45 protein-coding genes, 3 tRNA genes and 1 pseudogene are annotated in these 57,259 nt (G+C 71.9%); 24 read left to right on the top strand and 25 right to left on the bottom strand.

All coding sequences use genetic code 11. From position 1 onward, the window contains the following. The first annotated feature begins 397 nt into the window (after positions 1–397). From dusB to ACZ5ON_RS30525, 3 genes are all read left to right on the top strand, one after another. Positions 398–1,504 (top strand): tRNA dihydrouridine synthase DusB, encoded by a 1,107-nt coding sequence (gene dusB / locus ACZ5ON_RS30535; protein WP_465599470.1) that lies wholly within the window; start codon positions 398–400, stop codon positions 1,502–1,504. 566 nt (positions 1,505–2,070) lie between these two features. After that, positions 2,071–4,779: a pyruvate, phosphate dikinase gene (gene ppdK / locus ACZ5ON_RS30530; protein WP_465599468.1), complete on the top strand. Its 2,709-nt coding sequence runs from the start codon at positions 2,071–2,073 to the stop codon at positions 4,777–4,779. Positions 4,780–5,015: 236 nt separating this feature from the next. Then, the gene (locus ACZ5ON_RS30525; RefSeq protein ID WP_465599466.1) at positions 5,016–5,516 is read left to right on the top strand and encodes a ribonuclease; all 501 of its coding nucleotides are present in this window, start codon (positions 5,016–5,018) and stop codon (positions 5,514–5,516) included. A gap of 673 nt (positions 5,517–6,189) precedes the next feature. Here the strand turns inward: ACZ5ON_RS30525 and ACZ5ON_RS30520 are convergent. Then, positions 6,190–6,909, bottom strand: a complete 720-nt coding sequence (locus tag ACZ5ON_RS30520; protein WP_465599464.1) for a GNAT family N-acetyltransferase — start codon at positions 6,907–6,909, stop codon at positions 6,190–6,192. A gap of 702 nt (positions 6,910–7,611) precedes the next feature. Between ACZ5ON_RS30520 and ACZ5ON_RS30515 the strand changes: the two genes are divergently transcribed. Both ACZ5ON_RS30515 and ACZ5ON_RS30510 read left to right on the top strand, forming a co-directional pair. Beyond that, positions 7,612–8,556 carry a PAC2 family protein gene (locus ACZ5ON_RS30515; RefSeq protein ID WP_465599462.1) on the top strand — a complete coding sequence of 315 codons (945 nt, stop codon included), beginning with the start codon at positions 7,612–7,614 and terminating at the stop codon, positions 8,554–8,556. 223 nt (positions 8,557–8,779) lie between these two features. Then, positions 8,780–9,742, top strand: coding sequence for an SGNH/GDSL hydrolase family protein (locus ACZ5ON_RS30510; protein WP_465599489.1), 963 nt, complete (start codon positions 8,780–8,782; stop codon positions 9,740–9,742). 165 nt (positions 9,743–9,907) lie between these two features. On the opposite strand, the pseudogene ACZ5ON_RS30505 reads toward ACZ5ON_RS30510, so the two are convergent. Both ACZ5ON_RS30505 and ACZ5ON_RS30500 read right to left on the bottom strand, forming a co-directional pair. Further along, positions 9,908–11,182, bottom strand: a pseudogene (locus ACZ5ON_RS30505) (MFS transporter); the annotation flags it as partial. Continuing rightward, positions 11,179–11,766 carry a helix-turn-helix domain-containing protein gene (locus ACZ5ON_RS30500; protein ID WP_465599460.1) on the bottom strand — a complete coding sequence of 196 codons (588 nt, stop codon included), beginning with the start codon at positions 11,764–11,766 and terminating at the stop codon, positions 11,179–11,181. The pseudogene ACZ5ON_RS30505 and the gene ACZ5ON_RS30500, both read right to left, overlap by 4 nt. Before the next feature lie 141 nt (positions 11,767–11,907). Here ACZ5ON_RS30500 and ACZ5ON_RS30495 point away from each other — a divergent pair, with 141 nt between their 5' ends. The 3 genes from ACZ5ON_RS30495 to ACZ5ON_RS30485 all read left to right on the top strand — a co-directional run bounded on the left by ACZ5ON_RS30495 (position 11,908) and on the right by ACZ5ON_RS30485 (position 16,787). Then, the gene (locus ACZ5ON_RS30495; RefSeq protein ID WP_465599458.1) at positions 11,908–13,290 is read left to right on the top strand and encodes a deoxyguanosinetriphosphate triphosphohydrolase; all 1,383 of its coding nucleotides are present in this window, start codon (positions 11,908–11,910) and stop codon (positions 13,288–13,290) included. A 41-nt stretch (positions 13,291–13,331) separates the two neighbouring features. Continuing rightward, positions 13,332–15,236, top strand: coding sequence for a DNA primase (gene dnaG, locus ACZ5ON_RS30490; protein WP_465599456.1), 1,905 nt, complete (start codon positions 13,332–13,334; stop codon positions 15,234–15,236). Between the two features lie 246 nt (positions 15,237–15,482). Beyond that, complete coding sequence (locus ACZ5ON_RS30485) at positions 15,483–16,787, top strand: RNA polymerase sigma factor (RefSeq protein WP_465599454.1); 1,305 nt, start codon at positions 15,483–15,485, stop codon at positions 16,785–16,787. A gap of 28 nt (positions 16,788–16,815) precedes the next feature. Here the strand turns inward: ACZ5ON_RS30485 and ACZ5ON_RS30480 are convergent, their stop codons facing one another. The 3 genes from ACZ5ON_RS30480 to ACZ5ON_RS30470 form a co-directional block, all read right to left on the bottom strand. Next, positions 16,816–18,219 (bottom strand): glutamate decarboxylase, encoded by a 1,404-nt coding sequence (locus ACZ5ON_RS30480; protein ID WP_465599452.1) that lies wholly within the window; start codon positions 18,217–18,219, stop codon positions 16,816–16,818. Positions 18,220–18,390: 171 nt separating this feature from the next. Further along, positions 18,391–19,827, bottom strand: a complete 1,437-nt coding sequence (locus ACZ5ON_RS30475) for an FGGY family carbohydrate kinase (RefSeq protein WP_465599450.1) — start codon at positions 19,825–19,827, stop codon at positions 18,391–18,393. Between the two features lie 223 nt (positions 19,828–20,050). Then, positions 20,051–20,344, bottom strand: coding sequence for a hypothetical protein (locus tag ACZ5ON_RS30470; protein ID WP_465599448.1), 294 nt, complete (start codon positions 20,342–20,344; stop codon positions 20,051–20,053). Between the two features lie 290 nt (positions 20,345–20,634). On the opposite strand from ACZ5ON_RS30470, the gene ACZ5ON_RS30465 reads away from it, so the two are divergent. After that, positions 20,635–20,707: transfer RNA gene (locus ACZ5ON_RS30465), tRNA-Asn, on the top strand. Between the two features lie 37 nt (positions 20,708–20,744). Further along, positions 20,745–20,817 (top strand) — tRNA-Asn (locus tag ACZ5ON_RS30460). Between the two features lie 170 nt (positions 20,818–20,987). Here the strand turns inward: ACZ5ON_RS30460 and ACZ5ON_RS30455 are convergent. Both ACZ5ON_RS30455 and ACZ5ON_RS30450 read right to left on the bottom strand, forming a co-directional pair. Next, positions 20,988–21,770: a trypsin-like serine peptidase gene (locus ACZ5ON_RS30455; protein ID WP_465599446.1), complete on the bottom strand. Its 783-nt coding sequence runs from the start codon at positions 21,768–21,770 to the stop codon at positions 20,988–20,990. A 76-nt stretch (positions 21,771–21,846) separates the two neighbouring features. Further along, a complete protein-coding gene (locus ACZ5ON_RS30450) occupies positions 21,847–22,722 on the bottom strand; it encodes a trypsin-like serine peptidase (protein ID WP_465599445.1) in 876 nt (291 codons plus the stop codon). 244 nt (positions 22,723–22,966) lie between these two features. Here ACZ5ON_RS30450 and ACZ5ON_RS30445 point away from each other — a divergent pair. After that, positions 22,967–23,040 (top strand) — tRNA-Ile (locus ACZ5ON_RS30445). Positions 23,041–23,396: 356 nt separating this feature from the next. On the opposite strand, the gene ACZ5ON_RS30440 is transcribed toward ACZ5ON_RS30445, so the two are convergent. Further along, positions 23,397–24,161: a polysaccharide deacetylase family protein gene (locus ACZ5ON_RS30440; RefSeq protein ID WP_465599443.1), complete on the bottom strand. Its 765-nt coding sequence runs from the start codon at positions 24,159–24,161 to the stop codon at positions 23,397–23,399. 289 nt (positions 24,162–24,450) lie between these two features. Here ACZ5ON_RS30440 and ACZ5ON_RS30435 point away from each other — a divergent pair, with 289 nt between their 5' ends. The 3 genes from ACZ5ON_RS30435 to ACZ5ON_RS30425 all read left to right on the top strand — a co-directional run bounded on the left by ACZ5ON_RS30435 (position 24,451) and on the right by ACZ5ON_RS30425 (position 26,733). Further along, complete coding sequence (locus tag ACZ5ON_RS30435) at positions 24,451–24,882, top strand: hypothetical protein (protein ID WP_465599441.1); 432 nt, start codon at positions 24,451–24,453, stop codon at positions 24,880–24,882. Between the two features lie 174 nt (positions 24,883–25,056). After that, positions 25,057–25,785 (top strand): class F sortase, encoded by a 729-nt coding sequence (locus ACZ5ON_RS30430; RefSeq protein ID WP_465599439.1) that lies wholly within the window; start codon positions 25,057–25,059, stop codon positions 25,783–25,785. 39 nt (positions 25,786–25,824) lie between these two features. After that, on the top strand, positions 25,825–26,733 hold the full coding sequence (locus ACZ5ON_RS30425) for a 1-aminocyclopropane-1-carboxylate deaminase/D-cysteine desulfhydrase (protein ID WP_465599437.1): 909 nt from the start codon (positions 25,825–25,827) through the stop codon (positions 26,731–26,733). 41 nt (positions 26,734–26,774) lie between these two features. Here ACZ5ON_RS30425 and ACZ5ON_RS30420 read toward each other — a convergent pair whose 3' ends face one another. Both ACZ5ON_RS30420 and ACZ5ON_RS30415 read right to left on the bottom strand, forming a co-directional pair. Further along, positions 26,775–28,289 carry an LCP family protein gene (locus ACZ5ON_RS30420; RefSeq protein ID WP_465599435.1) on the bottom strand — a complete coding sequence of 505 codons (1,515 nt, stop codon included), beginning with the start codon at positions 28,287–28,289 and terminating at the stop codon, positions 26,775–26,777. A gap of 156 nt (positions 28,290–28,445) precedes the next feature. Beyond that, on the bottom strand, positions 28,446–28,943 hold the full coding sequence (locus ACZ5ON_RS30415; RefSeq protein ID WP_465599433.1) for a MarR family winged helix-turn-helix transcriptional regulator: 498 nt from the start codon (positions 28,941–28,943) through the stop codon (positions 28,446–28,448). 114 nt (positions 28,944–29,057) lie between these two features. On the opposite strand from ACZ5ON_RS30415, the gene ACZ5ON_RS30410 reads away from it, so the two are divergent. After that, positions 29,058–30,098: an NADP-dependent oxidoreductase gene (locus ACZ5ON_RS30410; protein WP_465599431.1), complete on the top strand. Its 1,041-nt coding sequence runs from the start codon at positions 29,058–29,060 to the stop codon at positions 30,096–30,098. Positions 30,099–30,461: 363 nt separating this feature from the next. After that, the gene (locus ACZ5ON_RS30405) at positions 30,462–30,956 is read left to right on the top strand and encodes a DUF3145 domain-containing protein (RefSeq protein ID WP_465599429.1); all 495 of its coding nucleotides are present in this window, start codon (positions 30,462–30,464) and stop codon (positions 30,954–30,956) included. Positions 30,957–31,134: 178 nt separating this feature from the next. Here the strand turns inward: ACZ5ON_RS30405 and fabF are convergent, their stop codons facing one another. From fabF to ACZ5ON_RS30380, 5 genes are all read right to left on the bottom strand, one after another. Further along, positions 31,135–32,400 (bottom strand): beta-ketoacyl-ACP synthase II, encoded by a 1,266-nt coding sequence (gene fabF / locus ACZ5ON_RS30400; protein ID WP_465599427.1) that lies wholly within the window; start codon positions 32,398–32,400, stop codon positions 31,135–31,137. Between the two features lie 146 nt (positions 32,401–32,546). Continuing rightward, positions 32,547–32,789, bottom strand: a complete 243-nt coding sequence (locus ACZ5ON_RS30395; protein WP_465599425.1) for an acyl carrier protein — start codon at positions 32,787–32,789, stop codon at positions 32,547–32,549. A 115-nt stretch (positions 32,790–32,904) separates the two neighbouring features. Next, on the bottom strand, positions 32,905–33,936 hold the full coding sequence (locus tag ACZ5ON_RS30390; RefSeq protein ID WP_465599423.1) for a beta-ketoacyl-ACP synthase III: 1,032 nt from the start codon (positions 33,934–33,936) through the stop codon (positions 32,905–32,907). Then, positions 33,933–34,877, bottom strand: coding sequence for an ACP S-malonyltransferase (locus tag ACZ5ON_RS30385; protein ID WP_465599421.1), 945 nt, complete (start codon positions 34,875–34,877; stop codon positions 33,933–33,935). Before ACZ5ON_RS30385 ends, ACZ5ON_RS30390 begins: the two co-directional genes overlap by 4 nt. Before the next feature lie 93 nt (positions 34,878–34,970). Further along, the gene (locus ACZ5ON_RS30380; RefSeq protein WP_425557515.1) at positions 34,971–36,146 is read right to left on the bottom strand and encodes a PucR family transcriptional regulator; all 1,176 of its coding nucleotides are present in this window, start codon (positions 36,144–36,146) and stop codon (positions 34,971–34,973) included. Between the two features lie 306 nt (positions 36,147–36,452). On the opposite strand from ACZ5ON_RS30380, the gene ACZ5ON_RS30375 reads away from it, so the two are divergent. Then, positions 36,453–37,229 (top strand): pirin family protein, encoded by a 777-nt coding sequence (locus tag ACZ5ON_RS30375; RefSeq protein ID WP_465599419.1) that lies wholly within the window; start codon positions 36,453–36,455, stop codon positions 37,227–37,229. 462 nt (positions 37,230–37,691) lie between these two features. Then, positions 37,692–39,128, top strand: a complete 1,437-nt coding sequence (locus tag ACZ5ON_RS30370; RefSeq protein WP_465599417.1) for a serine hydrolase domain-containing protein — start codon at positions 37,692–37,694, stop codon at positions 39,126–39,128. Between the two features lie 81 nt (positions 39,129–39,209). Here ACZ5ON_RS30370 and ACZ5ON_RS30365 read toward each other — a convergent pair whose 3' ends face one another. Then, a complete protein-coding gene (locus tag ACZ5ON_RS30365) occupies positions 39,210–40,043 on the bottom strand; it encodes a serine hydrolase domain-containing protein (protein ID WP_465599415.1) in 834 nt (277 codons plus the stop codon). 109 nt (positions 40,044–40,152) lie between these two features. On the opposite strand from ACZ5ON_RS30365, the gene ACZ5ON_RS30360 reads away from it, so the two are divergent. Beyond that, complete coding sequence (locus ACZ5ON_RS30360) at positions 40,153–40,698, top strand: MerR family transcriptional regulator (RefSeq protein ID WP_465599413.1); 546 nt, start codon at positions 40,153–40,155, stop codon at positions 40,696–40,698. Then, entirely contained in the window at positions 40,695–41,699 is a 1,005-nt protein-coding gene (locus tag ACZ5ON_RS30355) for an aldo/keto reductase (protein ID WP_465599411.1), read from the top strand. Before ACZ5ON_RS30360 ends, ACZ5ON_RS30355 begins: the two co-directional genes overlap by 4 nt. A gap of 85 nt (positions 41,700–41,784) precedes the next feature. On the opposite strand, the gene ACZ5ON_RS30350 is transcribed toward ACZ5ON_RS30355, so the two are convergent. From ACZ5ON_RS30350 to ACZ5ON_RS30325, 6 genes are all read right to left on the bottom strand, one after another. Then, positions 41,785–43,017: an alpha/beta hydrolase gene (locus tag ACZ5ON_RS30350; RefSeq protein ID WP_465599409.1), complete on the bottom strand. Its 1,233-nt coding sequence runs from the start codon at positions 43,015–43,017 to the stop codon at positions 41,785–41,787. Between the two features lie 716 nt (positions 43,018–43,733). Further along, entirely contained in the window at positions 43,734–44,981 is a 1,248-nt protein-coding gene (locus ACZ5ON_RS30345) for an acyltransferase family protein (protein ID WP_465599407.1), read from the bottom strand. Then, entirely contained in the window at positions 44,971–46,122 is a 1,152-nt protein-coding gene (locus tag ACZ5ON_RS30340) for an alpha/beta hydrolase (RefSeq protein ID WP_465599405.1), read from the bottom strand. The genes ACZ5ON_RS30345 and ACZ5ON_RS30340 overlap by 11 nt, the downstream gene beginning before the upstream one ends. A gap of 300 nt (positions 46,123–46,422) precedes the next feature. Further along, entirely contained in the window at positions 46,423–47,097 is a 675-nt protein-coding gene (locus ACZ5ON_RS30335) for a response regulator (RefSeq protein WP_465599403.1), read from the bottom strand. Beyond that, positions 47,094–48,425 (bottom strand): sensor histidine kinase, encoded by a 1,332-nt coding sequence (locus ACZ5ON_RS30330; RefSeq protein ID WP_465599401.1) that lies wholly within the window; start codon positions 48,423–48,425, stop codon positions 47,094–47,096. Before ACZ5ON_RS30330 ends, ACZ5ON_RS30335 begins: the two co-directional genes overlap by 4 nt. Before the next feature lie 112 nt (positions 48,426–48,537). Continuing rightward, entirely contained in the window at positions 48,538–49,218 is a 681-nt protein-coding gene (locus ACZ5ON_RS30325; RefSeq protein ID WP_465599399.1) for a TetR/AcrR family transcriptional regulator, read from the bottom strand. Between the two features lie 207 nt (positions 49,219–49,425). Between ACZ5ON_RS30325 and ACZ5ON_RS30320 the strand changes: the two genes are divergently transcribed. Next, positions 49,426–51,036: an MFS transporter gene (locus tag ACZ5ON_RS30320; protein ID WP_465599397.1), complete on the top strand. Its 1,611-nt coding sequence runs from the start codon at positions 49,426–49,428 to the stop codon at positions 51,034–51,036. Positions 51,037–51,222: 186 nt separating this feature from the next. On the opposite strand, the gene ACZ5ON_RS30315 is transcribed toward ACZ5ON_RS30320, so the two are convergent. Together ACZ5ON_RS30315 and aceE are read right to left on the bottom strand one after the other, a co-directional pair. Next, positions 51,223–51,435 carry a hypothetical protein gene (locus ACZ5ON_RS30315; RefSeq protein ID WP_465599395.1) on the bottom strand — a complete coding sequence of 71 codons (213 nt, stop codon included), beginning with the start codon at positions 51,433–51,435 and terminating at the stop codon, positions 51,223–51,225. A gap of 168 nt (positions 51,436–51,603) precedes the next feature. Beyond that, the gene (aceE, locus tag ACZ5ON_RS30310) at positions 51,604–54,354 is read right to left on the bottom strand and encodes a pyruvate dehydrogenase (acetyl-transferring), homodimeric type (RefSeq protein ID WP_465599393.1); all 2,751 of its coding nucleotides are present in this window, start codon (positions 54,352–54,354) and stop codon (positions 51,604–51,606) included. Between the two features lie 529 nt (positions 54,355–54,883). Between aceE and ACZ5ON_RS30305 the strand changes: the two genes are divergently transcribed. The 3 genes from ACZ5ON_RS30305 to ACZ5ON_RS30295 all read left to right on the top strand — a co-directional run bounded on the left by ACZ5ON_RS30305 (position 54,884) and on the right by ACZ5ON_RS30295 (position 57,072). Continuing rightward, positions 54,884–55,321 carry a DUF3052 domain-containing protein gene (locus tag ACZ5ON_RS30305; protein ID WP_465599391.1) on the top strand — a complete coding sequence of 146 codons (438 nt, stop codon included), beginning with the start codon at positions 54,884–54,886 and terminating at the stop codon, positions 55,319–55,321. Between the two features lie 578 nt (positions 55,322–55,899). Next, entirely contained in the window at positions 55,900–56,358 is a 459-nt protein-coding gene (locus ACZ5ON_RS30300; protein WP_465599389.1) for a peroxiredoxin, read from the top strand. Positions 56,359–56,496: 138 nt separating this feature from the next. Beyond that, positions 56,497–57,072 (top strand): TerD family protein, encoded by a 576-nt coding sequence (locus ACZ5ON_RS30295; RefSeq protein WP_465599387.1) that lies wholly within the window; start codon positions 56,497–56,499, stop codon positions 57,070–57,072. The last annotated feature ends 187 nt before the right edge of the window (positions 57,073–57,259 follow it).

The following is a 57,259-nucleotide window of genomic DNA, read 5'->3' as shown; positions in this document are numbered from 1 at the left end:
TGCGGGCACGGACACAGGTACCGGACCGGTGGCCGGCACCGAACCGCCCCCAGACACCGGAGCGACCGAAGGCCGTGACCGACCCACGGGTCGGCCGCGGCTGACCACAGAGCCGAACGGGGGACTACCTGGGGGACAATGGAGAGTCTCGGGCCGCCGCCCGCGCCGAATCACAGTCGCCCTTGCCGACCCTGAGGACTCCGCCCGTATGACCTCCGTGCCCGCGTCCAGCTCCGTCTCCAGCGCCGCACCCACGCCCAGTGGCGAACCCATGCCCGGCGTCGCACCCGCATCCGGCGTCGCACCGAAGCCAGGCACCCCGGCGTCCGGCGGCGCCCCCGCCCCTCGGGCCGCCCCCACCTCCGCCCCCGAGTTCGCCCCCCTGAACATCGGCCCCATGCAGGTGTGGCCCCCGGTCGTGCTGGCGCCGATGGCGGGCATCACCAACGCCCCGTTTCGGACGCTCTGCCGCGAGCAGAGTGAGGGCAGGGGGCTGTACGTCTCCGAGATGATCACGACGCGCGCACTGGTCGAGCGCAATGCCAAGACCATGCAGTTGATCAAGTTCGACCCGAGTGAGAAGCCGCGCTCGATCCAGCTGTACGGGGTGGACCCGGTGACGGTCGGCCGGGCCGCCAGGATGATCTCGGAGGAGAACCTCGCCGATCACATCGACCTCAACTTCGGCTGCCCCGTTCCGAAGGTGACCCGCAAGGGCGGCGGTTCCGCTCTGCCGTACAAGCGCAACCTGCTGCGCGAGATCCTGCGCGAGGCGGTCGGCAACGCGGGCGGCCTGCCGGTGACCATGAAGATGCGCAAGGGCATCGACGACGATCATCTGACCTTCCTGGACGCGGGCCGGATCGGCGCGGAGGAGGGCGTTTCGGCGATCGCCCTGCACGGCCGTACCGCTGCGCAGCACTACGGCGGCACCGCGGACTGGTCGGCCATCGCCCGGCTGCGCGAGTCCGTTCCGTCGGAGATCCCGGTACTGGGCAACGGGGACATCTGGTCGGCGGACGACGCGGTGCGGATGATGCGCGAGACCGGCTGCGACGGCGTGGTCGTCGGCCGTGGCTGCCTCGGTCGGCCGTGGCTGTTCAAGGATCTGGTCTCGATCTTCGAGGGCGAGGTGGACTACGCCCGACCGACCTTCGGCTATGTGGCGCAGACGATGGTGCGGCACGCCCAGCTGCTCGGTGAGTGGCTGGAGGACGAGGCACGGGGTGTCATCGACTTCCGTAAGCATGTCGCCTGGTACACCAAGGGCTTCTCGGTGGGTTCCGAGCTCCGGGTGAAGCTTGCGATGTCCAGTTCGCTGGCCGAACTGGCGGAGACGCTCGGCCAGATCGAGCAGGACCAGTGCTGGCCCGCCGGTGCCGACGGTCCGCGTGGCCGGACCAGCGGAAACAACCGGGTGGTGCTCCCCGAAGGCTGGCTGGACGATCCGTACGACTGTGCGCTGCCCAGCGCCGAGGCCGAGTTGGACATATCGGGCGGGTGACTTGGACGCCGCGTCCAATCTATTGCTTCCGGGCCGCTCGCCGGAACGGATGGGCCCTCTTGGACGATATGGCCAAGGGGGCTCCTTTCTGGCAGATTTTTATAACGGAAAGCTGTCATATGATCGACGCAGTGCAATCAGTGGCGCAGGTCGCCTACGCTCGACAGCTGACGTGCACCCGTGACGCTTGCCACATATCGTGGCGATTGACGGCCGGTCGAGTGGGTTCGCTGGGCTGTTGGGGTGTGAATCGCTTCCCGAAGGGGCTCGGTAGCGGATCGGCGCAGCTGGCTGCAGGAAATCAAGCCGGGGCAACAGCAGGGTCGATCAGTCGCTACTGTCTGTCCGGTTCGTGTGATCTTCGGGTTTTCATGTGTTTATTACTTGAACGATTGCTAGCGTCAGCCGGACGATTTCACCAACAGAGGTAAACGCCCCGATGGGCATTCGATCTGTTGGGTCACGGCCCACTTCGAGGCGCATACGGCCTATTGGCGGCGCGACGACGCCTTCGAAATGGGTATGTTCTCCGGCGTCAGGGCAACCGTGTGCGAGGAGACCGACCCGTGGCGGCTCAGCAGAAGTTTGTTTACTCCTTCACCGAAGGAAACAAGGACCTGAAGGATCTACTCGGCGGCAAGGGTGCGAACCTCGCCGAGATGACCAACCTGGGCCTCCCCGTCCCTCCGGGGTTCACCATCACCACCGAGGCGTGCAAGGTCTTCCTGGAGACCGGCAGTGAGCCGGCCTCGCTGCACAAGGAGATCAGCGAGCACCTGGACTCGCTGGAGCAGCAGATGGGCAAGCGGCTCGGCCAGCCCGACAACCCGCTGCTGGTCTCGGTCCGTTCGGGTGCCAAGTTCTCGATGCCCGGGATGATGGACACCGTCCTGAACATCGGTCTCTCCGATGCCTCGGTGGCCGGTCTGGCCGCCCAGTCCGGCAACGAGCGCTTCGCCTGGGACTCCTACCGCCGTCTTGTCCAGATGTTCGGCAAGACCGTACTGGGCGTGGAGGGCGAGCTCTTCGAGGAGGCGCTGGAGGGAACCAAGCAGGCCAAGGGCACCACCAACGACCTGGACCTCACCACCGAGGACCTCAAGGCGCTGGTGGAGACCTTCAAGGCGATCGTGCTCCGTGAGACCGACCGGGAGTTCCCGCAGGACCCGCGCGAGCAGATGGACCTGGCGATCCACGCGGTCTTCCATTCCTGGAACGGCGACCGCGCCCGTCTGTACCGCCGCCAGGAGCGCATCCCGAACGACCTGGGCACGGCGGTCAACGTCTGCAGCATGGTCTTCGGCAACCTCGGCGAGGACTCCGGTACCGGTGTCGCCTTCACCCGTGACCCCTCCACCGGTGCCGTCGGCGTCTACGGCGACTACCTGTCCAACGCCCAGGGCGAGGACGTGGTGGCCGGTATCCGCAACACCCTGCCGCTCGCCGAGCTGGAGCAACTCGACAAGAAGTCGTACGACGAGCTGATGGCGATCATGCACAAGCTCGAACTGCACTACCGCGACCTGTGCGACATCGAGTTCACGATCGAGCGCGGCAAGCTCTGGATGCTGCAGACCCGGGTCGGCAAGCGCACCGCCGCTGCCGCCTTCCGGATCGCCGTCCAGCTGGTCGACCAGGGTCTGATCGACCTGGACGAGGCGCTGCAGCGGGTGACCGGCGGCCAGCTGGCGCAGCTGATGTTCCCGCGCTTCGCCGCCGACGAGACCGCCAAGCGCGTCGCCTGGGGCATCGCCGCCTCGCCCGGTGCCGCCGTCGGCAAGGTGGTCTTCGACTCGTACACCGCCGTCAAGTGGTCGCGTTCCGGTGAGAAGGTGATCCTGGTCCGCCGGGAGACGAACCCGGACGACCTGGACGGCATGATCGCAGCCGAGGGCATCCTGACCTCCCGCGGCGGCAAGACCTCGCACGCGGCCGTGGTCGCCCGCGGCATGGGCAAGACCTGTGTCTGCGGCGCCGAGGAGCTCGAGGTGGACACCAAGCGCCGCCGCTTCACCACCGGCGACGGGCAGGTCGTGGAGGAGGGCGACCTGGTCTCCATCGACGGTTCGACTGGCAAGGTCTACCTCGGTGAGGTCCCGGTCGTGCCGTCCCCGGTGGTCGAGTACTTCGAGGGCACCCTGCACGCCGGTGCCGACGTCCAGGGCGGCCTGGTCCAGGCCGTGCACCGGCTGATGGCGCACGCCGACGTCCGCCGCAGGCTGGCCGTGCGGGCCAACGCCGACAACGCTGAGGACGCCAACCGCGCCCGCCGCTACGGTGCCCAGGGCATCGGCCTGTGCCGCACCGAGCACATGTTCCTCGGCGAGGAGCGCCGCAGGGAGGTCGAGCACCTGATCCTGGCGGACAACGACAAGGACCGCGAGCAGGCCCTCTCCGCCCTCCTCCCGCTGCAGAAGGGCGACTTCGTCGAGCTCTTCCAGTCGATGGACGGACTCCCGGTCACCGTCCGGTTGCTGGACCCACCGCTGCACGAGTTCCTCCCCGACATCACCGAGCTCTCGGTTCGGGTCGCCCTCGCGGAGGCCCGCAAGGACCCGAACGAGAACGACCTGCGCCTGCTCCAGGCCGTGCACCGGTTGCACGAGCAGAACCCGATGCTGGGCCTGCGCGGTGTCCGGCTCGGCCTGGTCATCCCCGGCCTGTTCGGGATGCAGGTCCGGGCGATCGCGGAGGCGGCGGCCGAGCGCAAGCTCGCCGGCGGTGACCCGCGTCCGGAGGTGATGATCCCGCTGGTCGGCACCGTCCAGGAGCTGGAGCTGGTCCGCGACGAGTGCGAGCGCGTCCTGGCCGAGGTCGCGAAGTCCACCGGCGTCAAGCTGGACATCAAGCTCGGCACCATGATCGAGCTGCCCCGTGCGGCGGTGACGGCCGGTCAGATCGCCGAGGCCGCTGAGTTCTTCTCCTTCGGCACCAACGACCTGACCCAGACCGTCTGGGGCTTCTCCCGGGACGACGTGGAGGCATCCTTCTTCACCGCGTACCTGGAGAAGGGCATCTTCGGGGTCTCACCGTTCGAGACCATCGACCGCGACGGCGTCGGCTCCCTGGTCAAGCACGCCGTGGTGGCCGGTCGGGCCACCCGCCCCGACCTCAAGCTCGGTGTCTGCGGTGAGCACGGCGGCGACCCGGAATCGGTCCACTTCTTCCACGAGGTGGGGCTGGACTACGTATCCTGCTCTCCCTTCCGGATTCCGGTGGCGCGCCTGGAGGCAGGCCGGGCCGCCCTCGAGACGGCGGGTAGCGACTCGCGCTGACGGGGATGTCCCCCGAACAGCGGACGATCGCTGACCGCAACCCCCCCTCCGCCGGAGGGGCGTGCGGCGGAGCTCGGCGCAGGAGAGCCGCCGTACGTGGCAGCCGGGGCGGGAACGGACAATGGCGTCCGTTCCCGCCCCGGCGGCGTTCGGGCTGGTGCCGGCGGAACGGCCGGACGGGTGAGCTGGGTACCCGGTGTTACGGTGCCTGACCCGTACCGGGCAAGCTGGAGCGCATGACCAGCCGAATCCGTCTGATCGCCATCGTCGCCGTGCTGTGCTGCGCGGTGGTCGCCACCGCCGCCTACGCCCTGCTAGGCACCGGCAAGACGGCGTCCAGCAAGACCTCCGCCCACTCGGCCTCCCCGGCGGCCGCGGCCGGCTCCAGAGCCCCCAAGCCCTCCGCGCCGGCGAAGCCGTCGGCCTCCGGCACCTGGGTGCCCACCAACTCGGCCATGGCCGACGTCTGCCGCAGCAAGCTGCCCAGCCAGGCCCAGGACACCCTCGCGCTGATCGCCAAGGGCGGCCCGTACCCGTACCGCACGGACGGCGTGGTCTTCGAGAACCGTGAGAACCGGCTGCCCAGGCGGTCGGGCGGCTATTACCACGAGTACACCGTGGTCACCCCCGGCTCCGGTGACCGGGGTACCCGGCGGGTCGTCACCGGCACCCAGGGCGAGCAGTACTGGACCGCGGACCACTACAGCACCTTCCAGGAGATCGACTCCCGCTGCTGAGCCCTCTCGTTCCCGAGGGCTCCGACCGGCTGACCGCCCGTCAAGGCCGAACCGGCGGGGACCGGGACGAACGGCACGCACGCAGGCAGCCTGCTCGGTGTTCACGGCCCGGATCGCATGCGGTCCCGTCCGCGGTCCCGGCCTGTGCCCCTGTCTGCGACCAGGCTCCCTGCCCCCGTCCTCGTCCGGCGCCGGCATGTCGGCCGAGACTGCCGTCCGGCCACCGACCGCATGCTGCGGCCGGCCGGGCGCGGGAAGGCCAGGCGGCCGACCGGCAGGCCATTCATTCCGCCGTCCCCGTCCCGACCACCCCGCCGTCACGGGCGACACGGCCGCCGTCGCCGCAGCGGCCTCACCCGGCGCCCGGCCCGCCAAAGGACCGTACCGGTGGTCACCGGCATCGTCGAACGCACGGAGGCCGCCGCGCCTGGCAGCGGCCGGGCGTAGGCGCGTCGAGACCGTCTCAAGCCGGTCCCCGGGTCGACGGGGTCCATAGGGCCGACGGAGGTCGAGAAGGCCCCGGGAGACCCGGGAGCGACGAGCCCGGCCCCCCCGGCTGGGCCGGGTACCGGGCGCTCGACGGTCCTCCGGACGCAGGTGCGCCGGTGCCCTTCGCCTGCGGTTGCGAGCTGCGGAGGGCACCGGCGCGGTTCGGGCGGTCACGCCCGCACGGTCAGACCTGGATCAGCGGGAAGCCCTGTCTGAGGCACTCCTGGTTGATCTTCGGGTCGGGGGCGGTCGGCGAGGTCGCGGCCGCGATCCGGAGCTCGATGATGTCCCGGACGGCCGGCCACTCCTCGTCGAGGATCGAGTAGAACGCGGTGCTCCGGACGACCCCGTCCAGTCCCCGCGAGTGGGCGCGGCGGACGCCCTCGCTGGTCGCGCCGAGCCGTTCGATGGCCGCCCGGGAACGCAGGTTCCGGGCGTCGGCGCGCAGCGAGATCCGCTGGACCCGCCAGGTCTCGAAGGCGTGCCGCAGCATCAGCAGCTTGGCCTCGGTGTTGATGCCGGTGCCCTGGGCCCGCGGCGAGAGCCAGGTGTTGCCGATCTCGGCGGCGTCCGGCACCGCGGCCAGCGGGTCGCCGTGCGGCACGCCCGGCATCGGCGGCCAGACCAGCGGGCCCTGCCAGTAGTCGAGTTCCAGGAAGCGGGTGGACCCCACCACGCTGTTGTCCGCGGCACTCACGATGGCGAACGGCAGCGACTTGCCCGCGACCTGGTCGGCGAGGGCGCGGCCGATGTACTCCCGGGCGGCTTCCAGGCCGTGCGGGACGGGAGTGAAGGCGTAGGTCGTACGGTCCTCGGCGCCGGCCGTGGCCAGGGCCTCGGCGTGGTGCTCGGCGAGGGGCTCCAGCCGCACGCTACGGCCGATGAGGGTTACGGGTACGGGCACGGATCCTTCGGTCCTTCGGCGGTCGGAGGGTCCTCCGCACCGGTTTCTCGGCACGAAGGCGGGGCTGTCTCAGCACGTCCGGGTACGGGCACGGGTCTTCGACCGCGTCCGGCGGGATGAGAGAAAGGACAGTGTGCGTCCGAAAGATGGCCGAGAGAGGAATGAGAGCGCGAAGAGCAGCGGGCGGCCAAGTGAAGGCAAGGTGTCTGGAGAGTGGCTGCCAGCGTACCTGGCCGGGCCGGGAACACGACGTGACAGACGGCGTGACAACGGCGCGGCGATGCGAGGCAGCGAGAGGACCATACCCGTCAGAAGGCGGTGCGTCACTTCGCGGCGCGCGAACGGGGGCGCGCGGCCGCCCGGGACACGCCACCACGGCCCGGCACAGTGGTCGAAACCGGGCAGGACAGGGGTCTCGGCAGGGGTTCGGGAAGAGCCGACGTGATGGCTCTCACCTGCGGATTCACAGCGAGATGCGATGATTTCCGTCCGGCCGGGTCCGGTGGCGGCCCGGCGGGGCGCGGTGGGGAAGCTGACACATCCTCGGCGATTCGGGAATGTCGCACGGCTGCGGCACGCTGGACTGGTCAAGAACCGGTCGGCCGGAAGAGGACCGAAGGATCCGGTGCCCGTGACGGGGCGGGGTCCGGCCGGTCGATCCGATGACGATGAGCGACGAGACGGAACGGGGTTGGGTGCGCGGTGCGTGATCCCAAGGAGCTGTACCAGCTGGAGCGGCAGGGCGTGGACGCGCTGGCCGAAGCCCGTGCCGCTGCCGGTCCCGAGGCCGCCGGCCTGGTGCTGCTGCACCACTTCGAGGGCTTCCTGGACGCCGGTGAGGCCGGCGGCCAGGTCGTGGCCCACCTGCTGGAGCACGGCTCGCCGCAGATCGTGGCCCGGTTCGACCACGACCGCCTGGTGGACTACCGGGCCCGCCGCCCGGTGATGACCTTCAACCGCGACCGCTGGACGGCCTACGAGCGGCCGGAGATCCTGCTGCAGCTGGTGCGGGACTCGGTCGGCACCCCGTTCCTGCTGCTCAGCGGTCCCGAGCCGGACACCGAGTGGGAGCTGTTCACCGCAGCCGTGCGGGAGCTGGTCGAGCGCTTCGAGGTCCGGCTGACCATCGACTTCCACGGCATCCCGATGGGTGTCCCGCACACCCGTCCGGTCGGGCTCACCCCGCACGGCAACCGGGTCGACCTCGCAGCCGGTCACCCGCGCTGGTTCGACCAGGCCCAGGTGCCTGGCAGCGCCCAGTCGCTGCTGGAGTACCGGCTGGCCCAGGCCGGGCACGACGTGGTGGGTTTCGCCGCCCACGTGCCGCACTACGTGGCCCGCGCGGCGTACCCGGCGGCCGCCGTGGTGATCCTGGAGGCCGTCCAGTCCGCCAGCGGCCTGGTCCTGCCGGGCACCGAGCTGCGTGAGCGGGTCGGCGAGGTGTACGCGGACATCGAGGAGCAGCTGGCCGAGGGGGACGGCGAGTTGCGTTCCGCGATCCGGGGCATGGAAGGCCAGTACGACGCGGTGGCCGGGGCGGAGAGTCGCGAGAGCCTGCTGGCCGAGGCCACCGAACTGCCCTCGGCGGACGAGCTGGGACGGCGGTTCGAGCAGTTCCTCGCGGAGCAGGAGCGCGGCGCGGAGTAGCGCCTCCGGTACCCGGAGTGTTCGGCAAGCAGGCACCGCCCGTCGCGGGCGGACCCGGTCAGCCCTCTGCTGTCCGGGGCGCGGCCGATCGGGTGTACGACACCGTCAGGCGTAGTGGCCGTCACACCCGGGAGGGGAGTGATCGGTCGTGCCCGTTCGTTGGACCGGGGACGCCCGGGGACGGGCTGACGGAACACGGCGGGGCCGGCTTCGGGGGGTGTGGATGGACATCAGACGCGTGGGAGCGCTGCTAGGCGGGGTCGGGCTGCTGCTGACGGCCGGGTGCCAGGTGGACGGCTCCGAGTCCGCACCGGCCGCTTCCGCAGCCGCCTCGGCAGCGGCCGCCAAGGCGGCCCCGACCGGTCCGTACGTGGCGCTCGGCGACTCGTACACGGCCGGGGTGCGGATCGCCCCGCAGACCGGTACCCCGGCCGGGTGCACCCGCTCCGGGGCCAACTATCCGTCGCTGGTGGCCAAGGCCCTGGGCCTGTCCGGGCCGGCCTTCACCGACGTCAGCTGCAGCGGGGCGACCACCCGCGACCTGACCGGCGCGCAGCGGACCGGAGACGGTACCAACGGGCCCCAGCTGGACGCGCTCTCCCCGGCGACCCGGCTGGTCACGCTCGGGATCGGCGGCAACGACGCCGGGTTCGCGGAGGTGCTCGGCCGGTGCGCCGAGGAAGGCCTCAAACAGAGCCTGGTCGCCGGTCTCACGGGCGAGCCCGCCGCCGACTCGCCCTGCCGCAGCCACTACACCGGTGCCGACGGGCGGGACCAGCTGCAGCAGCGGGTCGATGCGGTGGGTGAGCGGCTCGGCGAGCTGCTGCGGGAGGTGGAGCGGCGGTCCCCGCAGGCCAGGGTCTATGTGGTCGGGTATCCGGAACTGCTGCCGGCCGACCCGGCATCCTGTGGGGCGACGCTGGGCCGGAGTGTGGCGGCCGGGGACATCGCGTTCCTGAACGAGAAGGAGCAGCGGCTCAACGCGATGCTCCGGCAGCGTGCGGAGGCGGCGGGCGCCGGTTACGTGGACACCTACGCTCCGTCGTCCGGGCACGACATGTGCGCGGGGGAGGCGAACCGCTGGATCGAGCCGCCCTTCCCCACACACGGTCTGGCACCGGTACACCCCAACGCGGCCGGCCAGCAGGGCATGGCGGCGGCGGTCCTCCAGGCCGTCCGGGCGTAGCCGGGCGAGAGCCCCGGCGGGGCCCCTCGCGCAAGCGGCGGTGGCCCGGCCGGAGCTCCACCTGTACGAGCCCGATCCGGTGCGTTCATCGCCAGCCGTGCAGCCGACGCTCACCGGGGCGGGGGGCCCCGTTCGGCCCAGTGCGGCCGCGGCGTCCTCGGCGGCGGTACCGGCCTCCCGGGCGGTCATCGGCTCGATGGGCAGGTCACGGCGGCGGCGTACCGGCGAGAACCAGAGGACCAGCGCGGCCAGTGGCACCCCGGCTGTGAGGATCCACATCGCGGGCCGCAGGCCCAGCGCCGTCGCGAGCAACCCGCCGGTCACAGCACCGACCGGGATGGTCCCGTAGTTGAGGACGGCGCTGCTGGCGCTCAGGCGGCCGAGCAGCTCAGGCGGGCAGTATTGCTGCTGGAATGTCGACTTGAGGACATTGCCGCCCACCACTCCGGCCGCGACCGAGAGTCCGCCCAGGACGGGGAACGCGAGCCCGGGGCCCTTGCTCGCGAGCGGGATGAGCAGAGCCGGCAGGGCCAGTCCGCTCTCGAAGAGGAGCATGGTGCGCGCCGTGCCGATCCGGGCGGCCACCCGGCGAGCCAGCGCCGCGCCGACGACACCGCCGGTTGAGGCGGCGGCGACCAGGGTGCCCACCACGCCGGAGTCCAGCCCGACCTCACGGACCAGGAAGACCACCAGGATCGACTGGTAGCCGGTCAGTGCGAGGTTGGAGCAGGCGCCGAAGAGCGTGAGCGTGCGGAACCAGGCGTCGCCTGCCACCAGCCGCAGGCCGTCACCGATCTCGCGGACCAGCGCCCGGCCGTCCGCGGCCTCGCGGGCCGGTTCCCGGTGCCGGATGCGCGCGGTGGCGCAGAGCGAGATCAGGAAGGTGGCGGCGTCGGCCAGCAGGCCGTTCACCGGACCGAGGAGCTGGGCGATGGCACCACCCGAGCCGAGGCCGACGATCTGGGCGGCGGAGGCGCTGCCGTGCAGCTTGGCGTTGCCCTCGGCCCGGTCGGCAGGTTCCAGCAGACCGGGCAGGAAGGCGGTGTACGCGGTCTGGAAGAAGACTCCGGCGGCGCCGACGGCCAGTGCCACGGCCAGCAGCTGGTGCATCGTCAGCGCGCCGGCACGGGCGGCGATCGGCACGCTCAGCAGCAAGACCAGTGATGCGGCCGAGGTGGTGAGCATGATCGGCCGGCAGCGCATCCGGTCCACCCAGGCGCCCACCGGCAGGCCGATCAGTAGCCAGGGCAGCCAGCCGGCCGCGCTGAGCAGGCTGACCTGGAGGGTCGAGGCGTGCAGGGTGGTGACGGCGATCAGCGGCATCGCCAGGGCGGTCACCGAGGAGCCGAACTTGCCGGTGGTCTCGCCGAACCAGAGCAGTCGGAAGTCGCGGTGGCGGCGGAGTAATCCGACCGGGCGCAGCGGGTCTGCGGAGTTCACTTGAGCTCGGGTTCCTCTCTGGGCAGGGCCTGGAGCTGGAGCAGGATCGGCCGGGCGTCTGGGCCGGGTTCGGCGTCCGGGGCGGGGGTGTGGCGCTCGATGACCTCGAACAGGTCGCTGATCAGCGCGCGGAGCTGGGCCGGAGTCAGGCGCAGGTTGTCCCAGTCGGACATGCTTCCGGCGCCGAGCCAGTCCCCGGTCCACTCGATCGCCGAGGCCTCGCTGACCCGCTGGAACTGCTGCCGGATCAGTTCCTGCACATACACCGCGAGGGTGCCCCGCAGGGCCGGGTCGTGCCGGAAGTCGGCGGTGTTCAGCACGTTCTGGGTGCGCACCGCCCGCCACCACCGTTCGCGCCTGGTGCCGCGTCCCAACTCCTCCTCGATGAAGCCGTGTTCGGCGAGGTGGCGCAGGTGCCAGCTGATCGTTCCGGTGCTCTCGCCGAGCCGTTCGGAGAGCCGGGCCGAGGTGGCCGGCCCGTCGAGCCGGAGCGTTTCGAGGATGTGCATCCGCAGCGGATGCGCCAGACCGCGAAGGCTCCTGGCGTCGATCACGCGGGAGGGGCGGGGTTGCTGCTCGTTCATGGTCCCCAGCCTAAGATGCAGAGGACTCTCTGCATAGTGGTCTTTGCAGAGAAATCTCTGCATCTTAGGAGTCGCGGGCGTCGTCGGAGGCGCGCGGCGGGGCAGAGGAATGTCGGTCCGGCGGCGTACGGTGACACACATATGGACGACACCGCGCACCGCTCCGCCCCGAACGACTCCTCCCAGCCCGGCGCGTCCCGCCCGGACGCACCGCGTCCCGCCGCGTCCCGCCGCGCCGTCCCCCGGTCCGGCGTGTTCGGGTACGACCCCGCCGCACAGGCCCGCTGGGTCCCCGAGCCCGACAAGCGGCCCGGCCGCACGGCCTTCCAGCGCGACCGTGCCCGCGTCCTGCACTCCGCCGCGCTGCGCCGGCTCGCCGGCACGACTCAGGTGGTCGCCCCGATGCGCAGCGACTTCCCGCGCACCCGGCTGACGCACTCGCTGGAGTGCGCCCAGGTCGGCCGGGAGCTCGGGGCCTCGCTCGGCTGCGATCCGGACCTGGTGGAGACCGGCTGCCTGGCGCACGACCTGGGCCACCCGCCGTTCGGCCACACCGGCGAGCAGGCCCTCGACCAGGCGGCCGCCGCCTGCGGCGGCTTCGAGGGCAACGCGCAGTCGCTGCGCATCCTGACCCGCCTGGAGCCCAAGCGCTTCGCGCCGACCGGCGAGCCGCCCGCCCGCCTCGCCCCCTGGCCCGGCCGCAGCGTCGGCCTCAACCTCTCCCGTGCCGCGCTCGACGCCGCCACCAAGTACCCGTGGACGCGCGGCAACCACCCCGCCGACCCGGCCTCGGCCAAGTACGGCGTCTACGCCGACGACCTGCCGGTCTTCCGCTGGCTGCGCAGTGGCGCGCCCGCCCACAGCAGGTGCTTCGAGGCCACCGTGATGGACTGGTCCGACGACGTCGCCTACTCCACCCACGACGTCGAGGACGGCCTGCAGGCCGGCCACATCGACCCGGCCGCGCTGCACTCCGCCGAGGAGCGCACCGAACTCTTCAAGGTCGCCCAGCGCTACGCCCCGGACGCGGGCGCCGAGGAGCTGAGCGAGGCCCTCGACCGTCTCCAGGGCCAGGAGTGGTGGCCCCGCTCGTACGACGGCTCCGCCCGGGCCCACGCCGGCCTGAAGGACCTCACCAGCCAGCTGATCGGCCGGTTCTGCCTGGCGGCCGAGCAGGCCACCCGGGCCAGGTACGGTCCGGGCCCGCTCACCCGCTACGCCGCCGAGCTGGTGGTTCCGCGGGAGGTCCGGCTGGAGTGCGCGGTGCTCAAGGCCGTCGCCGTCCGGTACGTGATGCAGCGGGACGAGCAGGCCCAGCTGCGCTCCCGCCAGCGCATCGTGATCGCCGAACTGGCCGACCGCCTCATCGGCACCGCCCCGTACGGTCTGGATCCGGTCTTCGCAGCGCTCTACGAGAGCGCCGAGGACGACCGGGCCGCACTGCGCGCAGTGATCGACCAGATCGCCACCCTCACCGACGCCTCCGCCCTGGCCCTGCACGCCCGCCTGGTGGAGGGGCGGTAAACGATCGCCGGTTCGGGGGGCCGGGGCCGTAGACTTCCGGGGTGGCAGGCAGGATCAGGGACGAGGATGTGCAGGCGGTGCGCAACGCACTGCCCATCGACGCTGTCGTCGGCGATTACGTTCAGCTCGCCAATGGCGGCGGTGCGCAGCTCAAGGGCGTCTGCCCGTTCCACGACGAGAAGTCGGCCTCCTTCTACGTCCACCCCGGCAAGGGCGTCTTCCACTGCTTCGGCTGCGGCGAGAGCGGCGACACGATCTCCTTCCTGATGAAGATCGAGCACTTCTCGTTCGCCGAGGCGGTCGAGCGGATGGCCGCCCAGGCGGGCGTCACCCTGCGCTACGAGGAGGGCGGCTACAGCCCCCGGCACCAGCAGGGCGAGCGCACCCGGCTGGTGGAGGCGCACAAGGTGGCCGCCGCCTGGTTCCAGGAGCAACTGGGCTCCCCAGAGGCCGAGATCGCCCGCGGCTTCCTGACCGAGCGCGGCTTCGACGAGGCCGCCGCCAAGCACTTCGGGGTCGGCTACGCCCCGGCGGGCTGGGAGCACCTGGTCCGCTACCTGCGCGGCAAGGGGTTCACCGACAAGGAGATCCTGGTCGGCGGCCTGGCCTCGCAGGGGCAGCGCGGCGGCCTGATCGACCGCTTCCGGGGCCGGCTGGTCTGGCCGATCCGGGACACTACCGGCGAGGTGGTCGGCTTCGGCGCCCGCCGCCTGCGCGAGGACGACAACGGGCCCAAGTACCTCAACACCCCCGAGACCCCGCTCTACAAGAAGTCCCAGGTGCTGTACGGCATCGACCTGGCCAAGAAGGAGATCGCCAAGACCGGTCGGGCCGTGGTGGTCGAGGGCTACACCGATGTGATGGCCTGCCACCTCGCGGGCGTGACGACGGCGGTGGCCACCTGCGGTACCGCCTTCGGCGAGGACCACATCAAGATCATCCGTCGGCTGCTGATGGACACCTCCGCCTACCGCGGTGAGACCGTCTTCACCTTCGACGGCGACGCCGCCGGGCAGAAGGCCGCCCTGCGAGCCTTCGAGGACGACCAGAAGTTTGCCGCCCGCACCTCCATCGCCATCACGCCCGGCGGTATGGACCCATGTGAACTCCGTCTCGCCAAGGGCGACGAGGCGGTCCGCGAACTCATCGAAAACCCGGTCCCGCTCTTCGAGTTCGCGCTCCGCTCGGCCGTTGCCCGGCACCGCGTGGACACCGCCGAGGGCCGTGCTGCCGCGCTGGAGGAGACGGCCTCGATCATCGTCAAGATCAAGGACCGCTCGATCCAGCACGAGTACGCGGTCCAACTCGCCGGAATGCTGGGCATCCTGGATGAGCAGTTCGTGGTCCGCCGGGTCGGCCAGCTCGCCCGTTGGCAGCGTGAGAACGGCCAGCAGCCGCGCGGCCAGGCGCTGCGCCGGGCGGACGGCGGCCAGCCCGCCCAACCGCCGCGCCCCGTCCACCGGTTGAACCCCCGGGACCCTGCCCAGTTCGTCGAGCGCGAGCTACTCAAACTCGCCCTCCAGCACCCGGATCTGGTCAGCCCGGCCTTCGACAACTACGGCGACGACGAGTTCCCCACGCCGGCGTACACCGCCGTCCGCCGGGCCGTCCGCCAGGCCGGCGGCACCGCGTACGGCGCTAGCCTGCCGGACTTCACCGCGGCCGTGCGCGATGCCAGTCCGGATGACCAGGTGCGCAGCCTGGCAACCGAGTTGACGGTGGAGCCGCTGCGCACCCGGCGAAAGCCGGACGCCATCTACGCGGGCGAGTTCCTGGTCAAGCTGCGGCTCCAGGCCGTGGAGCGGCGGGTCAACGAGGTGCGTGCCCACCTGCGCCGCCTGGGTGACCGGGCCACCGCCGAGGAGCTGGGCCCCGTCCAGGGTGAACTGTGGGCCCTCCAGCAGTACACCCAGCAGCTGCGCAACAAGGGCGCCGCGGGGCTGTGAGCGCGGCCGCCCTTTCGGCGTGAGAGCACCACCCGGCGACGGCGCCGGAGCGGACGGCGGGGCCCCGGCCGCTCACGCCCCCGGCTTTCCTCCGGCCCCTCGGGTGACCGCTCACAGAAGTTCGACACGGGAACAGAAAGTCGCCGCCCGCCTCTCGGCCCCCGAGTGTGGCGTACCCCACACTGGTGGGTATCCCAGTCCGTGTGGCGCGGTTCTCCGCATGAGCCGCGCGCGGCCCAGAGGGGGATGCCCGTGGAACTCGCCACTGCGCGTCAGGCCGTCATGTTCGAGGACAGCAGCCGGCACGGCCGGGACACCACCCCGCCATCCGAGGAAGCCCGGGTGCCCCTGCAGGGCTCACCTGGCGCCCGCCCCGACACCGCGAGCCACACCCCCGCGGACCCGGTCTCCCCGGCCCCCGGGGCCCGCACCGGCCTGCCGGACACCCCCCACCCGCCCGACCTCCCCTGCGTACCGGACCTCCCGGGCCCGCCCGACCTCCCGGGAGTTCCCGCCCTGCCGGACGAGGACGCGGAGGCCGAGGAGCTCGCCCCGGCCCTGGACGCGGGCACCGGCCCCGCCGCGGACCTGCTGCGCCAGTACCTGCGCGAGATCGGCCGGATCCGGCTGCTCACCGCCGTCGAGGAGGTGGAGCTGGCCCGCCAGGTCGAGGCGGGCCTCTTCGCCGAGGAGGCCCTCGGCCGCCGGGCCGCCGGAGCCCCAGTGGCCCCGCCGGGGCCCGTACCCGGCCGGGCGGCGGCCGCACCCGGCGCGGCGAGACCCGCGGCCCCGCTCACCGACGAGCTCGACCGCCTGGTGCTGCTCGGCAGGATCGCCAAACGGCGGCTGATCGAGGCCAACCTGCGGCTGGTGGTCTCCGTCGCCAAGCGCTACGTCGGTCGCGGCCTGACCCTGCTCGACCTGATCCAGGAGGGCAACCTCGGCCTGATCCGCGCCGTCGAGAAGTTCGACTACACGCGCGGCTACAAGTTCTCCACGTACGCGACCTGGTGGATCCGGCAGTCGATGAGCCGGGCGCTCGCCGACCAGGCCCGGACGATCCGGGTACCGGTGCACGTGGTGGAGCTGATCAACCGGGTGCTGCGGGTGCAGCGGGCGCTGCTGCAGGAGCGCGGAGCGGAGCCGGCCGCCGCCGAGATCGCCTCGGTGCTGGAGCTCTCCGAGGCCAGGGTCCGCGAGGTGCTGCGGCTGGCCCAGGAGCCGGTCTCGCTCCACACCCCGGTGGGGGAGGAGAACGACGTAGCGCTCGGCGATCTGATCGAGGACGCGGACGCCGTCTCGCCGGTGGAGAACGCCTCCTTCCTGCTGCTGCGCGAGCACCTGGAGGCGGTGCTGGCCACCCTGGGCGAGCGCGAGCGCCAAGTGGTCCAGCTCCGTTACGGGTTGGACGACGGGCGGCCGCGCACCCTGGAGGAGATCGGCAACCTCTTCGGCGTCACCCGGGAGCGGATCCGCCAGATCGAGTCCAAGACCCTCTCCAAGCTGCGCGGCCACGCCTTCGCCGACCAACTGCGCGGCTACCTCGACTGATTCGGGACCGACCCGGCCGACCGCCGGTTCAGTGGTGGAAGCCGCTCCGCGGCGGCATCCCCAGCTCGGCCAGCGGCTTCGGCTGGAGCTTGAGTTCGGGCAGCAGGCGGGTCAGATCGGAGAGCAGCAGATCCGCCAGATCCTGCGAGAACCCGTTGCGGCAGACCACCCGCAGGGCGGACAGATCGGTCCGGTCCGCCGGGAAGGTGTACGCGGGGACCTGCCAGCCGCGCTCGCGCAGCCGCCGCGAGACGTCGAAGACGTCGAACGGGAGGTCCTCGACGGTGGTGAAGGCGAAGACCGGCAGCTGGTCCCCCCGGGTGAGCAGTCGGAAGCAGCCCAACCGCTCGATTTCGGCGGCCAGATATCCGGCGACGTCCCGGCAGGCCTGCTGGACCGCCCAGAAGCCCTCCCGGCCGAGCCGCAGGAAAGTGTAGTACTGGGCGACCACCTCCGCCCCGGGCCGGGAGAAGTTGAGCGCGAAGGTGGGCATCTCGCCGCCCAAGTAGTTGACCTTGAACACGAGTTCCTCGGGCAGTGCCTCGTGGTCCCGCCAGAGAGCCCAGCCGACCCCGGGGTACACCAGGCCGTACTTGTGGCCCGAGGTGTTGATCGAGGCGACCCGGGGAAGCCGGAAGTCCCACGGCAGTTCGGGGTCGAGGAAGGGCGCCACCATGCCGCCCGAGGCGCCGTCCACGTGCACCGGGACATCGAGCCCGGTGCGCTGCTGCAACTCGTCCAGGGCGGCGCAGATTTCGGCGATCGGCTCGTAGGAGCCGTCGAAGGTCGAGCCGAGGATGCCGACCACGCCGATGGTGTCCTGGTCGCAATGGGCCACCGCCTGCTCGGCATCGAGGTGGAACCGTTCGCCACTCATCGGCACCAGCCTCGGCTCCACCTCCCAGAAGTTGCAGAACTTCTCCCAGCAGACCTGCACGTTGATGCCCATCACCAGGTTGGGCCGGGCGCCTGCCGCGTAGCGGTCCCGGTTGCGCCGCATCCACCGGCGCTTGAGGGCGAGCCCGGCCAGCATGCACGCCTCGCTGGAACCGGTGGTCGAGCAGCCGACGGCCTGGTCTGGGTCGGGGGCGTGCCAGAGGTTGGACAGGATAGCCACGCAGCGCCGCTCCAGCTCGGCGGTCTGCGGGTACTCGTCCTTGTCGATCATGTTCTTGTCGGCGCACTCCGCCATCAGCCTGGTCGCGTAGTCGTCCATCGACGTGGTGACGAAGGTGGCGAGGTTGAGCTTGGCGTTGCCGTCCAGCATCAGCTCGTCGTGGACCAGCTGGTACGCGCTCGGCGGCGGGATCGGGCTGTCGGGAAGCCGGTGCACCGGCGGCGCGATCTTCATCGCGCCGAGCAGATCGGTCGAGCCCAGCAGTGGACTGACGGACAGCCGGCGGTCCCTGCCGTTTCCCTTGTGCAGTGCCATACGGAGACATCCCTTCACCACGGTGCCTGGAGTGCCGGACCCTCCCAACCTGCCACCGCTGCCAGGAGGGCACGGCCGCAACACGCCGCCGGGCGTGCAGCCGCCCGGGGCGCGGGGAGGAGCGCGGGAAGGGCTCCGAGACCCGGCGGCCGCCGGGTGCGTTCGGGATGCCTAAGCCCTGGTCTCCGGATGCACCTGCTCGCGTACGGTGCCGTACTGCTGGCGGACCGCCTGGCCGAGGGCGAGGTCGTGCTCCTGGTCGGGCGTGTGAACGGTGGCCTCGGGCAGCTCCCACTGCGGCGGCTCGGGGGTTCCGGCCAGCGCCCAGGCGGCCTGCCTGGCCGCACCGCGCGCCGCGTGCGCCCCGGCCGGCGGTATCACCACGGGCACGCCGAAGATCAGCGGCGCGATCTCCCGCACGGCGGGCAGCCGCCCGGCCGTACCGAGCAGGAAGACCCGGTTCATCGCGACGCCCTTGGCCCGCAGCACGTCCAACGCGTCCGCGATGTTGCAGAGCATGCCTTCGACGGCGGCCCGGGCCAGGTGCTGGGGGGCCATCGACTCGGCCCGGAGCCCGGTCAGGGTGCCGGTGGCGTGCGGCAGCCGGGGCGTCCGCTCGCCGTCCAGGTACGGCAGCAGCACCAGCCCGTACGAGCCGGGAGAGGACTGCAGGGCCAGCTCGCTCAGCCCGGCCAGGTCGCAGCCGAGCATGGCGGCCATCGAACGCAACACCTGGGCGGCGTTGAGGGTGCCGACCATCGGCAGGTGCCGGCCGGTGGCGTCGGCGTACGAGGAGACGGCTCCGGAGGTGTCCACCACGGCCTGGTCGTGGACCGCGAAGATGGTGCCGTTGCCGCCGAGCGAGACCACGGCGTCGCCGGGGAGCAGGCCCAGGCCCAGGGCGGCGGCCATGTTGTCGCCGGTGCCGGCCGAGATCAGCAGGCCCTCGGGGGTGTGTCCGGCGGGTTCGGCGGGACCGAGCACATCGGGCACCCGCAGTTCGTGGCCGAGGGCGAGCTTGATGAGGTCCTGGCGGTACTCGCCGGTGAGCGGCGACCAGTATCCGGTGCCGGAGGCGTCGCCCCGGTCGGTGGTCCGGCGCTTGGAATGGCGGCCGAGCAGCTGCCAGGTCAGCCAGTCGTGCGGGAGCAGCACCTCGGCGATCCGCTTCGCCGAGGCGGGCTCGAACTCGGCCAGCCAGCGCAGCTTGGCGATGGTGTAGGTCGGCAGCGGGACGGAGCCGATCGCCTCCACCCACGGGGTGGGGCCGCCGAGCGCGTCGATCAGCGCGGCGGCGGCACCGGCCGAACGGGGGTCGTTCCACAGCAGTGCGGGGCGGACCAGGACACCGCCGGCGTCCAGGCCGATCAAACCGTGCTGCTGGGCCGAGACGCCGATCGCGCGGACGCCCTCCAGCAGCCCGCCGGTGGCCGCCTCGCCGAGCGAGTGCAGCCAGTTCTGCGGATCGGTCTCGGTGGTTCTGGCGTCCGCGCCCTCGGGCAGCGGATGGGGTGCCCGGCCGTCCCGCAGTACGGCGCCGGTCTCGGCGTCGCACGCGACGATCCTGGTGCGAGTGGTGGAGCTGTCGATCCCCGCGACGATAGCCATGCCGAGATCATGCCTCAGCGACCGCCCCGTCCGGACCCCGCCCACCCGAGTGTTGCCCACTCGGCGTGGTCCGCCGGCCACGGACCGGCCCCTCGGGGCGGCCGGTGGCCGCTCGGTGGTGTGCGGACCGGATGAGAGGCCGGTGGGTGGTGCGACTCGCACCGGCGGGTCCACGCAGACACGGACGCCTCCCGCTGCCGGCGTCGCGGGCCCGCCGGCCGCGCTACGGCCGGACGGTGCCCCAGCTGTCGTCCTCGACGCGGTGCCGGTTCAGGTACGGGACCCGGTCGGTGAGGGCGTCGGGCAGCCGGTCACCGACCCGCTCGGCCACCGCGCCCGCGGCCTTCCCGGCCACCGCGCCCGCCTGCCGCCTGGCCTTGCAGGCCACGTCCTGGACCCGGGGGTTCTGGGCGATCTGCCGGGCCGTCTTGGCGATCTGCTCGTAGCGCTGCCGTCCGGCGCGTGCGCCCAGGACGTACCCGAGCCCGACCCCCACGACCAACGTCACCTTCCACATGCTCGGCCTCCACCCTTCCTCGCGGTTCCTGCCGCGTTGCCCTACCCGTCCTGCCCGGCGGTGAACCGCGCGGGCGATGGCGGGTCCGGGCCAGCCGCGCCCGCCGTGCACCAGCATCCCCCGGCGGCCCGTACCGCCGCGCGCCGGGCGCGCCGGAGCGGGTAGCGCGCCGGGTACCGGGCGGGGTGCGCGGTATCGATTGGCGGACCACCCCCCTGAGTGCGCTAATGTATGTCCCGCAGCGAGCGCCGAGAGGTCCGGGGAGCCCGGAAGTCAAGGCGGAAGCTCATTCCCCCATAGCTCAATTGGCAGAGCAGCCGACTGTTAATCGGCAGGTTATTGGTTCGAGTCCAATTGGGGGAGCTCGGACGGCCCACCAAGGCAGTCCTGCTGTGGACATTCCCCCATAGCTCAATTGGCAGAGCAGCCGACTGTTAATCGGCAGGTTATTGGTTCGAGTCCAATTGGGGGAGCTTCACCCTCAGTTGAGGTGAGTAGCGCAGAGCGAGGGCCCTCCGGTCGCCGGGGGGCTTTCGTGTTGTCCCGGGATCCCACCGGATGGCGGGCCGCCCCTCACCGTGCCCGTCCGCTCCCCGGGCAGGGCTCGAGGCCCTCTCGCGGGCCGGGGCGGGATCCGGTCCGGCTACTCGGTGGCCTTCCGGTACAGATTCGCGACCCGCTGGTCGAAGGTGATGCTGTACGAGGTCTGGTCGGTGTCCCCGCCCTGCTGGTAGCCGCCGATCACGCCTATCACCTTGCCGGCTGCGGTCAGCCAGGGGCTGCCGCTGGTGCCGTTGGTGTAGCCGCCGCAGTCGAAGCGCTCCTGCGTGTCGGTGAACTTCTTGGCGGGGGCGGTGCAGGTGATCGGGTCCTGGTGGTCGTTCGGGTAGCCGGTGACCGAGACCGGGACGTCGAAGCCCTGGCCGGTGCTGATCGGATTGCCGCCGAGGGCGTCCTCGATCTGCTTGCCGTTCACCGGGGCCACCGTGACGAAGGCGACGTCGTACTCCGGGTCCTCGTCGCTGGTCCAGTGCGGGTCCGTGGTGATCGACTCGAGCGTCCAAGCGCCGTAGGGGGCACGGCCGTTGCGGTAGCCGGGGGCGAAGACCATGTTGTCGAGCCGGCCGAGTTCGCTGGTGTAGACGCAGTGCGCCGCAGTGACGAGCAGGTTGCGGTGCGGGCTGTCCACGACGCTGGCGGTGCAGGCCCGTTGGCCGTCCAGGTCGCCGACGAAGAGCGCGCCGATCCGGTTGTCGAGCTCGCTGTCGGGGGCGGGCCGGGAGGAGGGGATGTTGCCGTTGTCCTCGGGGGCTATGCCGGCGCTGGGCGTGCAGCCCGTGGCAGTCAGCAGTACGGCCAGCAGCGCGGCAGGCCCACCGGGACCTCGCCGAGCGATCGTGCTGCCGGACTGCCGTACACGTGCCATGAACCGGTCTTTCTCGCCAGGGCCCGCCGTCGCGAGGCCTCGGGAGCAAGATCTACCAGGCGAGGAGCCCGATGCGCTAGCCGGTGGCCCGATCGTAGAGGGACCTGACCTGCGGACCGAAGTAGCTGGTGTACGAGACGTCGGGGGTGTTCCCGCCCTGTTGGTAGCCGCCGATCACACCGACGATGGTGCCGGTCCCGCTGCTGGCGTCAGGCTCGGTGATCCACGGGCTGCCGCTGGTACCGCCGGTGTAGGCGGGGCACTCGATCCGGAGCTGGGTGGGGCTCTGCTCGGTGGTGTTGTTGGCGCAGGTGATCGGGGCGTCGCCGCTGCTGGGGTAGCCGGTGACCCGGACCGGCAGCTGGTAGCCCTTGCCGATCCCCAGGGTGCTGGCGCCGAGCACCTGCTGGATCTGCATGCCGTTCTGCGGCTGGACGATCGCGAAGGCCACGTCCATGTCCTCGTTCCCGCTGTCCTTCCAGCTCTGGTCGACGGTGATCGACACCAGCGGCCACACCCCGTTGGGCGTCTCGCCGTTGCGGTAGCCGGGGACGAAGACCAGGTCGCTGCGCTGGCCGGTCATCGGGTCGTAGACGCAGTGCGCGGCGGTCACGATCAGGTTCTGGCCGGCGCTGTCGACCACGCTGGCGGTGCAGAAGTGGTCGCCCTCCGCGTTGTGCGTGAAGACGGCTCCGATCTGGGCGTTGAGCGGGTTGGCACGGGCGGTGTGGGTCGTGCCGGGGTGCTTGGTGATCGCGGAGAGCAGGCGCTTGCGGCTCCAGCCGTGGGCGGCGGCGCTCCCGCTCGGGCTCGCCGCGTGGCTGCTGGAGGAGCCCGCCGACCGGCTCGGCCCGCCGGTCGGGGCCGCGGAGGACGCGCAGCCGGTCGCAGCCAGCCCGAGGACGCCGACGGCCGCGCACACCCGCCGGCCGATCCGTCTGCGAACCGCCACCTGTCCACCACCCTGGTTCGCCCGTGCCATCGGATCACCCGTACTGCCCCGTGTCGATTTCCCGGCCTCACCCATCGGGCGGATTGCCGTCAGGCCGGCTCGCCCGGAGGGGCAGCGCACACCTCGGCATACTCGGATGCGGCCCCGGGCGCGCATCAGGACTGATCGACCAGCTATGCTGCCGGGGACGCCCTGAGGGGCTGTCCGCTGCTGCACCGGCTGCTGCCCGGCTGCGCGGCGAACCGGGGCGGTAGCTCAGCCGGTTAGAGCAGGGGACTCATAATCCCTTGGTCGTGGGTTCGAGTCCCACCCGCCCCACCGTTCGATATGACTGGCTGTTCGAAAAAACCTGCCGCTGACCTGCGGGAACATATGAACCGCCTGTGAGAACTGTAGGGGTATGACTACCCATCAGGCGCGGTGACATGCCAAGGTTCACCCGCCTGGGGGCATTGTGGCGTCATCGCATTGACGGGCGTGGCGGTGCCGGGTTCCGGCAGGCGGCCACTGCGCGGCACGGCCGGTCCGCTCCCGGGTGAGCGGTGCGACCGACCGAGGTCCTCCCGCCGAGGCCGTGGAAGCCCGCCGATCCGACCGGCTCGACCGGCTCGACCGGCCCGTCCGCCTCGCCGGTGATCGCCGTACCGGTGCCCCGCCTGCCGATGGGCTGCGGCTCATCGGGGCATGGTGAAGCGGTAGCCCTCGTTGAGCAGGAGCGGCAGGTAGCCGCGCAGGGCGGCGATGGTCTGCGAGCGGTCGCCGCCTCCGTCGTGGTTGAGCACGATGGCGCCGGGGCGGATGCCCTCCAGTACCCGGCTGGTGATCGCCTCGGTGCCCGGACGGGCCCAGTCTCGCGGGTCGACGGACCAGCCCATCGGGCGCATTCCGAGCTCCGCGCAGGTCCGCAGCGCGACGTCCGACCAGCCGCCGCCGGGAGCGCGGAACCAGGCGACGGGCTTGCCGGTGGTCTGCTGGAGCAGGTCCGAGGTGCGCTCCAACTCGCTGTGGACCTGGGAGTCGGGCAGGTGTCGCAGGTCGTAGTGGGTCCAGGTGTGGTTGGCGACGTGGTGGCCCGCGTCGGCGATGGCCCGGACGAGGTCGGGGTACTGGGCCGCGTTCTTGCCGATCAGGAAGAAGGTGGCCTGGACCCCGTGCTGGTGGAGCAGCTCCAGCACCTCGGGGGTGTGGGTGGGGTGCGGACCGTCGTCGAGGGTGAGGGCGACCACGCGGTCCGACGCCCCCAGCTCGGAGAGCGGATCGGTGGTGAGGCGCGCCCGGTGGGTGGCCGGGGGCGGGCCGGGTACCGCCGCCGGTGAGCGGGTGCCGGCGGGCGGCAGGCCGGAGGGGGTGGCGGTGCTCTGGTCCCCGGTGGACGGTCCGCAGGAGCCGGACGACAGTACGGCGACTCCGGCGATGCCCAGAAGCATCCTGCGGGACAAGACCTGATGATGCGACAACATGGCCGGATCTCTTCCTTGGCCCCTGCAACGCCACGCCGACCGGCGGCCGTACCGGTCCTCGGCGCCACCCTGACAGCTGAACCGAAGTCAGCCGCAATCGGCCGTCCGTGGGCGCGCCGGGCACCCGGGAGCCGAGACCTCACCCGGATGAGAGCCAGCGGTGGCGAGTGCCCGTCAGATGACTGACGGTGATGGGAGCGTGAGTCCGCGAATCCCCGAGCCGGTGACCGAGCCGGCCCTCGTCCGGACTCGTCGGAAGGATCATCCCATGCGTGTGCAGCCCACCACCCTCGCCGGGGTGGCCGTCGCCGTCGTCCTCGCCGTCGGTGCTCCGGCCGCCCACGCGGTGGGCGGCCCGGGAGCGCCGTCCGACCGGAGGGCGGCCCCGGGCGGCCCCGCAGACGCGATCGACCAGCAGGTCCGGGCGGACGGGGGCACCAAGGACGGAGGGACGAGCGGCGACCGCCGCGAGGAGGGCCGCTGGGACGAGCACAGGTGGGCGAAGCGATCCCATGAGGAGGGCTCCCACAAGGAGCGCTCCCGTGAGGAGGAGCGCAAGTCGCGCGGCTCGGCCCACACCGGCGGTGGCGGCCTGGCGGTCCCCGGCGGCCTGGCCTCCGGTACGGCGCTGATGGGTGCAGGTCTGGTCCTGGGGGCATACGCCCTGCGCCTGCGCAGGGCCGCGGGTGGCACGAACTGAGGGCTCGGCAACCCCTGTCCGGTCGTGGCCGACGCCCTCCGGGGCCGGCCACGGCGGGCGCGTCGGCGGACGGGGTCCGGCGGGGCCCGGACGACGCCGGCTTCCGGATGCTTCCCGACCCCGTGAGCCTTCCCGGGGCGGGGCGGACCAGAGATGAGAGAGGTGCGAACGCCGATGGACGACGGGACCACCCCGCCCGAGGCCGGAGAGCCGGCCAGGGGCGGAAGGGACGGCAATCAGCGGCTCCTCAAGTGGGCGATGGGCGCGGCGGTGCTGGGGGCGGTGGTGATCTACCAGTCCGTGAACCCGCACACGGTCACCCTGCCGCCGCCGGCCGCCGCCGTGGCGGTGCCCTCGGTCGCCGCACCGCCGGCCGCCGGGGCACCCGCGGCGAAGTCCCCCGAAGCCCCGGCCGCCGCCAACGCGGCACCCCCGCTCGGCCGCTCCAAACCGACCAAGATCAAGATCAGCCGGCTGCGCGTCGAGGCGCCCTTCACCGAACTCGGCCTGGACAGGTCGGGCGCACTGGAGGTCCCGCCCGCCGACAACCCCAACCTGGTCGGCTGGTTCCGCGAGGGGCCCACGCCGGGTGAGCGCGGTACCGCGCTGCTCGTCGGGCACGTGGACACCACCAAGGGCCCCGCAGTCTTCCTGATGGTGCGCACACTGGCCCCCGGCGACACCGTGGAGATCACCAGGGCCGACCGCACCGTGGCGGTCTTCGCGGTGGACGCGGTGAAGACCTATCCGAAGAACGGCTTCCCGGACAACGAGGTGTACGCGGACGCCCCCGACGCCCAGCTGCGCCTGATCACCTGCGGCGGCACGTACAACCGCAAGACGAAGGACTACTCCGAGAACATCGTGGCCTTCGCCCACCTCCGGTCCTCCCGGAAGGAATGAGCCGCCGGACCGGGGCCGTCGCTTCCGTATGCTGGCCGGATGCTCAGCCCCGCCGCCCTGCCGACCCCGCTGCAGGTCCTGACCGACCCCGTGCTCGCCCGGGCGGGCATCGAGCTCCGGCTGAAGCGGGACGACCTGGCGCACCCGACCGTCCCCGGCAACAAGTGGCGAAAGCTGGCCCCGAACCTGGCGCGGGCCCTCGCCGACGGGCACACCAGGCTGCTCACCTTCGGCGGCGCGTACTCGACGCACGTACGGGCAGTGGCGGCGGCTGCCCGGGCGGTGGGGCTGTCCGCGGTGGGGGTGATCCGGGGCGAGGAGCTGGCGGCGGCGCCGCGGAACTGGTCACTGCGGGCCGCCGAGGCGTCCGGGATGGACCTGGAGTTCGTCTCCCGCTCGGCGTACCGGGCCCTGGTGACCGGGGAGCACCAGGGGTACGGGGAACTGATGGAACGCTGGGGGCGCTGTCTGGTGCTGCCGGAGGGCGGGTCCAACGCCCTGGCGGTCCGAGGAGCGGCGCAGATCCCGGCGGAGATCCCCGGGCTGGGGGAGCGGGACGTCCTCTGCTGCCCGGTCGGCACCGGCGGCACACTGGCCGGGATCGCCGCCGGATTGCCGACCGGTGCGCGGGCGCTCGGGGTGGCCGTGCTGCGGGGCGCAGGCTACCTGGAGCGCGAGGTGACGCGGCTTCATGAAGACTCCCATGGGCGGGAGTTCGGCAACTGGCGGATCCACCACGGCCACCACGGTGGCGGCTACGGGAAGGTCCCGGTCGAAGTGGAGGAGTTCGCCGCGGAGTTCGAGCGGCGGCACCAGGTGGAGGTGGAGCGGCGGTATGTCGCCAAGACGCTGCTCGCCGTCCACGACCTGGCCGCGGCAGGGGAGTTGGCGCCGGGGACCAGGGTGACCGTGGTGGTCACCGGGTTGCCCGATCCGGTGGGCCCCTAGGCGGGGACGCAGGTCCGCGCGCGAACCGCGTGCCGCAGGCCTCAACCGAAGGAGAGGTCTGAGCAGAGGTCGCTGTCGGCGGCTCGGGTGTTCTCGGTGATGGTGGTCGGGATGGTGGTGGGCAGGGCGCTGGGGGCGGCGGAGTCCGGGTTGTAGTCGCGGCCCAGGGTGACGGTGATGCCGTCGGCGGACGAGTCCGCCCTGAGGGTGGCTCCGGGGAAGTACTGGGCGAGCTGCTGGGCGGTGCCCTGCTGGTCCGGGGCGTATTTGAGCAGCGTGGTGTCGCGGCCGTCGGCGTCCGGACCGAGGCTGACGTTCTGGTAGCCCTTCGCCTTGAGGGCGTCGGCCGCCTGTCGGGCGATCCCGCCGCTCCCGGAGCCGTTGAGGACGGTCACCGGCAGAACGGCGGTGCTCGCGGCGGCGGCGGAAGGCGAGACGGACGGGGAGGTGGACGGGGAGGTGGAAGGGCCGGCCGACGGGATGGCCGAGGAGGACGGGTCCGCGCCGGTCTGACCGGTGGTTCGGCCATCGAGGGTCTTGTCCTGCCGCAGCAGGTTCCACAGCTGCTCGGCGTCGGGATGGACGAGCGCGACCCGCTCGCCCGAGTAATGCCACGGCACCGTGACGAAGTTGATGTCCTTGAGCTTGATGTTCTGCAGCGACTGCGCGAAGTCGGCGAGCTTCATCGCGGTGCCCAGCTCGGGGTCGACGGTCAGTGACTTGGTGGCGGCGTCGGCCAGCGGGAGCAGGGTGGCCGGGTTGAGGCCCTCGCCCTGGACCTTTTTGACCAGCGAGGAGATGAAGGCCTGCTGGCGCTTCACCCGGCCTATGTCGGAGCCGTCGCCGAAGCCGTGCCGCGCCCTGACGTAGTCCAGCGCCTGCTGCCCGGAGAGGGTCTGGCGACCCTTGGTGAGCTTTATCCCGTACGAGTCGACATCGTTGGGGACGCAGACGTCCACGCCGTGCACGGCGTTGGTCATCGCGGCGAAGCCCTTGAAGTCCACCACGACGGTGTGGTCGACCCGCAGGCCGGCGAGCGCCTCGACGGTGTTCTGGGTGCAGGCGGGGTTGCCCTGCGGGAACTCGCCGATGGCGAACGCCGAGTTGAACATCTGGTTGGCGTGCGCGGTGGTCCATCTTCCGTCGGGCAGCTTGCACGGCGGTATCGTCACCAGGGTGTCGCGGGGTATCGACACCCCGACGGCGTGCCGGTGGTCGCCGTAGATGTGCAGCAGTATCGCGGTGTCGGAGTGGCCGACCCCCAGATCGCCGCCGCCGAGGGAGTCGTTGCCGCTGTCCCGGCTGTCGGAGCCGAGCAGCAGTACGTTGACCGGCTGCCCGCCGCCGGGCGCGGGACGCGCGATGGGGGGCCGGCTGGGGGCGATGCCGCCCGCGTCGAAGGTGCCGATGTTGTGGTCGATGTGCCAGTAGAACCAGGCGCCGCCGCCAGCGGTGGCCAGCAGCAGGACGGCGGCCGTGGCTCCGGCGGCCCGGGCCAGTCGCACCCGGAGGGAACCGGGAGTGCCGTTCGCGGGGTGGTTCTTGGCGTCGGTCATCATCAGCGCTCTCTGTGCGGCCGCCCGGGTGCTCCGGCAGGCTGGTGCGGTTCTCACTCGTCAGACGGTTCGGCGAGGGCGTCCGGTTACACGAGTGCGCACCCTAGCAAGGGGGGGTTCGCACGGCTGCGATCCCTCCGGCGGCGAGAGAGCGCATCAGGAGTGCGCTTGTTCCACGGCATTGGCCGGAGTGCGGCGCTCCGGGTCCGCGCCTTCGAGCATCCGGCGCAGCAGGTCGCGCAGCTGCGCCCGCTCGTCCTCGGCGAGGGCGGCCAGCGGCTCGCGGGCGAAGTTGAGCGACTCGCGCAGCTCCTCGGAGGCGTCCCTGCCGGTGTCGGTGGCGGCGACCAGCTTGACCCGGCGGTCCTGCGGATCGGCCTCACGGGTGACGAACCCGCGGGTCTCCAGCCGGTCCACGATGCCGGTGATGTTGGATGGCTCGCAGCTCAGCGTCTGGGCGATGTGGCGCATCGGCATGGGGCCGCGTCTCAGCAACGCGAGCACCTTGGCCTGGGCGCCGGTGAGCGATCGGGCGGCGGCGGCCTCCTCGTACTCCCGGTGGAAGAGCGCGACCAGGCTCGCCATGAGGTCCACGACCTCGCGGGTGATCGCGTCGGCGGGCGGCGGGGCGACCGGATTCGGTGGCATCTCCATGCCGTCCAGTGTAGCTGGAAAGTTGACAACGTGAACCTTTCATGTCCACGATTGCTTTAGTAGGTCAACCTTTCAGGGTGACCGGTTCAGGGACGACACAGCAGGAGTGCAGCCATGTCAGAGCAGGCGGCAACGGAGCGGGCGGTACCCACCACGGGCCGTGAGTGGCACCTGGTGGCCAGGCCGGAGGGCTGGCCGAAGCCCGGCGACTTCGCCCTGGTGGAGGCCGAGGTCAGGCAGCCGGGGCCGGGTGAGGTCCTGGTCCGCAACGTGTACATGTCGGTCGACCCCTATATGCGCGGGCGGATGAACGACGTCCGGTCCTATGTCCCGCCGTTCCAGCTCGGAGCGGTGATGGAGGGCGGCGCGGTCGGCTACGTGGTGGCCTCGCAGGCCGAGGGCTTCGAGGTGGGCGACGCGGTGCTGCACGGCCTCGGCTGGCGTGAGTACGCCACCGTCGACGCCAAGCACGCGGTCAAGGTCGACTCCGAACTCGCCCCGCTCTCCTACTACCTGGGCATCCTCGGCATGCCCGGACTGACCGCCTACGCCGGTCTGCTCGAGGTCGCGAGCTTCAAGCCGGGCGACACCGTCTTCGTCTCCGGTGCGGCCGGTGCGGTCGGCTCGCTGGTCGGCCAGATCGCCAGGCTCAAGGGTGCGGGCCGGGTGATCGGTTCGGCCGGCTCGGCCGAGAAGGTGGCCAAGCTGGTGGGCGACTACGGCTTCGACGCGGCCTTCAACTACAAGGACGGACCGGTCCACGACCAGTTGACCGAGGCCGCGCCCGACGGTATCGACGTCTACTTCGACAACGTCGGTGGCGACCACCTGGAGGCTGCGATCGCCGCACTCAAGGTGCACGGCCGGGTCACCCTGTGCGGCGCGATCTCGCAGTACAACGCCACCAGTGCCCCGGAGGGCCCGCGCAACCTGGTGCTGGCCATCGGCAAGCGGCTGCGCCTGCAGGGCATGCTGGTCCGCGACCACGCCGCGCTCCAGTCGCAGTTCGTCGCCGAGATGGCGGGCTGGCTGAAGGACGGCAGCCTGCACTACGACGAGACCGTGGTGGACGGCGTGGAGAACGCCGCCGAGGCCTTCCTCGGCATGCTGCGCGGTGACAACACCGGCAAGATGGTGGTCAAGCTGGCCTCCTGACGGACAGTCGACCAGCCCGGGTGCCCCTGCGGACCTGTTCCGCGGGGGCGCTTCGCCTGTCGCCCGGAGACGTTCCGCGTGCGGATCCGGCCCTTCCGGCGGAGCGTCAGGTCCGGGGTATGGCAGCACGGTTACGGTTTTCGGATGGGGCCGTTCGGGGGAGAGATCCGGAGGAGGGGTAGACCTCGTGGCGGATCTGGCTAGCATTGAGCGAGAGCTTGTCCGTTTTGCTCAACTTGATGACCTAATGTCGAATGAGTTGGGCGCCACGGGGGCAGGAACTGGTCAGGCAGTGAGGCCGGGCCGGTGGTGGGTACGAGGCAGCTGGGGAAGGCGACCCTCGTCCACAGCCTGGAGGTCCCGGTGACGACTCGTGGAGTCCTGTACATCCACTCCGCGCCCCGCGCGCTGTGCTCGCACGTCGAGTGGGCGGTCGCAGGCGTACTCGGTGTGCGGGTGGGCCTCGACTGGATCCGCCAGCCGGCCGCACCCGGTCACTGGCGTGCCGAGTTCTCCTGGCAGGGTGAGCCCGGCACCGCGTCGAAGCTGGCGTCCGCCCTGCGCGGCTGGCAGCTGATCCGGTACGAGGTGACCAGTGAGCCCTGCAGCACCGCCGAGGGAGAGCGCTACAGCAGCACGCCGGCGCTCGGCATCTTCCACGCGGTCACCGGCATCCACGGGGACATCCTGATTCCGGAGGACCGGCTGCGGGCGGTGCTGCTGCGGGTCAAGACGGAGGGCGGCAACCTGGAGGCCGAGCTGGCGCGGCTGCTCGGCAAGCCGTGGGACGACGAGCTCGAACCCTTCCGCTACGCCGGTGAGGGGGCCCCGGTGCGCTGGCTGCACCAGGTGGTCTAGCCGCGCTTCAGGGGTCGCGGCTTGCCGGCTCCCCGTACCTTCGAGGGGCGGCCCCGCAGCCCCGGGAGCAGCGCACGCCCCGGATGCCCGGAGCTCCGCCCGCGCGGGGAGGCGGCGGGCCGAACGCCCGAGGGCCGTACCGGTAACTCCGGTACGGCCCTCCAGTGCTGGCGATGCGTCAGACAGTGCGGAAGGCGAGGACCACGTTGTGGCCGCCGAAGCCGAAGGAGTTGTTGAGGGCGGCGATGCGGCCCTCGGGGAGCTTGCGGGGCTCGCCGCGGACGATGTCCGCGTCGACGTCGTCGTCCAGGTCGTCGACGTTGACGGTCGGCGGGGCGAGGCGGTTGTGAAGCGCGAGCACGGTGGCCACGGTCTCGATGCCGCCGGCGCCGCCCAGCAGGTGGCCGGTCATCGACTTGGTGGCCGAGATGGCGATGTGGTCGACGTGCTCGCCGAGTTCCTTGCGCAGCGCCTTGATCTCGGCGACGTCACCCTGCGGGGTCGAGGTGGCGTGCGCGTTGACGTGCACGACCTCGGCCTTGTCCAGGTCGGTCTGCTCGAACAGACCGGCCAGCGCCTGGGCGATACCGGCACCGGTCGGCTCCGGCTGCGCGATGTGGTGGGCGTCGGAGGAGAGGCCCTGGCCGACGGCCTCGCAGTAGACGCGGGCACCGCGGGCGGCGGCGTGCTCGGCCGACTCCAGCACGACCACACCGGCACCCTCGCCGAGCACGAAGCCGTCGCGGCCCTTGTCGTACGGGCGGGAGGCGCGCTGCGGCTCCTCGTTGTTCTTGGACATCGCCATCATGTTGGCGAACGCGACGATCGGCAGCGGGTGGATCGCCGCCTCGGTGCCACCGGCGACCACGACGTCGGCGCGGCCGCTGCGGATCATCTCGATCGCGTAGCCGATCGCCTCGGCGCCGGAGGCGCAGGCGGAGACGGGGGTGTGCACACCAGCGCGGGCGCCGACCTCCAGACCGACGTTGGCCGCCGGGGAGTTGGGCATCAGCATCGGGACGGTGTGCGGGGAGACCTTGCGGACGCCCTTCTCCTTCAGTACGTCGTACTGGTCGAGCAGGGTGGTCACGCCGCCGATGCCGGAGGCGATCACGGTGCCCAGGCGCTCGGGGGTCAGCTTGGAGGACTCGTCGGTGGCGGGGGCCTCGTAGCCGGCGTCGGCCCAGGCCTCGCGGGCCGCGATCACGGCGAACTGCGCCGAGCGGTCCAGCTTGCGGGCCAGCGGACGGGGGAGGACCTCGGCCGGGTCCACGGCGGTGCGCGCGGCGATCCGGACGGGCAGCTCGGCGGCCCACTCCTCGGTCAGCTCGACCACACCGGAACGGCCCTCGAGCAGGCCCTCCCAGAACGAGGCGGCGGTGCCGCCCAGCGGCGTGAAGGCGCCGATACCTGTGACGACCACGGTGCGATTTTCAGCGGTCACTGGTTTCTTCTTCTCTCACGTTGTGCGGGGAGGGTGGGCCGGGCCGGGGGTGGGGCCGAAAGTCGGGGCCCTGGGGGGCGGGTGGCCGGCCGGGACGCGTGCGGCGCCCCGGCCGGCGGGTTCGGTCGGCGAAGACCGAAGGTTGATCAGGCGTTGGCCAGGATGTAGTCCACGGCGTCGCCGACGGTCTTCAGGTCCTTGACCTTGTCGTCCGGGATCTTCACCTCGAACTTCTCCTCGGCGGCCACGACGACCTCGACCATGGAGAGCGAGTCGACGTCCAGGTCGTCGGTGAAGGACTTGTCGAGCTCGACGTCCTCGGCCGGGATGCCGGCGATCTCGTTGACGATCTCGGCGAGACCTTCCAGGACCTCGTCCTTGGTAGCCATAATCGGCTGCTCCTCTTCACTGTGGATTGCCAACCGCCCGGCGGACGGTCGGCAGGTTTTCGGTGCCGTACCCCACGGATGCGGGTCACGGTGGTGCAACTGGCGGTGATGTTGCCTAGGGGAGAGTAACGACTGCCGCCGCGTAGACCAGACCCGCCCCGAAGCCGATGATCAGAGCGAGGTCGCCGCTCCTGGCCTCACCGGCCTCCAGCATCCGCTCCATGGCGAGCGGAATGGAGGCGGCGGAGGTGTTGCCGGTCTCGACGATGTCCCGGGCGACCGGGACCGAGTCGGGCAGCTTGAGCGCCTTGATCATGGCGTCGGTGATCCGCATGTTGGCCTGGTGCGGGATGAACGCGCCGAGCTGGTCGGCGGTGATCCCGGCCGCGTCCAGCGCCTGCTGGGCGGCCTTGGCCATCTCCCACACGGCCCAGCGGAAGACCTTCTGGCCCTCCATCCGCAGCGCGGGCCACCTGATCTCGTCACCGGCGCCGTTGACGGCGTCGGCCTTGCCGAAGGCGGTGTCCCAGGCCTGGGTCTGCGAGATGACGTCCTTCTGGGAGCTGTCCGAACCCCAGACGACCTTGCCGATCCCGGGAGTCTCGGACGGGCCGACGATGGCCGCGCCCGCGCCGTCCCCGAAGATGAAGGCGGTTGACCGGTCCGAGGTGTCGGTCAGGTCGCTGAGCCGCTCCACGCCGATCACCAGCACGTACTCGGCGCTGCCGCCGCGCACCATGCCGTCGGCCAGGCTCAGGCCGTAGCCGAAGCCCGCACACGCGGCCGAGATGTCGAAGGCCGGGGCGGTGCCGCAGCCGAGCCGTTCGGCGATTTCGGTGGCGATGGCCGGGGTCTGCTTGAGGTGCGACACGGTGGCGACGATCACGCCGCCGATCTGCGCCGGGTCGATCCCGGCCTGCTTGATCGCCTTCTCGGCCGCCTGGACCGACATCTCGCTGACGGTCTCCTCCGGACCCGCCCAGCGGCGCTCGGCGATCCCGCTGCGGGTGCGGATCCATTCGTCGGAGGAGTCGATCCAGTTCAGTACCTCGGCGTTCGGGATCACCCGGACCGGGCGGTAGCCGCCCACTCCGTGGATCCGCGAATACGCTGCGCCGGCCTGGGGGCGGATCTGCGGGACGGTCATGCGTTCTGCTCCTGACCGCTGTGCTCCGCGACCAGCGCGCGTGCCTTGTCGAGATCGGCGGGGGTCTTGAGGGCCAGCGTCGCCACACCCTTGATGTTGCGCTTGACCAGGTTGGTGAGGGTGCCGGCCGGGGAGAGCTCGATCACCGCGGTGGCGCCGAGCTGCCGCAGGGTCTCCATGCACAGGTCCCAGCGGACCGGGTTGGACACCTGCGACACCAGGCGCGCCAGCACCTCGGCACCGGAGGTCACGACCTCGCCGTCCTTGTTGGAGACGTACGAGACCACCGGGTCGGACACCGTCAGGGTGGGCGCCAGCTTGGCCAGGCGCTCCACGCCCGGGGCCATGTGCTCGGTGTGGAAGGCACCGGCAACCTTGAGCGGGATCAGCCGGGCGCCGGCCGGCGGGTCGGCCTTGAGCGCGGCCAGCTGCTCCAGCGTGCCAGCCGCGACGATCTGCCCGCCGCCGTTGTTGTTGGCGGCCGTCAGACCGTGCTCGGCCAGCTTGGCGGCCACTACCTCGGGGTCGCCACCGAGCAGCGCGGCCATCCCGGTCGCGGTCCGGGCGGCGGCCTCGGCCATGGCCAGGCTGCGCTCGCGGACGAAGGTCAGCGCGTCCTCGGCGCTAAGCACCCCGGCACCGGCGGCAGCGGTGATCTCGCCGACGCTGTGGCCGGCGACCGCGCCGACCAGCTTGCGGGCCTCGGCCTCGTCGGGGAACAGGGCACGGGCGGTGAGCAGGCCGGCCGCGACCAGGAGCGGTTGGGCGACGGCGGTGTCCTTGATCTCTTCCTCGCCCGCCTCGGTGCCGAAGCGGACCAGGTCGATCCCGGCCACGGCGGACCAGCGCTGCAGCCGGTCGGCAGCGCCGTCCAGCTCCAGCCAGGGGCTGAGGAAGCCGGGGGTCTGGGCACCCTGTCCAGGGGCGACGATTACGAGCACGGTTCAACCCTCTCTCGCCAGGCACCCGGGGACGGGTAGGCGACGGTAACGAAGAAAAGCACGCGGGATTGTGGAGTCCCTACAGGGCGGGGGTCAGCCCTGCTCGGCGACCGATCCGAGACGGCCCAGCGCAAGAGCGATGCGCAGGGTGAACGCCGACCGTACGTCGGACGGAGCATAGCCGGTGACGTCGGTCACACGGCGCAGTCGGTAGCGCACGGTGTTCGGGTGGACGAAGAGCATCCTGGCGGCTCCCTCCAAAGAGGAGGCTTGTTCGAGGTAGACACTCAGGGTCTCCAACAGCGCCGAGCCGGCCTCGTCGAGCGGTGTGTAGATCTCCTCCACCAACTGCCGTCTGGCGGCCTGGTCGCCGGCCAGCGCCCGCTCGGGCAGCAGGTCGTCCGCCAGCACCGGGCGCGGGGCGTCCGGCCAGGCGGCGCAGGCCCGCAGTCCGGCCGCCGCGGCGGCCGCGGACCTGGTCGCCGAGAGCAGGTCGGGCACGGTCGGGCCGACCACCACCGGGCCCGGCGCGAACTGGCCGATCAGCGCCCTGGCGGCGTGCACCGGCTCCTTGTCGCCGCCCACCACCACGACCAGGCGCTTGCCCAGCACACCGGTCAGCACGTGCAGCTTGGCGTACCTGGCGGCCCGGCGGATCGCCTCCACCACCAGTTCGCTGTCCCCGTCCGGGGCGCTGCCCATCACCACCCGGACCTGGGTCGGCTGACCCCAGCCCAGCGCGGCCGCCCGGGAGAGCACTCCCTCGTCCGCGTCACCGGAGAGCAGCGAGTTGACGACCAGCGCCTCCAGCCGTGCGTCCCACGCACCGCGCGCCTCCGCCGCCTGGGCGTACACCTGGGCGGTGGCGAAGGCGATCTCGCGTGCGTAGACCAGCACCGACTCGCGCATCCCGGCCTCGTCGCCGGGGGCGGCCACCTCCTCGATGGCCTCCTCCATCACCTCGATGGTGGTGCGGATCAGCTCCACGGTCTGTCGCAGGGTGATCGCCCTGGTCAGTTCGCGGGGTGCGGTGCCGAAGACGTCCGTGGAGATCGCCTGCGGGGCCTCCGGGTGGCGGTACCACTCGGTGAAGGCGGCGATACCCGCCTGGGCCACCAGGCCGATCCAGGACCGGTGCTCCGGCGGCATCCGCCGGTACCAGCCCAGCTGGTCGTCCATCCGCGCGATCGCGGCACTGGCCAGCTTGCCCGCCGACTTCTCCAGCCGCTTGAGCGTCGCGGCCCGCAGCTCGGCCCGTTCGGCGGCCAGCTTGCGCTCCTGCGCGGTCAGCCGGCCGGGCCTGCCGTTGCGCGGACGCTCGGCGGACTTGGCCGGGGACTTGGCAGCAGCCTTCGCCGGAGCCTGCGCCGGCCCGGCGTCCTCGGGGTCTGGCGCTGGCACCGCGGCTCCGCCGGTCGCGGCCTTCACGGGCGCGACCTTGGTGGCCCCGGACTTCTTGTCGGAATTCGCTGAAGCGGCTGGCACAGGACAAGCCTGCCTCACGCCGGTCGGTGCTCGTGCACACCCCCACCGGTTGCGGCGGTGGCCCCGGTCACACCGGCTACGGTGTCAGTCGTGACTGACGCCGCCACCCGCCCCCGTGCCGACCTGCGCCGAGCGCCCGAGCGCTACCGCTCCACGCCGGCCGAAGGCATCCAAACCAGGCACGCCTTCTCCTTCGCCGGGCACTACGACCCGAAGAACACCCACTTCGGCGCGCTGCTCGCCTGCAACGAGGAGACCCTGGCCCCCGGCGCCGGCTTCGACGAGCACCGCCACCGCGACACCGAGATCCTCACCTGGGTCGTCGAGGGCGCCCTGGCCCACCGGGACGGCGACGGCCACGCGGGCGTGGTCCGCCCCGGCATGGTGCAGCACCTCAGCGCGGGTTCCGGCGTCAGCCACACCGAGCGCAACGTCGGCGGGGCCGAGGTGCCGGTGCGGTTCGTCCAGATGTGGCTGCAGCCGGATTCGTTCGACGTCCCGCCCGCGTACGGGCTGCGCCGGGTCGAACCGGCCGCGGACGGGCTGACGCTGCTCGCGTCCGGTCTGGAGCGGGACGCCGGTACGGACGCGCTCCGGCTGCGGCGCAGTGACGCCGCGCTCTACCTGGTCACGGCCGGGTCCTGGCAGCCGCTGCCGACACTGCCGCAGGCGCCCTACCGCTACGTGCATCTGACGGCGGGTTCGCTCGGGTACCGGACCGTGCCCGGGCCGAAGGGCGGCGGGCGGTCGATGGCGGCGGGGGACAGCGTCCGGGTCACCGGGAACGCGTTCGCCGACCCGACCGCGGGGGAGGACGGGGTGGAGCTGCTGCTCTGGGAGATGCACTCGGAGCTGAAGTACGGGTGAGGGCCTCCCCGCGAGGGCGCGGACGGCCAAGTGTGCTGGGTGCCGGATGACTTGGGCCTGACCGGGGCGGGGCGGGGCGGGGCGGACGGGGCCTACCGGTGGGGCGGTGCGGCTCGCCCCGGGAGGCTCGGGGCGGCAGCGGACTTCCGCTGCGCGCGTTCCCCGGCCCCGACGAGCAACCCGCTCGCGCCGAGGGGTAGTCGGGCTGCGCCGGGGACCAGTCGGCCCCCGCCGAGGGGAGCCGGCCCGCGCGGAGGAGTTCCGCCGGCCTGACCTCGAACGGGTCAACGGGAGCGGCGATGCGGCCGGTGGCGGCTTACGTTGGCGGTGGCCCGTACCGCCCCGTCGTCGCGGGGCCGCGGTCGTGGGCCGCGTCCCCGTGCTCCCGGCCCAGAGAGGCACTTCGACATGGCCGACCCCTCCCAACAACGGTGTGTGCACGGCGCGCGGCGCAGGATATGCGTGGCCGGTCTCGTCGTCGCGGCCCTCCTGGCGGGCGCGGGCTGCTCCCCCGTCGATCCGGAGGCCGTCGCCCCGGAAGCCGGTACCTCGGGCGCCGGCTCCGCGTCCGCCCCGGCGCCGGACACCGGCTCCGCGTCCGCCACCAGCAGCCCTCCGGTGCAGCTGAGCCCGGCGGTGACCGCGCAACTCGACGCGGCGGTCGGGCAGGTGATGCAGAAGGCCAATGTGCCCGGCGTGATCGTCGGGCTCTCGATCCCCGGCAACGGCACCTACACCAAGGCCTTCGGGGTCGCCGACCGCAGCAGCAACACGCCCATGAGCACCGACCTGAACATGCGGATCGGCAGCGTGACGAAGACCTTCACCGTGACCGCGCTGCTGCGCCTGGTGGACGCGGGCAAGGTGGGGCTGGACGATCCGGTCGGGAAGTACGTCTCCGGGGTGCCCAACGGGGACCGGATCAGCCTGCGGCAGCTGGCGGACATGCGCAGCGGCCTCTACCCGTACAGCTCGGACCAGGACTTCGTGAACGTCCTGATCGGCAATCCCGCCAGGTCGTTCACCCCGCAGGAGCTGCTCGCCTACAGCTTCAGGCACCCGGTGGCCTTCGAGCCGGGCAGCCAGTACCAGTACTCCAACACCAACACCATCCTGCTCGGCATGGTGGTGGAGAAGGCCGCCGGCCAGCCGCTCCAGGACTACCTGCAGCAGCAGGTGTTCGCCCCCGCGGGCCTGCAGCGCACGGTGTTCCCGACCGACGCGTCCTTCCCGGACCCGCACGCGCACGGCTACACCAACCAGACACCGGACGGCTCGAGTGCGGACGCGACCGACTGGAACCCGTCCTGGGCCTGGGCGGCCGGGGCCGTGATCTCCAACCTCACCGACCTGCAGAACTGGGCCGCTCTGCTGGCCACGGGTTCGCTGCTCAACCCCGGGACCCAGACGCAGCGGCTGCAGACGCTGCCCACCGGCTACCCCAACACCGGTTACGGGCTGGGGCTGTTCACCGACAACGGGTGGGTCGGGCACAACGGCTCGATCCCCGGCTACCAGAGCCTCGTGCTGTACCTGCCGTCCGCGAGGGCCAGCCTGGTGGTGCTCAGCAACACCGATGCGAACTACCAGGGTTCGGAGAACTCGACGCTGTTCGGTGAGGAGATCACCCGGATCGTGACACCGGGGAACGTGTACTCGCTGCCGGCGATGCCGATGGTGACCGCGTCGCCGGGCGCGTCGGGGTCGTCCGCTTCGCCCTCCGCGTCCCGGTCCTCCTCCGGGGCGCCCACGGGTTCGCCGTCCGGACCGCCCTCGGGCCCGGCGGGCACGTCCGCGTCGTCCTCGGCGGTGCCGCCGTCCGCGGTGCCGTCCGGAGTGCCGTCGGTGACCTCGCCGTTCGCGTCCGGCACCGGGCTGCCCGGTGCCGGGGCGAGCTGACCGCGCTGGCTGGGAACCGGGTCGGCACGGGCAGGCCGGGGCCCGCGCCGACCCGGATCAGGGCGCGCCGGTGGGCGGCGGTCAGCCGCGCAGTTCGGCGAGGACGGCGTCGTTGAACTGCGGCCAGACCTCGGCGGCCCACGGCCCGAAGTCGCGGTCCGTGAGGGCGACACAGGCCACGCCCGCGACCGGGTCGACCCACAGGAAGGTGCCGGACTGGCCGAAGTGGCCGAAGGTCTCGGGGGAGTTGGCGGTGCCGGTCCAGTGCGGAGACTTCTCGCCGCGGATCTCGAAGCCGAGGCCCCAGTCGTTGGGCCGGCGGTGGCCGAAGCCCGGCAGGACGCCGCTCACCCCCGGGTACGCGACCTCGCGGGTCGCGGTGCGCACCGTGGACGGATCCAGCAGCGTGGGCGCCTGCAACTCGGCGGCGAAGCGGGCCAGATCGGCCATGGTGGAGAGGCCGCCCGCACCGGCGGGCGAGCGGTGGGCGGTGTTGATCAGCGTGGCCCGCATGCCCAGCGGCTCGAACACCGCCTCGGCGGCGTACTGCGCGAAGTCGATCCCGGCCGCCTTGGTCAGGGTGTCCGCCAGCACGTCGAAGCCGGCGTTGGAGTAGAGTCGCCGGTTGCCCGGCTCGGCCATCGTCCGGTGCTCGTCGAAGGCCAGCCCCGAGGTGTGCGCCAGCAGGTGCCGGACGGTCGAACCCTCCGGTCCCGCCGGGTCGTCCAGCTCGAAGACCCCCTCCTCGACCGCGACCAGCACGGTGTACGAGGTGAGCAGCTTGGTCACCGACGCCAGCGGGAACAGCCACTCCTGCGGCCCGTGTTCGCCCAGCACGACGCCGTCCGCGCCCCGTACCACGGCGGTTGCCGCGTTCGGCACCGGCCAGTCCTCGATCATCCGCAAGCTCTGCATGCGCCGACTCTAACGAGCCGCGGGGCAGGGCGGCGTGGCGGGCTTGCTTGGAGTGCGCTCCAAGTCAGTAACTTCGTAGTCATCGCCGACCGACCGGGGGGTCCACTCGATGGCAACGACCGCACGGATCAACTCCGATCTGCTGAGCTGCTCGGAGGCCTACCGGACGGCGAGCGCGGAGGCCGACCGCACCCCGCGGCACAGCATCAGCGCCGTCGCGGCGGTCAGCGGGCTGACCGCGCACACGCTGCGCTGGTACGAGCGGATCGGCCTGCTGGACCCGATCGACCGCTCGTACTCCGGCCAGCGGCGGTACAGCGACGCCGACCTGAACCGGCTCGGCTTCCTCAGCCGGCTGCGGCTGACCGGGATGCCGGTCGCCGACATGCTCCGCTACGTGGAGCTCGCCCGGGCCGGTGACGACACCGTCGAGGCCCGCCGCGAGATCCTCGTCCAGCACCGGGAGGAGGTCCGACAGAAGATCGCCGATCTGCACGCGACCCTCGCGGTGCTCGACTACAAGATCGACATCTACTCGGAGAACCGGCAGCAGGTCCCGGACCACCGGTACGGGCCGCCCGCCCGAGGCGGCCGGCCCGGGCAGCACGAGCAGCAGCAGTACGACCAGATCGACAGGAAGAAGCAGAGCGCATGACTCTCCCCACCACCGTCCTCGGCACCAACGGCCCCGTGGTCGGCACCCAGGGCCTCGGCTGCATGGGCATGAGCGAGTTCTACGGGCCGACCGACACCGCGGAGGCGCTGGCCACCCTGGAGGCGGCCCTCGACCTCGGCGTCACCCTGTTCGACACCGCCGACATCTACGGCTCCGGCAAGAACGAGGAGCTGATCGGCCCGTTCGTCCGGGCCAACCGCGACCGGGTCGTCCTCGCGACCAAGTTCGCCATCGAGCGCCGGGCCGACGACCCCGACTACCGGGGCGTACGGAACGACCCGGCGTACATCCGCACCGCGGTGGACGCCTCGCTGCGCCGCCTCGGGGTGGACGTCATCGACCTGTACTACATGCACCGCCGCGATCCGGAGGTCCCGCTGGCCGAGTCGGTCGGCGCGATGGCCGAGCTGGTACGGGCGGGGAAGGTGCGGCACCTGGGGCTCTCCGAGGTGACCGGGGCGGAGCTGCGCGAGGCGCACGCCGTGCACCCGATCGCCGCGCTGCAGTCGGAGTGGTCGATCTTCTCCCGGGACGTCGAGCGCAGCGCGGTGCCCGCCGCCGCCGAGCTCGGGGTCGCCCTCGTCCCGTACTCGCCGCTCGGGCGGGGCTTTCTGACCGGGGCCTTCCAGGCCGCCGAGCAGCTCTCGGCGGGCGACTTCCGGCGGAGCCAGCCGCGGTTCAGCGGGGAGAACGCGGCTCGGAACGCCGCACTGGTCGAGCCGATCCAGAAGATCGCCGCCGGGCGCGGGGTCACCGCGGCCCAGGTGGCCCTCGCCTGGGTGCACCTGCGGGCCGAGGTGCACGGACTGACCGTGGTGCCGATCCCCGGCACCCGCAAGCGCTCCCGGCTGGCGGAGAACGCCGCGGCCGCGACCCTGCGGCTCACGCCGGAGGAGCTCGCCGAGCTGGAGCCGATCGCCGGGCGGGTGACGGGGGACCGGTACACGGACATGAGCCTCACCTCCGCCGCCCGGGAGTAGGCGCACCGGCCGCGGCCGGGGCTTCGCTCGGGAGAGCCGAACCCCGGCCCCGGGGAGACCTGCCGCCGCCCGTCCCGCGACGGTGTCAGGAGGCGGCCGGCGGGTGGGTGACGCTCGCGTACCTGCCGAGCGCGATGTCGCCGAAGTTGTGCAGGCTGGCGGTGTTCGGCGCGAAGTAGCCGGTGTGGCCGGCCGCGCCGGCGGAGGAGACCCGGATCGCCCCGAAGCCCTCGCCGGTCGGGTCGGCGCCGTGACCGAGGCCGCCGACCTCCAGGTACGGGACGTTGCCGATCCAGTCGGTGGGGTTGCGGGCCGCCCAGACCCGGACGCCGTCGCCCAGCCCGGAGGCGTTCTGCACACCCATCCCCGGGCTGCCGAAGACCACCAGGTCGGTGGGCCGGCCCTCGTGGATCTTCGGTGCGGCGATGCCGCAGACCACCGAACCGTAGGAGTGGCAGAACAACGCCGGCGGGGTCTCCGGGTGGCTGGTCGCGCCCAGGCCGTCGAGCAGGCGCTCCAGCCGGGGGGCGCCGACCTCGGCGAGCCGCGAGGTGACCGCGTCGGGGCCGAGGCCCAGCGGGGTGACGTACCCCGTCCAGGCGATCACGGCGGTGCGGGTGCCGGGGGACTGCCGGTGCTCCTCGTCGAAGAGCGCCCGGGCCATGCCGGACGGGGAGCGCAGCGGGTCCGAGGGCTGGTCGAAGTGGGCGAGGTCGGCGTCCGAGCCGGGGACCAGCACGGCGACCTTCTGGGCCGAGGCGAGGTCGCCGTAGACCTCGCTGACCAGGCCGCGGCCGCGCGGGTCGAAGGCCAGGACCTGGCGGCCGGGCGCCAGTAGCTCCTCGGTGTTGTCGGCGCGCAGCCTGGCGGCGGAGCGGTCGTTCGCGGTGAGCTTCGGGTCGTCGGCACGCCCCCGCCACCTGTCGGCCTCGGCCCTGATCGCCAGCCGGTTGGCCTGGTAGCGCAGCTTGACCGGCGCGCCGTCGAGGTTGCCGACCACCAGTGGGTACCGGGCCACCAGACGGGTGGCCTGCTCGGGCGTGAGCGAGGCGAAGAAGGCGGCGACCGTGCGCGCGTCGGCGGTGGCCGGGTCGGGCAGCGACCGGCCCAGGGAGTGGTCGGCCGCCCACTCGGTGCTGCCGGCCGGCGGGGTGGAGATGGCCAACTGCTCGGTGGCGGCGGCGGCCTGGGCCGCTGCGGCTCCGGCGTCCACCAGCACGGCGCAACCCGCGAACGCCCCTATCAGGGCACGCTTGATCCGCCTGCGGCGTGCTGCCGTGTACTGACTGAGCCTGCGCTTCGTCAGCCTGCGCTGCAAGGCCTCAACTCCCTCGGACCCGTGACCGTCACAGCGGGCGGGGCCCGATGGTGGTACGACCGCCAACTACTCGTCAGCCAGGGTAGGGGCTCGGAGCACGGCCCGTGCAGGCCCCAAACTGTGCGATGAATCACACCGTGCCGTCATGGCTTGTCTGCCTTCGTCTCGAATTCCTTGATCAGGCGCTTCGGGGCGATGCTGCGCCACGCCTCCGTCAGCGGATCGTTCAGCTCGTCCGCGGCCACTGTGGCGAGGCTCACCTCCACCCAGCCGTGCCGGCCGACGTAGGGCGCCGCCGAGTAAGACCGACCGGCAATAGGGAGCGTGGATCAAGGAGCGGGTCGAGAGCCGAGTCTGGGCGTGCATCGTGAGGAGAGCGCAGCGGCGCTGCGCGCGACGAGGGATGTGCGCCCAGGCGAGAGCTATCGGCACGCGACGCCGCGGGCCCTATTGCCGGTCGGTCTAAGTCCGTGGGGCGGCGGCCAGCAGCTCGGCCTGCTCCTCCTTGCTCGCCTTGACGCAGACCGAGCCGTCGTCGGGGGTGCCCATGGCGAAGATCTTCTAGCCGAGCCGGGGCGTCACCTTCGTCTCCCAGGTGAGCCGCTCGGTGGTCTGCGGGAGGGCCAGGCCCATGGCCAGGAGCTGATCGAACGTCACCGTGCCGCCAGGGTAGGGCGGGGCACCGACATCGACCGGGACCAGCTCCCCGGCCGAGGTCACACCACTCCGAGGGCGTAAACCGCGAAGAGCGCAGCGGCCGTGCCCGCCACCGCCCTGAGCGGTCCGCGCAGGCCCCAGGGCCCGTCGAAGCGCCGGGCGTACCGTGCGATCGCCACCAGGGCCATTCCGAAGACCGGCAGCCAGGCCAGCCGGGCCGCCACCCAGTCCGGCGAGTTCGGCGCGGTGGTCAGGCCGGGGACGGCACCAAGCCGGGAGAAGGCCAGGGCCACCGAGTACATCGCCGTCTGGTGCCAGCAGAAGATGGTCATCGCGGAGAGGTTGACCACCACCACCGGCAGCCAGAGCAGCGGACGGCGGAGCAGGCGCGCGATCCGGTCCCGCAGCAGCATCGCGGCACCGCACTGGACCGCCGCCAGCGCGAGCACCAGCAGGGACGGCGGATGCGAGTTGGTGCGCGCCTGGCCCGGCACGCCCACCATGCTGGCCGGGTAGTGGAAGACCAGCAGCAGTACGGCGAACAGTGCGGCCCCGCCCAGCAGCAGCGTCCGGGCCCCGGCCCGCCCGATCCGGCCCTGCGCCCAGGAGACGCCCAACTGGTAGCCGAACATCCACCCCGGCACCAGGTTCAGCAGGGCCAGCCAGGACGGTACCGACCCGGCCCACGGCCCGTACCGCAGCAGGTCGACCAGCGCGACGGTGGCCAGCAGCGGCGCCGCGGCCCAGCCGCCCAGGCGGCGTCCGGCGGCCACGCAGTACGGGGTGAGCGCGGTCAGCGCCAGATACACGCCGATGTACCAGAGCGGTTGCACCACCAGGACCGTCCCGGTCCGTACGGTGCCCTGCGGCACGCCGAGCGCCTGCAGCAGCGGGATCAGCACCGCCCACACGGCGGCCACCCCTAGCACCGGGCGCAGCAACCGGAGCGAGCGGGCGCGCAGCCAGGCCGTGGTGCCCGCCCCGCGGGCCCTGGCCCGCTCCAGCGAGCGGACCGAGGAGTATCCGCCGACCAGGAAGAACACGCCGAGCAGTTGCAGGCCCCAGCTGAGCGGGGCGAAGAAGCCGAGTGAGGTGAGCGGGCTGGCGTTGTGCAGCACCCCGCCTCGGAGGGTGAGCCCGCCGAGCAGCCAGTGGCCGACCGGGACGGCGAGCAGGGCGAGCGCGCGCAGGCCGTCCAGGGCGCGGTCGCGGTCGGCGGGGGTCCGGTCCGCGACCCGGTCGGCGGTCCGGCGGAGGCCGTGGGTGAAGGGGGCGCGGGTGGCGGGGCGGAGACGGTCAGCGGGCATCACGGCACTCCTGGTTCTGGTCGGCGCACTGGATGTGCGAGTGGTCGCCGAGTGCGATGGCGGCGAAGGAGGCGAGCGAGGAGGTGCCGGGGGCGAAGTAGCCGCTGTGGCCGTGCGAGCCGGCCGAACTGACCACCCGGGCGCCGAAGTCGGCGGCGGTCGGGTCGGCGCCGTGGCCGAGGCCGAGCACCGAGACGTGCGGGACGTCGCCGATCCAGTCGGAGCCGTTGCGCTCGGCGGCCCAGAGCGGCACCCGCAGGGCCCGTGCGTCGGGGACGTCCATCCCGGGCGAGCCCAGGACCACCAGGTCGGACACCTGCTCCGGGCGCGGGTCGGCCAGTCCGCAGACCGCCGATCCGTAGCTGTGGCAGAACAGCGCCACCGGGCCGGTGGCCGGTGCGAGGGCGGCCAGGAAACGGTCCAGCCGGCCCGCCCCCGCCCGGGCCAGATCGGCGGTTGCCGCGTCGAGGCCGACCCCGACGGGCGTGGTGTAGCCGGCCCAGGCGACGACGGCGACCCGGTCGCCGGTGGCGTGCCGCAGTGAGCGCGCCATCCCGGCCGGGGTGCCGTACGGGTCGTTCGCGCGGTCGAAGGACAACAGGTCGACGTCCGAGCCGGGCACCACCACCGCGGTGCGGGTCGCCGTGGCGAGATCCCCGTACACCTCGGCGATCTGGCCGCGGCCACGCGGATCGAAAGCAATGATCTGACGCAGCGTCAGAGACGCGTAGCGGTCGGCGCGTTCGGCTGCCGCGCGCTGCTGGTCGGGGGTGGCGGCCGGATCGGCGGCGCGAGCGAGTTCGCGTTCGCGCTCCTCGGCCAGGGCGAGCGCGTTGGCGCGGTAGCGCAGGTCGACCGGCGCGCCGTCGAGGTTGCCGACCACCAGCGGATGGCGGGCGGCCAGGGTGTTCTGCTGCGCCGCCGTGAGGCCGGCGAAGAACCGGGCCACCTCGGCGGCCGGGGCCGTGGCGGGATCCGGCAGCCGCACCCCCAGCGAGCCGTCGGCCGCCCAGGCCGCACTTCCCTCCGGTGGACCGGTCACCGGCGTCTGGACGTCCGCCGCCGCCCATCCGCCGGCTCCTGCCAGCACCGTGGCCATCACCGCGGCCGCTACCAGCCCCCGCCTGAACCGCCCCGCCATCTCCTGCTCCTCCTCCACGACTTGGACGGGGAGGACGGTAGGGAGGAGATGCCCCGCCGGACGTCACACCGCGGGGCCAACTGCGGCGTCATACCGTGGTGCCAGCGGTACGCCCGCACGGGAGAGGGGGTGCCACTTCCGCGGTTTCGTCCGCGCGCGCGTCACGGGCAGGGGGAGAGGGAGGCGCCCGAAAGGCGGCGGGGCCGGAGCGGCCAGGACGCGGATGAGCGACCCCGTGCGCATGGCGCACTGGGTCAGGGCGGCGGACCGGAGACGGCCGACCCGCCGCGGCGGAGCCTGTTACTGGCCCGGGGTGACCAGGCCGGACTCGTAGGCGAGGACCACGGCCTGGGCGCGGTCGCGGAGGTCGAGCTTGGCCAGGATGCGGCCGATGTGGGTCTTGACGGTCTGTTCGGCGACGATCAGGCGGTCGGCGATCTGCTGGTTGGAGAGGCCGCGGGCGATCAGTTCCAGCACTTCGGTCTCGCGCGGGGTGAGGCCGCCCAGGCGCAGCCGGGGGTCGCGGCGGGGCGCGGGCCGGGTGCGGGCGAAGTCCTCGATCAGGCGGCGGGTGACCGAGGGGGCCAGCAGGGCCTCGCCGGCCGCGACGACCCGGACGGCGGAGATCAGGTCGGCGGGCGGGGCGTCCTTGAGCAGGAAGCCGCTGGCCCCGGCGCGCAGTGCCTCGTACACGTAGTCGTCGACGTCGAAGGTGGTCAGCATCAGCACCTTGGGGCGGTGGACGACCCCGGCCGGGGGGTCGAGCAGCCGGCGGGCCGCCTCCAGGCCGTCCATCTCGGGCATCCGGACGTCCATCAGCACCACGTCGGGGTGGGTGCGCCCGCTGACCTCCAGCGCCTGCCTGCCGTCGGCGGCGTCGCCGACCACGTCGATGTCGCTCTGCGCGCCCAGCAGCGCCGCGAACCCGGCCCGGACCATCGCCTGGTCGTCGACGATGACTACGCGGATGGTCATGTGCTGGGCTCCTCGGGCTGGTTGACGGGCAGGACGGCGGCCACGCGGAATCCGCCGTCGGGCAGCGGTCCGGTGTCCAGCCTGCCACCGAGCAGCCGCACGCGTTCACGCATTCCCACCAGTCCGTGCCCGGTGCCCTCGGAGGACTCGATGCCCGTGCGGTCCTGCCCGCCCGGCGGTCCGGTGTCGACCACGGTGATCCGCAGGGCCCCGTCCTCGGCGGCGATCGAGACCCAGACCTGGGCGCGTGGCGCGTGGCGGACCACGTTGGCCAGTGCCTCCTGGACGATCCGGTACGTGGACAGGCCGACCGCCTGCGGCAGTTCGCCCAGGGCGTGGACCTCCTCGGTGACGGCCAGCTCGGCCCGGACGCCGGCCTGGGCGACCGTGTCGACCAGTTCGGGAACCTGGTCCAGACCGGGCTGCGGGGTGCGGTCCGCGGCGCTCTCCTCGCTGCGCAGTACGCCGAGCAGCCGGCGCATTTCGGTCAGCGAGCTGCGGGCGGCGGCGGCGATGGTGCCGAACTCCTCGACGGCCTCGGCCGGCAGGCCGCCGATCCGGTACGGCGCGCTGTCCGCCTGGACGGTGATCACCGACATGTGGTGCGCCACCACGTCGTGCAGTTCGCGGGCGATCCTGGCGCGCTCCTCCAGCAGCGTGCGCCGTCCGCGTTCGGCCTCGCTGATCTGCTCCTGTTCGGCGAGCAGCCGCCTCGCCTCGCCGCGTCCGCGCAGACTCCAGCCGAGCAGCAGCACGGCGCCGCTGAGCACGATCGGCAGCGGGGCGCCGGCGTCCCCGGACCGGGTGAAGGCCGCTCCCGCCCAGACGGTGGCCAGCCCGGTGGCCAGCCAGACGGCGAGCAGGGTCCGCCCGCTCTCCCGCACGGCCAGCGCCAGCATAAGGAACAGGTAGCCGATCAGCGTGGTCACCGACCAGGGCCAGGGGCCCGCGCCGTGCGGGGTGTCCAGAGTCAGCACGGCCCCGGCGACGGAGGCCGGGAACACCACCCACCAGACGGCCAGTGGCCGGGTGACCGCCACCAGCAGCGGCGCGGTCTGGGCGACCACCAGCGCCGCCGCGGTCGGGAGCGGCAGTCCGTACGCGGTGTGCAGATGGACGGTGCCGGTCGGGATCAGGGCCGCGTTGAGCGCGCCCGCGATCACGTACGGCACGCTGCGCACCCAGCGGTGGCGGGAGCCGCCGAGCAGCGGCTCGGCACCGCCGGTCGGGGTGATCAGGGCGCGCCCGAGGGAGATCGCGAGCGCGCGCAGCTCGGGCAGGGCCGAGCGCAGGTCGGACAGGACGTTGGCGGGCGGTCGGATCTTCATCCCGGCCCAGGTTAGGGGCCGGGAAGTGCGCCGGCATCGTACGCAGGAGCTGTTCCGCGCGTAGTACCTGGGTATGACGTGGAGACGGGTACTGCGCGGCGGGACGCCGGGCTCAGGGCCGCCAGGAACCGGACAGGGCGGGCCCGAGCTGGTCGAAGTGGCGCTCGAGCGTGGCGATCATGCCGTCGGGGCCGACCTGGTGGGCGGCGGCGTCCGTGGTCCAGGAGAGGTGGGAGAGCCGGACGACCGCGCCGAAGACGGCGGCCAGCAGCCGGGGACGCAGGTCGGTGGCCGGGTCCAGGCCCTCGCGTTCGGCCAGGATGGCGGCGATCTGGCGCTCCTGCTCGGCGGTGTGCCGCAGGTGGGCGGCGAGCAGGGTGGGCGTGGACTCGATGAGTTCGAGCAGTTCCAGGGCGGCGGTGACACTGCCGGGGCCGGCGTGCTCCACGCTGCCGAGGCTTCGCCAGGACTCGGTGATGGCGGCGCGCATGGCCGTCAGCGGTTCCTCCTCGGCGGGGCGCCGGCGCAGGCACTCGATGAAGAAGTCCTCGGCGTCGGCCATGACGGCCAGGGCGACCTGCTCCTTGTTCTCGAAGTAGCGGAAGAAGGTGCGTTGGGAGACGTCCACGGCGGCGGCGATCTCGTCCACCGTGGTGCGGCCGTAGCCGTGGACGAGGAAGAGCCGGTGCGCCGCTTCGACCAGGGAGTCCCTGGTACGCCGCTTCTTCCGCTCACGGAGCCCGAGGACCCGGCAGGCGGGGTCGGTGGTCGCTTCGGTGAGCTGTGCGGCCATACGAGGGGGCCTTTCGGGGGAGGAGTGGTCGGTATCACCACGATAGCGCTCTGACATATGTCATGAATGCGCACAAGTCACTGTTTGCCGAATGTCAGCGACTGCCATAATGTCGTGTGCCAGTGGCGTCCGTCGGGCTGGACAACCGTGGGGACGGGTGGGCCGGGGCGCCACTCGCCATGTCGCTCGGGCTCCGGAGGGCCAGTTATGAGTCAGTCCGTCGTCAACAAGGGGAAGGCGGACCTGCCGCCTCAGCGCAGCGGTCCGCCGGGGGAGCGGAACGGCCTGAAGGGCCATCCGTGGCTGACCCTGCTCACCGTGGCGGTCGGCGTGATGATGGTCGCCCTGGACGGCACCGTCGTCGCCATCGCCAACCCGGTCATCCAGACCGACCTCGGCGCCTCGCCCGCCGACATCCAGTGGGTCACCAGCGGCTACCTGCTGGCACTCGCGGTCTTCCTGATCACCGCGGGGAAGATCGGCGACCGCTTCGGCCACAAGGCGACCTTCCTGGTCGGCGCGACCGGCTTCGCCGCCACCTCGGCTGCGATCGGCTTCGCCGGCAACATCCAGACGGTGATCGCCTTCCGGGTGCTGCAGGGCCTGTTCGGCGCGCTGCTCCAGCCCGCCGCGCTCGGCCTGCTGCGCGGGGCCTTCCCGGCGGAGAAGCTGAACATGGCGATCGGCATCTGGGCCGGCGTGATCGGCGCCTCCACCGCCGCCGGGCCCATCGTCGGCGGCCTGCTGGTCGAGCACGTCAGCTGGCAGTCGGTCTTCTTCATCAACGTCCCGGTCGGCGTGGCGGCTCTGCTGCTCGGCCTGTGGATCCTGCGCGACGTACGGGTCGAGAACGCGGCCAAGTCCTTCGACATCCCCGGCATCGTGCTGCTGTCGGCGGCGATGTTCGCGCTGGTCTGGGGCATCATCAAGGCCCCGAGCTGGGGCTGGGGCGACACCCGCACGCTGCTGTTCCTCGGCGGCGCGCTGCTCGCCATGGTGCTCTTCGCGCTCTGGCAGGCCCGCGCGGAGGAGCCGCTGATCCCGCTCAGCCTGTTCCGCTCCGTGCCGCTCTCGGCGGGCACGCTGCTGATGATCCTGATGGCCTTCGCCTTCTTCGGCGCGATCTTCTTCGTCACCTTCTACCTGCAGAACGTGCACGGGATGACCCCGGTCCAGGCCGGTGTCCATCTGCTGCCGATGACCGGCATGATGATCATCGGCGCGCCGGCGGCCGGTGCCGCGATCGGCAAGGTCGGACCGCGGATCCCGATCGTCGCGGGCATGCTGCTCACCACACTCGCCATGTACGGGATGTCCACGCTGGACACCCACTCGGGGGCGGGCGTCATGTCGCTCTGGTTCGTGCTGATGGGCCTGGGCATCAGCCCGGTCATGGTCGGCGCCACCGAGGTCATCGTCGGCAACGCCCCGATGGAGCTGTCCGGGGTGGCCGGCGGTCTGCAGCAGTCCGCGATGCAGGTCGGCGGCAGCCTGGGTACGGCCGTGCTCGGCGCGGTGATGGCCTCCAAGGTCAGCAGTGCGCTGCCCGGCAACTGGGCCAAGGCGGGGCTGCCGCCGGTCGAGGGCGCGCAGGGGGCGCAGCTCAAGCAGGCCGCCCAGCTCGGCATCGCGCCGCCGGCTCCGCAGGGCACGCCCGAGCAGGCGGTGCACGCGATGGCGGAGGCGGTGCACGGCTCCTTCGTCAGCGGGATGTCGATGGCCTTCGGGGTCGCCGCGGTGATCGCCTTCGCGGCGGCGCTCCTGGGCCTGCTGACCAAGCGGGGCAGCAACGACGCGGGGCCCGCGGTGCACATCTAGCACCGGGGCAACCCGCTCGGCACCGGCGGCGGTCCGCTGCCGGGAGAGCGCCTTCAGGGGCGCGGGGGCGGCGCTCGATCAACCGCACGCGTGACCGGCCCGGTCACGCGTGCGGGGGACCCTTCCCCCGGCCTCCGGCCGGGGGGACCCTTCCCGGTTCAGCGCCCCTTGCGCGTTCGAGGACGGTCAGCCGGAGGAATCCACTGCGCTGCACGGCTGCTCACGCGGTTCCCCACTTCCCGGGGGAGTCGCCCGCCGGGTCGCGGTGCGGATGTACCTGGCCCGCTCCTCCAGTTCCAACTCCGGGAACCAGTACCGCAGTTGTGTCTGTGCCTCGCCGGGCGAGAGGCGGAGCTCGGTGAGCAGGAACTCGGCTCTGGCGATGATCTCCTCGTGCATGGCGTCCTCCGTCGGCGTCGTGAGCCCGGAACGATTCTGCAACCGCCCCGGTAGCCGGGCTCCCGCTGTTGCGCCTACCGGGCGACCCGGGCGCGCCGCCAGGCCCAGGAAACGCCCGAGGGCCGGGCTCCCGGAGAGGAGCCCGGCCCTCGGGGCCGCTGGTACGGATCAGGCGTCGCCGCCGGCCGCGCCCGGGTCGGCCGCGGCCACGTCGAGCAGCTGGTAGCGGTCGATCGCGTCCTTCAGCACGTGACGCTCGATCTTGCCCTGCTTGGCGAGCTCGGTGAGCACGCTGAGGACGACCGACTGCGCGTCGATGTGGAAGAAGCGACGGGCCGCGCCGCGGGTGTCGGCGAAGCCGAAGCCGTCGGCACCCAGCGACTGGTACTGGCCCGGCACCCAGCGCGAGATCTGGTCCGGCACCGCGCGCATCCAGTCGGACACGGCGACGAACGGTCCCTCGGCGCCCTGGAGCTTGGCGGTCACGTACGGGACGCGCTGCGGCTCCTCCGGGTGCAGCAGGTTGAACTCCTCGGCCTCGACCGCGTCGCGCCGCAGCTCGTTCCAGGAGGTCGCCGACCAGACGTCCGCCTTGACGTTCCACTCCTCGGCGAGGATGCGCTGGGCCTCCAGGGCCCACGGCACCGCGACGCCGGAGGCGAGGATCTGCGCCGGGATCTGGCCGGCCCCGCCGTCCTTGTACTTGTACAGACCCTTGAGGATGCCGTCGACGTCGACGTTCTCCGGCTCGGCCGGCATCTGGATCGGCTCGTTGTACACGGTGAGGTAGTAGAAGACGTCCTCGCCGTGCGGGTGCTCGGCGCTGGAGCCGTACATCCGGCGCAGACCGTCCTGCATGATGTGCGCGATCTCGTAGCCGAACGCCGGGTCGTACGCGACGACGCCCGGGTTGGTCGAGGCGAGCAGCTGCGAGTGGCCGTCCGCGTGCTGGAGGCCCTCACCGGTCAGCGTGGTGCGGCCGGCGGTGGCGCCGATCACGAAGCCGCGGGCCAGCTGGTCGGCCATCTGCCAGAACTGGTCGCCGGTGCGCTGGAACCCGAACATCGAGTAGAAGACGTAGACCGGGATCAGCGGCTCGCCGTGGGTGGCGTAGGACGAACCGGCGGCGATCAGCGAGGCGGTGCAGCCCGCCTCGGAGATGCCGTCGTGCAGCATCTGGCCGGTCGGGGACTCCTTGTACGCCAGCAGCAGCTCGCGGTCGACCGACTCGTAGGTCTGGCCGAGCGGGTTGTAGATCTTGGCGGACGGGAACAGCGAGTCCATGCCGAAGGTGCGGTACTCGTCCGGCGCGATCGGCACGAAGCGGTTGCCGATGCCCTTGTCGCGCATCAGGTCCTTGAGCACCCGGACGAACGCCATGGTGGTGGCGATGGTCTGGTTGCCGGAACCCTTCTTGACGCCCTTGTAAGCGTCGTCGCCGGGCAGCACCAGCTGGCGCGGCCGCACCTTGCGGGTCGGCACGTAGCCGCCGAGCTCACGCCGGCGGTCGTGCATGTACTGGATCTCCTCGGAGTCCTTGCCCGGGTGGTAGTAGGGCGGGTAGCCCTCTTCCAGCTGCTTGTCGGTGATCGGCAGGTGCAGCCGGTCGCGGAAGCGCTTCAGGTCCTCGACCGTCAGCTTCTTCATCTGGTGGGTGGCGTTGCGACCCTCGAAGTTGGGGCCCAGCGTCCAGCCCTTGACGGTCTGGGCGAGGATGACGGTCGGCTGGCCCTTGTGCTCGCGGGCGGCCTTGAACGCGGCGTAGATCTTCTGGTGGTCGTGGCCGCCGCGACCCAGGTGCTGGATCTGCTGGTCGGTCATGTTCTCGACCATGGCACGCAGGCGCAGGTCGCCGCCGAAGAAGTGCTCGCGGATGTACTCGCCGGTCTCGGTGGCGTAGGTCTGGAACTGGCCGTCCGGGGTCGAGTTCAGCTTGTTGACCAGGACGCCGTCGCGGTCCTGGGCCAGCAGCGGGTCCCAGGTGCGGTCCCAGATCAGCTTGATGACGTTCCAGCCGGCGCCGCGGAACTGCGACTCCAGCTCCTGGATGATCTTGCCGTTGCCGCGGACCGGGCCGTCGAGGCGCTGCAGGTTGCAGTTGACCACGAAGGTCAGGTTGTCCAGGCCCTCGCGCGCGGCGAGCGACAGCTGGCCGAGCGACTCCGGCTCGTCCATCTCGCCGTCGCCGAGGAAGGCGTAGACGTGCGACTGCGAGGTGTCCTTGATGCCGCGGTGCTCCAGGTAGCGGTTCATCCGCGCCTGGTAGATGGCACCGAGCGGGCCGAGGCCCATCGAGACGGTCGGGAACTCCCAGAAGTCCGGCATCAGCCGCGGGTGCGGGTAGCTGGACAGGCCGTACGGGGCCTTCGACTTCTCCTGGCGGAAGGCGTCGAGCTGCTGCTCGCTCAGTCGGTCCAGCAGGAAGGCGCGGGCGTAGATACCGGGGGAGGCGTGACCCTGGAAGAAGATCTGGTCGCCGGACTCACCCTCGGCGTCCTTGCCCCGGAAGAAGTAGTTGAAGCCCACGTCGTACAGGGACGCGGAGGAGGCGAAGGTGGCGATGTGGCCACCGACGCCGATGCCCGGGCGCTGGGCGCGGGAGACCATCACGGCCGCGTTCCACCGGGTCGCGTTCAGGATCTTGCGCTCGATCTCCTCGTTGCCGGGGAAGAACGGCTCGTCCTTGGTCGCGATGGTGTTGACGTAGTCCGTGCTGCGCATCTCGGGCACGGCGACACGCTTCTCGCGGGCGCGCTCGATCAGCCGCAGCATCAGGTAGCGGGCACGCTCGCGCCCCCGCTCGTCGATGGCCGCGTCAAGCGACTCAAGCCATTCCGCGGTCTCCTCGGGATCGAAGTCCGGGACCTGACTCGGAAGGCCGCCAATGATGATCGGGTTGCGATCGGATCCGGAAGCCACGCTGTTCCTTCACTGTCGGACGTAACTGAGGTGTGTCGCGCCGCCTCCATCGTGTACCGCAACTCGGAGATCCGTCATCTCTACCGATCGGTAACCATTCCGTACCAGGGCTTGATTTTCCCTGGTGCGTTCAGGTCGGATGGTGTGTGACATGGGCATCGCTGCCGCCGTCGCGCACCACCGGTTGTTACGAAGAGGTGGTCCGACCTTGATGTCCGACCGCCCGGTGGCGGTCGGTCGGGGTGAGGGCCAACAGGAGACTCTACGCCCGCCGGAGTGGTTACCCCGAAATGCGTTCGCATCCTGGGCGCTTTCCGGCCTGCGCGGCCGCCCGCCCGCAGCATCCCTGGGGGGTGCAGAAAAGGGCAAATCGGTGTGATTACCGACACATTCCACGGCGTGTCCCGCCGCGACACGTCAACCTTTGGGTGGGATCGGGGGGCGGGTACTTGCGCGAACCGCCGCGCACGTGTGGACTACGGCCACAGCCTCGGCATGAATGCCGAGCCGAATACTGGAGGTTATTCCCGTGAGCGCGACCGCGGACCCCGCGGACAAGTCCAACCCGGCGCACCGTCTGGGCTTCGAAGAGGGCCAGATCGTCCAGGAGCTCGGGTATGACGAAGACAGTGACCAGGAGCTCCGCGAGGGCATCGAGGACATCACTGGCACCGAGCTCGTCGATGAGGACTACGACGACGTCGCCGACGGCGTCGTGCTGTGGCACCGCGAGGAGGACGGGGATCTCACCGACGCCCTCGTCGATGCACTGGAGTACCTGGCGGAGGGCGGCCTGGTCTGGCTGCTGACCCCGAAGACGGGCCGGGACGGCCACGTCGAGGCGCACGAGATCAACGACGCCGCCCGGACGGCCGGCCTCTCCCAGACCAGCTCGGTGAGCGTGGCCAAGGACTGGATGGGCACCCGCCTCGCCTCGCCGAAGGCTGCCAAGAGCGGCCGCCGCTGACCTCGGCCGCGAGCTGCGGGCACCGGCCGTGGCGCCGGGCCCGGGTATCGCTTGCGTCCCGGACCCCGCCGGAGCTTCCTCCGGCGGGGTCCGGCCGTTTTCGGGGCTGCAAACTCGTCCGCTCGCCGCCGGGCGCTCCGACCCGGTGCCGGCGCGCCGCCCTCCGGCGCCCCCTCCTCCGTCGGCCGCCTGTCGCTCGTCGCTTCCGGCACCGGCGCGCCGCCCCCGGCCTCCGGCCGGGGGGACCCATCCCCCAGCCTCCGGCCGGGGGGACCCATCCCCCAGCCTCCGGCCGGGGGGACCCATCCCCCAGCCTCCGGCCGGGGGGACCCCCTTTCGTCTCGGGGTGGTGATCTCCGGAGTTCCCTCCTCCGTCGGTCGCCCGTCGCCCGTCGTTCTCGGCGCTGGTGCACCATTCGGCACAGGGGGCGTCCGGGGTGCTGTTCACCCAGGGCGAAACCCGGCCCGGGTGGTGGGACGGCACTCACCCGCAGGGCCGAAGCGGGTCGCGCGGATGCAAGGATGCCGGTAGTCGCCCGGCCGTCTGGGCCGCGGCATCCGGTTAGGAAGGTCTCCGCATGGCCATCGAGGTCGGCACCAAGGCTCCGGACTTCGAGCTGAAGAACCAGCACGGCGAGCTGGTCAAGCTCTCCGACTTCCAGGGCGAGAAGAACGTCGTCCTGGTCTTCTACCCGTTCGCGTTCACCGGTGTCTGCACCGGCGAGGTGTGCGAGATCCAGAAGGAGCTGCCCCGCCTGCAGAACGACTCGGTGCAGGTCCTCGCGGTCTCCAGCGACTCGCCGTTCACCCTGCGGGTCTTCGGCGACAGGGAGGGCCTGGAGTACCCGCTGCTGTCGGACTTCTGGCCGCACGGCGAGGTTTCCAAGGCGTACGGCGTCTTCGACGAGGAGAAGGGCTGCGCGGTGCGCGGCACCTTCGTGATCGACAAGACCGGTGTGGTGCGCTGGTCGGTCGTCAACGGCCTGCCGGACGCCCGGGACACCAAGGAGTACCTGGCCGCGATCGACGCGCTCTGACACGAGCGCTCCGTTCCGGCCGTCGAGCCCTCCCGGCCCGGCGCGTTCGCTGACGCGCCGGGCCGGATGGCCGCGTCGGGCGGGAACCGGTCCTACGATCGGGCCGTTGTCGGAGAAAGCACGATTCTTGGAGGACCAGTGGGTGTCAGCCTGAGCAAGGGCGGCAATGTCTCGCTCACCAAGGAGGCCCCGGGCCTCACCGCCGTGGTCGTCGGCCTCGGCTGGGACGTCCGCACCACCACCGGCGCCGACTTCGACCTGGACGCCAGCGCGTTGCTCTGCAACGAGGCCGGCAAGGTCGGCTCGGACAGCAACTTCGTGTTCTTCAACAACCTGAAGAGCCCGGACGGTTCGGTCGAGCACACCGGTGACAACCTGACCGGTGAGGGCGAGGGCGACGACGAGGCCATCAAGGTCAACCTGGCCGCCGTTCCGGCCGACGTCGCGAAGATCGTCTTCCCGGTCTCGATCTACGACGCGGACACCCGCCAGCAGAACTTCGGTCAGGTCCGCAACGCCTACATCCGCGTGGTGAACCAGAACGGCGGTGCCGAGATCGCCCGTTACGACCTCTCGGAGGACGCCTCCACCGAGACCGCGATGGTCTTCGGCGAGCTCTACCGCAACGGCGCGGAGTGGAAGTTCCGTGCCATCGGCCAGGGTTACGCCTCCGGCCTGCGCGGTATCGCCCAGGACTTCGGGGTGAACGTCTGACCCGGGCTCGGGTGTGTGCCCGGCGGGGGGCCGGGTGAATAATCTTGGGGCCGGGGGGGGGGGGGGGGTTTTTCTCCCCCACCCCCCCCCCCTTTTGTTCCCATGCGCAGTGGCCCCTTCCGTCCCGAACACAAACCCCCAAACTTCCCCGGTAACCGGGACCCCCCCCCTGCCCCTATAGAGCTCC

Source organism: Kitasatospora sp. NPDC032150 (genome assembly GCF_055579945.1).
This window is presented reverse-complemented; position numbering and strand designations above follow the sequence as displayed.

Bases quoted from the DNA above. Each gene is read 5' to 3' on its own strand.
- ACZ5ON_RS30335 (WP_465599403.1), bottom strand. From the start codon at position 47,097: ATGACCATCCGCGTAGTCATCGTCGACGACCAGGCGATGGTCCGGGCC.
- ACZ5ON_RS30435 (WP_465599441.1), top strand. From the start codon at position 24,451: ATGCGTGTGCAGCCCACCACCCTCGCCGGGGTGGCCGTCGCCGTCGTC.
- ACZ5ON_RS30390 (WP_465599423.1), bottom strand. From the start codon at position 33,936: ATGACCGTCCCGCAGATCCGCCCCCAGGCCGGCGCAGCGTATTCGCGG.
- ACZ5ON_RS30455 (WP_465599446.1), bottom strand. From the start codon at position 21,770: ATGGCACGTGTACGGCAGTCCGGCAGCACGATCGCTCGGCGAGGTCCC.
- ACZ5ON_RS30480 (WP_465599452.1), bottom strand. From the start codon at position 18,219: ATGGCACTGCACAAGGGAAACGGCAGGGACCGCCGGCTGTCCGTCAGT.
- ACZ5ON_RS30420 (WP_465599435.1), bottom strand. From the start codon at position 28,289: ATGACCGACGCCAAGAACCACCCCGCGAACGGCACTCCCGGTTCCCTC.
- ACZ5ON_RS30340 (WP_465599405.1), bottom strand. From the start codon at position 46,122: ATGGCGGGGCGGTTCAGGCGGGGGCTGGTAGCGGCCGCGGTGATGGCC.
- ACZ5ON_RS30415 (WP_465599433.1), bottom strand. From the start codon at position 28,943: ATGGAGATGCCACCGAATCCGGTCGCCCCGCCGCCCGCCGACGCGATC.
- ACZ5ON_RS30330 (WP_465599401.1), bottom strand. From the start codon at position 48,425: ATGAAGATCCGACCGCCCGCCAACGTCCTGTCCGACCTGCGCTCGGCC.
- dusB (WP_465599470.1), top strand. From the start codon at position 398: ATGCAGGTGTGGCCCCCGGTCGTGCTGGCGCCGATGGCGGGCATCACC.
- ACZ5ON_RS30365 (WP_465599415.1), bottom strand. From the start codon at position 40,043: ATGCAGAGCTTGCGGATGATCGAGGACTGGCCGGTGCCGAACGCGGCA.
- ACZ5ON_RS30485 (WP_465599454.1), top strand. From the start codon at position 15,483: ATGCCCGTGGAACTCGCCACTGCGCGTCAGGCCGTCATGTTCGAGGAC.
- ACZ5ON_RS30325 (WP_465599399.1), bottom strand. From the start codon at position 49,218: ATGGCCGCACAGCTCACCGAAGCGACCACCGACCCCGCCTGCCGGGTC.
- ACZ5ON_RS30510 (WP_465599489.1), top strand. From the start codon at position 8,780: ATGGACATCAGACGCGTGGGAGCGCTGCTAGGCGGGGTCGGGCTGCTG.
- ACZ5ON_RS30360 (WP_465599413.1), top strand. From the start codon at position 40,153: ATGGCAACGACCGCACGGATCAACTCCGATCTGCTGAGCTGCTCGGAG.
- ACZ5ON_RS30395 (WP_465599425.1), bottom strand. From the start codon at position 32,789: ATGGCTACCAAGGACGAGGTCCTGGAAGGTCTCGCCGAGATCGTCAAC.
- ACZ5ON_RS30345 (WP_465599407.1), bottom strand. From the start codon at position 44,981: ATGCCCGCTGACCGTCTCCGCCCCGCCACCCGCGCCCCCTTCACCCAC.
- ACZ5ON_RS30525 (WP_465599466.1), top strand. From the start codon at position 5,016: ATGACCAGCCGAATCCGTCTGATCGCCATCGTCGCCGTGCTGTGCTGC.
- ACZ5ON_RS30495 (WP_465599458.1), top strand. From the start codon at position 11,908: ATGGACGACACCGCGCACCGCTCCGCCCCGAACGACTCCTCCCAGCCC.
- ACZ5ON_RS30300 (WP_465599389.1), top strand. From the start codon at position 55,900: ATGGCCATCGAGGTCGGCACCAAGGCTCCGGACTTCGAGCTGAAGAAC.
- ACZ5ON_RS30470 (WP_465599448.1), bottom strand. From the start codon at position 20,344: ATGTGGAAGGTGACGTTGGTCGTGGGGGTCGGGCTCGGGTACGTCCTG.
- ACZ5ON_RS30425 (WP_465599437.1), top strand. From the start codon at position 25,825: ATGCTCAGCCCCGCCGCCCTGCCGACCCCGCTGCAGGTCCTGACCGAC.
- ACZ5ON_RS30475 (WP_465599450.1), bottom strand. From the start codon at position 19,827: ATGGCTATCGTCGCGGGGATCGACAGCTCCACCACTCGCACCAGGATC.
- ACZ5ON_RS30410 (WP_465599431.1), top strand. From the start codon at position 29,058: ATGTCAGAGCAGGCGGCAACGGAGCGGGCGGTACCCACCACGGGCCGT.
- ACZ5ON_RS30315 (WP_465599395.1), bottom strand. From the start codon at position 51,435: ATGCACGAGGAGATCATCGCCAGAGCCGAGTTCCTGCTCACCGAGCTC.
- ACZ5ON_RS30320 (WP_465599397.1), top strand. From the start codon at position 49,426: ATGAGTCAGTCCGTCGTCAACAAGGGGAAGGCGGACCTGCCGCCTCAG.
- ACZ5ON_RS30430 (WP_465599439.1), top strand. From the start codon at position 25,057: ATGGACGACGGGACCACCCCGCCCGAGGCCGGAGAGCCGGCCAGGGGC.
- ACZ5ON_RS30500 (WP_465599460.1), bottom strand. From the start codon at position 11,766: ATGAACGAGCAGCAACCCCGCCCCTCCCGCGTGATCGACGCCAGGAGC.
- ACZ5ON_RS30355 (WP_465599411.1), top strand. From the start codon at position 40,695: ATGACTCTCCCCACCACCGTCCTCGGCACCAACGGCCCCGTGGTCGGC.